This is a genomic window from Streptomyces sp. NPDC029152 (genome assembly GCF_055564355.1).
On the sequence record NZ_JBVHWR010000015.1, the window covers coordinates 1 to 57,671 of the forward strand.

General features: G+C 71.9%; 45 protein-coding genes (1 of these 45 running past the window's edge). 25 read left to right on the forward strand and 20 right to left on the reverse strand.

What is annotated here, in order from left to right:
• Together ACZ4V6_RS27395 and ACZ4V6_RS27400 are read right to left on the reverse strand one after the other, a co-directional pair.
• Positions 1-1,631: alpha-amylase family glycosyl hydrolase (locus ACZ4V6_RS27395; protein WP_467832489.1), on the reverse strand; the 1,631-nt coding region annotated here is incomplete at its 3' end.
• A 151-nt stretch (positions 1,632-1,782) separates the two neighbouring features.
• A complete protein-coding gene (locus ACZ4V6_RS27400) occupies positions 1,783-3,486 on the reverse strand; it encodes a carbohydrate-binding module family 20 domain-containing protein (RefSeq protein ID WP_467832492.1) in 1,704 nt (567 codons plus the stop codon).
• Positions 3,487-4,004: 518 nt separating this feature from the next.
• Here ACZ4V6_RS27400 and ACZ4V6_RS27405 point away from each other — a divergent pair.
• The gene (locus ACZ4V6_RS27405; RefSeq protein WP_467832495.1) at positions 4,005-5,042 is read left to right on the forward strand and encodes a LacI family DNA-binding transcriptional regulator; all 1,038 of its coding nucleotides are present in this window, start codon (positions 4,005-4,007) and stop codon (positions 5,040-5,042) included.
• Between the two features lie 77 nt (positions 5,043-5,119).
• On the opposite strand, the gene rfbB is transcribed toward ACZ4V6_RS27405, so the two are convergent.
• Complete coding sequence (rfbB, locus tag ACZ4V6_RS27410; RefSeq protein ID WP_467832497.1) at positions 5,120-6,097, reverse strand: dTDP-glucose 4,6-dehydratase; 978 nt, start codon at positions 6,095-6,097, stop codon at positions 5,120-5,122.
• Entirely contained in the window at positions 6,094-7,161 is a 1,068-nt protein-coding gene (locus ACZ4V6_RS27415) for a glucose-1-phosphate thymidylyltransferase (protein ID WP_467832500.1), read from the reverse strand. The genes rfbB and ACZ4V6_RS27415 overlap by 4 nt, the downstream gene beginning before the upstream one ends.
• Positions 7,162-7,420: 259 nt before the next feature.
• Here ACZ4V6_RS27415 and ACZ4V6_RS27420 point away from each other — a divergent pair, with 259 nt between their 5' ends.
• The 16 genes from ACZ4V6_RS27420 (at position 7,421) to ACZ4V6_RS27495 (ending at position 30,113) form a co-directional block, all read left to right on the forward strand.
• On the forward strand, positions 7,421-8,713 hold the full coding sequence (locus tag ACZ4V6_RS27420; RefSeq protein WP_467832504.1) for an aspartate aminotransferase family protein: 1,293 nt from the start codon (positions 7,421-7,423) through the stop codon (positions 8,711-8,713).
• Positions 8,710-9,756 (forward strand): ABC transporter ATP-binding protein, encoded by a 1,047-nt coding sequence (locus ACZ4V6_RS27425; RefSeq protein WP_467832507.1) that lies wholly within the window; start codon positions 8,710-8,712, stop codon positions 9,754-9,756. The genes ACZ4V6_RS27420 and ACZ4V6_RS27425 overlap by 4 nt, the downstream gene beginning before the upstream one ends.
• Positions 9,753-10,562 carry an ABC transporter permease gene (locus ACZ4V6_RS27430; RefSeq protein ID WP_467832511.1) on the forward strand — a complete coding sequence of 270 codons (810 nt, stop codon included), beginning with the start codon at positions 9,753-9,755 and terminating at the stop codon, positions 10,560-10,562. Before ACZ4V6_RS27425 ends, ACZ4V6_RS27430 begins: the two co-directional genes overlap by 4 nt.
• Entirely contained in the window at positions 10,559-11,359 is an 801-nt protein-coding gene (locus tag ACZ4V6_RS27435; RefSeq protein ID WP_467832515.1) for an ABC transporter permease, read from the forward strand. The genes ACZ4V6_RS27430 and ACZ4V6_RS27435 overlap by 4 nt, the downstream gene beginning before the upstream one ends.
• A gap of 7 nt (positions 11,360-11,366) precedes the next feature.
• Positions 11,367-12,836, forward strand: coding sequence for a phosphotransferase (locus tag ACZ4V6_RS27440; RefSeq protein ID WP_467832517.1), 1,470 nt, complete (start codon positions 11,367-11,369; stop codon positions 12,834-12,836).
• Positions 12,837-12,838: 2 nt separating this feature from the next.
• Positions 12,839-14,929, forward strand: coding sequence for a glycogen/starch synthase (locus tag ACZ4V6_RS27445; protein WP_467832519.1), 2,091 nt, complete (start codon positions 12,839-12,841; stop codon positions 14,927-14,929).
• Positions 14,922-16,055, forward strand: coding sequence for a sugar phosphate nucleotidyltransferase (locus ACZ4V6_RS27450; protein WP_467832521.1), 1,134 nt, complete (start codon positions 14,922-14,924; stop codon positions 16,053-16,055). Before ACZ4V6_RS27445 ends, ACZ4V6_RS27450 begins: the two co-directional genes overlap by 8 nt.
• A complete protein-coding gene (locus ACZ4V6_RS27455; protein ID WP_467832524.1) occupies positions 16,052-16,975 on the forward strand; it encodes a carbohydrate kinase family protein in 924 nt (307 codons plus the stop codon). Before ACZ4V6_RS27450 ends, ACZ4V6_RS27455 begins: the two co-directional genes overlap by 4 nt.
• A 13-nt stretch (positions 16,976-16,988) precedes the next feature.
• The gene (locus ACZ4V6_RS27460; protein WP_467832528.1) at positions 16,989-20,255 is read left to right on the forward strand and encodes an HAD-IIB family hydrolase; all 3,267 of its coding nucleotides are present in this window, start codon (positions 16,989-16,991) and stop codon (positions 20,253-20,255) included.
• Complete coding sequence (gene malQ / locus ACZ4V6_RS27465; RefSeq protein ID WP_467832530.1) at positions 20,252-22,345, forward strand: 4-alpha-glucanotransferase; 2,094 nt, start codon at positions 20,252-20,254, stop codon at positions 22,343-22,345. Before ACZ4V6_RS27460 ends, malQ begins: the two co-directional genes overlap by 4 nt.
• The gene (locus tag ACZ4V6_RS27470; RefSeq protein WP_467832533.1) at positions 22,326-23,492 is read left to right on the forward strand and encodes a sedoheptulose 7-phosphate cyclase; all 1,167 of its coding nucleotides are present in this window, start codon (positions 22,326-22,328) and stop codon (positions 23,490-23,492) included. The genes malQ and ACZ4V6_RS27470 overlap by 20 nt, the downstream gene beginning before the upstream one ends.
• On the forward strand, positions 23,489-23,863 hold the full coding sequence (locus ACZ4V6_RS27475) for a cupin domain-containing protein (RefSeq protein ID WP_467832536.1): 375 nt from the start codon (positions 23,489-23,491) through the stop codon (positions 23,861-23,863). Before ACZ4V6_RS27470 ends, ACZ4V6_RS27475 begins: the two co-directional genes overlap by 4 nt.
• Positions 23,844-24,932, forward strand: coding sequence for an ROK family protein (locus ACZ4V6_RS27480; RefSeq protein ID WP_467832539.1), 1,089 nt, complete (start codon positions 23,844-23,846; stop codon positions 24,930-24,932). The genes ACZ4V6_RS27475 and ACZ4V6_RS27480 overlap by 20 nt, the downstream gene beginning before the upstream one ends.
• The gene (locus ACZ4V6_RS27485) at positions 24,929-25,852 is read left to right on the forward strand and encodes an SDR family oxidoreductase (RefSeq protein WP_467832542.1); all 924 of its coding nucleotides are present in this window, start codon (positions 24,929-24,931) and stop codon (positions 25,850-25,852) included. The genes ACZ4V6_RS27480 and ACZ4V6_RS27485 overlap by 4 nt, the downstream gene beginning before the upstream one ends.
• A 223-nt stretch (positions 25,853-26,075) precedes the next feature.
• Positions 26,076-29,030, forward strand: coding sequence for a carbohydrate binding domain-containing protein (locus ACZ4V6_RS27490; protein WP_467832546.1), 2,955 nt, complete (start codon positions 26,076-26,078; stop codon positions 29,028-29,030).
• A gap of 555 nt (positions 29,031-29,585) precedes the next feature.
• Entirely contained in the window at positions 29,586-30,113 is a 528-nt protein-coding gene (locus ACZ4V6_RS27495) for a hypothetical protein (protein WP_467832548.1), read from the forward strand.
• A 45-nt stretch (positions 30,114-30,158) separates the two neighbouring features.
• Here ACZ4V6_RS27495 and ACZ4V6_RS27500 read toward each other — a convergent pair whose 3' ends face one another.
• Positions 30,159-30,350, reverse strand: coding sequence for a DUF397 domain-containing protein (locus tag ACZ4V6_RS27500; protein ID WP_467832550.1), 192 nt, complete (start codon positions 30,348-30,350; stop codon positions 30,159-30,161).
• Positions 30,347-31,234, reverse strand: a complete 888-nt coding sequence (locus tag ACZ4V6_RS27505; protein WP_467832552.1) for a helix-turn-helix domain-containing protein — start codon at positions 31,232-31,234, stop codon at positions 30,347-30,349. Before ACZ4V6_RS27505 ends, ACZ4V6_RS27500 begins: the two co-directional genes overlap by 4 nt.
• Before the next feature lie 321 nt (positions 31,235-31,555).
• On the opposite strand from ACZ4V6_RS27505, the gene ACZ4V6_RS27510 reads away from it, so the two are divergent.
• From ACZ4V6_RS27510 to ACZ4V6_RS27525, 4 genes are all read left to right on the forward strand, one after another.
• The gene (locus ACZ4V6_RS27510) at positions 31,556-31,780 is read left to right on the forward strand and encodes a DUF397 domain-containing protein (protein WP_109541727.1); all 225 of its coding nucleotides are present in this window, start codon (positions 31,556-31,558) and stop codon (positions 31,778-31,780) included.
• Between the two features lie 86 nt (positions 31,781-31,866).
• Complete coding sequence (locus ACZ4V6_RS27515) at positions 31,867-32,334, forward strand: hypothetical protein (protein WP_467832554.1); 468 nt, start codon at positions 31,867-31,869, stop codon at positions 32,332-32,334.
• Between the two features lie 101 nt (positions 32,335-32,435).
• Complete coding sequence (locus tag ACZ4V6_RS27520) at positions 32,436-32,912, forward strand: ATP-binding protein (RefSeq protein WP_467832556.1); 477 nt, start codon at positions 32,436-32,438, stop codon at positions 32,910-32,912.
• A 51-nt stretch (positions 32,913-32,963) separates the two neighbouring features.
• On the forward strand, positions 32,964-33,959 hold the full coding sequence (locus ACZ4V6_RS27525) for a hypothetical protein (RefSeq protein ID WP_467832557.1): 996 nt from the start codon (positions 32,964-32,966) through the stop codon (positions 33,957-33,959).
• 108 nt (positions 33,960-34,067) lie between these two features.
• On the opposite strand, the gene ACZ4V6_RS27530 is transcribed toward ACZ4V6_RS27525, so the two are convergent.
• Positions 34,068-35,390, reverse strand: coding sequence for a hypothetical protein (locus tag ACZ4V6_RS27530; RefSeq protein ID WP_467832559.1), 1,323 nt, complete (start codon positions 35,388-35,390; stop codon positions 34,068-34,070).
• 335 nt (positions 35,391-35,725) lie between these two features.
• Here ACZ4V6_RS27530 and ACZ4V6_RS27535 point away from each other — a divergent pair, with 335 nt between their 5' ends.
• Both ACZ4V6_RS27535 and ACZ4V6_RS27540 read left to right on the forward strand, forming a co-directional pair.
• Complete coding sequence (locus tag ACZ4V6_RS27535) at positions 35,726-36,013, forward strand: hypothetical protein (protein ID WP_467832847.1); 288 nt, start codon at positions 35,726-35,728, stop codon at positions 36,011-36,013.
• A complete protein-coding gene (locus ACZ4V6_RS27540) occupies positions 36,010-36,474 on the forward strand; it encodes a transposase family protein (protein WP_467832832.1) in 465 nt (154 codons plus the stop codon). The genes ACZ4V6_RS27535 and ACZ4V6_RS27540 overlap by 4 nt, the downstream gene beginning before the upstream one ends.
• Positions 36,475-36,521: 47 nt before the next feature.
• Here ACZ4V6_RS27540 and ACZ4V6_RS27545 read toward each other — a convergent pair whose 3' ends face one another.
• The 3 genes from ACZ4V6_RS27545 to ACZ4V6_RS27555 all read right to left on the reverse strand — a co-directional run bounded on the left by ACZ4V6_RS27545 (position 36,522) and on the right by ACZ4V6_RS27555 (position 40,758).
• A complete protein-coding gene (locus ACZ4V6_RS27545) occupies positions 36,522-36,890 on the reverse strand; it encodes a VOC family protein (protein ID WP_467832561.1) in 369 nt (122 codons plus the stop codon).
• A 177-nt stretch (positions 36,891-37,067) separates the two neighbouring features.
• Positions 37,068-38,723: an N-6 DNA methylase gene (locus ACZ4V6_RS27550; RefSeq protein WP_467832565.1), complete on the reverse strand. Its 1,656-nt coding sequence runs from the start codon at positions 38,721-38,723 to the stop codon at positions 37,068-37,070.
• 601 nt (positions 38,724-39,324) lie between these two features.
• Entirely contained in the window at positions 39,325-40,758 is a 1,434-nt protein-coding gene (locus ACZ4V6_RS27555; protein WP_467832567.1) for an endo-1,4-beta-xylanase, read from the reverse strand.
• Positions 40,759-41,490: 732 nt separating this feature from the next.
• Between ACZ4V6_RS27555 and ACZ4V6_RS27560 the strand changes: the two genes are divergently transcribed.
• The gene (locus ACZ4V6_RS27560) at positions 41,491-42,957 is read left to right on the forward strand and encodes a non-reducing end alpha-L-arabinofuranosidase family hydrolase (protein WP_467832569.1); all 1,467 of its coding nucleotides are present in this window, start codon (positions 41,491-41,493) and stop codon (positions 42,955-42,957) included.
• A gap of 188 nt (positions 42,958-43,145) precedes the next feature.
• On the opposite strand, the gene ACZ4V6_RS27565 is transcribed toward ACZ4V6_RS27560, so the two are convergent.
• The 10 genes from ACZ4V6_RS27565 to ACZ4V6_RS27610 all read right to left on the reverse strand — a co-directional run bounded on the left by ACZ4V6_RS27565 (position 43,146) and on the right by ACZ4V6_RS27610 (position 56,157).
• Positions 43,146-43,382: a DUF5302 domain-containing protein gene (locus tag ACZ4V6_RS27565; protein WP_467832571.1), complete on the reverse strand. Its 237-nt coding sequence runs from the start codon at positions 43,380-43,382 to the stop codon at positions 43,146-43,148.
• A gap of 143 nt (positions 43,383-43,525) precedes the next feature.
• A complete protein-coding gene (locus ACZ4V6_RS27570; RefSeq protein WP_467832574.1) occupies positions 43,526-44,935 on the reverse strand; it encodes a DEAD/DEAH box helicase in 1,410 nt (469 codons plus the stop codon).
• Between the two features lie 220 nt (positions 44,936-45,155).
• Positions 45,156-45,749 carry a protease inhibitor I42 family protein gene (locus ACZ4V6_RS27575; protein WP_467832576.1) on the reverse strand — a complete coding sequence of 198 codons (594 nt, stop codon included), beginning with the start codon at positions 45,747-45,749 and terminating at the stop codon, positions 45,156-45,158.
• A gap of 257 nt (positions 45,750-46,006) precedes the next feature.
• A complete protein-coding gene (locus ACZ4V6_RS27580; protein WP_467832580.1) occupies positions 46,007-47,065 on the reverse strand; it encodes a type III polyketide synthase in 1,059 nt (352 codons plus the stop codon).
• A gap of 502 nt (positions 47,066-47,567) precedes the next feature.
• A complete protein-coding gene (locus ACZ4V6_RS27585; protein WP_467832586.1) occupies positions 47,568-48,773 on the reverse strand; it encodes a cytochrome P450 in 1,206 nt (401 codons plus the stop codon).
• 305 nt (positions 48,774-49,078) lie between these two features.
• Positions 49,079-50,545: a Re/Si-specific NAD(P)(+) transhydrogenase subunit beta gene (pntB, locus tag ACZ4V6_RS27590; protein ID WP_467832590.1), complete on the reverse strand. Its 1,467-nt coding sequence runs from the start codon at positions 50,543-50,545 to the stop codon at positions 49,079-49,081.
• 6 nt (positions 50,546-50,551) lie between these two features.
• Positions 50,552-52,108 (reverse strand): Re/Si-specific NAD(P)(+) transhydrogenase subunit alpha, encoded by a 1,557-nt coding sequence (locus ACZ4V6_RS27595; RefSeq protein WP_467832593.1) that lies wholly within the window; start codon positions 52,106-52,108, stop codon positions 50,552-50,554.
• A gap of 795 nt (positions 52,109-52,903) precedes the next feature.
• Positions 52,904-53,773: a carbohydrate ABC transporter permease gene (locus ACZ4V6_RS27600; RefSeq protein WP_467832596.1), complete on the reverse strand. Its 870-nt coding sequence runs from the start codon at positions 53,771-53,773 to the stop codon at positions 52,904-52,906.
• Positions 53,770-54,741: a carbohydrate ABC transporter permease gene (locus ACZ4V6_RS27605; RefSeq protein WP_467832599.1), complete on the reverse strand. Its 972-nt coding sequence runs from the start codon at positions 54,739-54,741 to the stop codon at positions 53,770-53,772. Before ACZ4V6_RS27605 ends, ACZ4V6_RS27600 begins: the two co-directional genes overlap by 4 nt.
• Positions 54,742-54,834: 93 nt before the next feature.
• Complete coding sequence (locus ACZ4V6_RS27610) at positions 54,835-56,157, reverse strand: ABC transporter substrate-binding protein (protein ID WP_467832601.1); 1,323 nt, start codon at positions 56,155-56,157, stop codon at positions 54,835-54,837.
• 270 nt (positions 56,158-56,427) lie between these two features.
• Between ACZ4V6_RS27610 and ACZ4V6_RS27615 the strand changes: the two genes are divergently transcribed.
• Positions 56,428-57,671, forward strand: the 5' portion of a protein-coding gene (locus ACZ4V6_RS27615; RefSeq protein ID WP_467832603.1) for a glycoside hydrolase family 2 protein. Its footprint extends 1,183 nt past the window's final position; the window shows 1,244 of its 2,427 coding nt (coding positions 1-1,244); it begins with the start codon at positions 56,428-56,430; its stop codon lies off the right edge, out of view.

Below are 57,671 nucleotides of genomic sequence, written 5' to 3' on the forward strand. Positions count from 1 at the left end.
GTGCGCGAGAACGCGTACACACCCGGACCGTCGTCCGCGTACCGCTCCTCCTGCACACCGTCACGCAACGCCGGATGACGCCCCGTCAACTCCGACAGCCTCGCGATCGCCCGGTACAACGGATGCGCCGGGTCGTACGCGTCCAAGGCATGCGTACGCTCCGTGCCGATCTGGTCGTCGTCCAGGTACTCCGGAACCCTCGACGCGAACAACGTCTGCCGGGCGTACACATCGTCTGCCGATCCGGTGAAGCCCTGTTCGTCACCCGCGTAGATCACCGGATTGCCCCGCGACAGGAACATCAGCTCGTGCGCGAACCGGTCACGGCGCAGCAGCTCGGCATCGCCCGCGCCCGGGTTGTCCTGGCTGACGAAGCTCCCGATGCGCCCCATGTCGTGGCTGCCGAGGAAAGTCACCTCGCCGTAGGCGTCGGCCTTGTCCGTGGTGTAGCGGTGGTCCTGGGCCAGGACGTGCGTGAGGTCGCGCGTGGGACCGCCGCGCGACGCGTAGTTGCGGAGCGCGGCCTGCAGCGGGAAGTCGAGCGTGCCGTCGAGCCGGCCCTCGGTCAGGTAGGGCGCCATGACGACGGGGTCGGCGGAGAAGGCCTCCGCGAAGATGAAGAAGTCCCGCTTCCCCTGCCGGGCCGCGTAGGCGTCCAGCGCCGTGGCCCACTGGGTCCAGAAGGCCATGTCGACGTTCTTCGCCGTGTCGACGCGGAAGCCGTCGATGCCGAAGTCCCGCACCCACGTCTCGTAGATCCGCCGCATGCCCTCGACGACCTCGGGCCGTTCGGTCCACAGGTCGTCGTTGCCCTTGAAGTCGCCGTACAGGGCGCTCTCGCCGGCGAAGGTGGAGTCGCCCCGGTTGTGGTACATCGTGGGGTCGTTCAGCCACGCCGGCACCTTGGTGTCGTGCTCGCCGGGGCGGGGGCGCGGCGTGTACGGGAAGCCGTCCTCGTCGACCTCGCGCATACCGGCGCTGTCGTCGAAGGGGCGTCCCTCGGTGTCCAGATAGGGGAACGCGCCCTTGGAGCGGTATCCGTACGTCTTCTCCGCGTAGTCGACGGTGTCGGCGGTGTGGTTGGTGATGACGTCGAAGAAGACCTTCATGCCCTTGGCGTGGGCCTTGTCGACGAGTTCCGCCAGTTCGGCGTCGGTGCCGAAGTGCGGATCGACCCGGGTGAAGTCGGTGATGGAGTAGCCGTGGTAACTGGCCATCCGGGTGCCGCCCATGGTCTGCACGGGCCGGTTCTTGAAGACCGGGGTCATCCAGAGGGCGGTGGTGCCCAGGCCCTTGATGTAGTCGAGCTTCTTGATCAGGCCCCTCAGGTCACCCCCCTGGTAGAAATGCTTGTCGGTCGGGTCGTAGCCGGTCTGCGAGCGGCCGCCGGTCAGGCCGCCCCTGTCGTTGGAGGCTGTCCCGTTGGCGAAGCGGTCGGGCAGCACCAGGTAGAACTGCTCGCGCGACGGGGCGGGCCGCGCCGGTGTGCGGGCGAGCGCGTGATCGGACGGCGGCCGCGAGGTCGCGGCCTCCGCGGACGGTGTGGTGGACGGGAGGGCCGGCAGCACGGACAGGAACAGTGCGACGGCCGACAACCGGGCGGTTCTGCGCCGGGACGGTAAACCGGTCATGGGGCCTTTCTTCTCCTCACCGGTCGAACGGGACGGTCCGCCCGGCACGCGGCGGCGGGAGCCGCCGCGGACGAGGCGGGCCGCCCGGTGCGCCGTCGGGGGGGGCGAACCGGGCGGTCCTTCGGTCGGCGAGACGGAGCGTTTCCCTGGTTCAGCTGCGCCAGGTGTCGCTCAGCAGTGTCTTGCCGCTGGACGGGACGGTGGCGGTGCGGTTGGCGCCGCTCTCCCAGGTGACCTTGCCGGAGGCGTCCTTGCGGAGGTACTTGTACGCGAAGGAGGTGCCGGCCGGGAGGGCGACGTCCAGCTTCCACACGGGGTAGGCCGCCGGATCGAGCTTGAGCGCGGCGGCGGGGTTCCAGTTGCCGAGCGCGGCGTTGTCGCCGGTGACGTAGATGTTCTCGCCCCAGACGGTGGTGGCGTCGACGCTGAACGAGGCGCCGGCCTTGGCCTCGGGGTCCGGGTCCGGGCCGGGACCGGGGTCGCAGCTGGTCGCCCCCGTGTGCAGGGCGAGGGCCGTGTCGGCGCCGAGGGTCGCGGTGAACTGCCCGGAGCCGTTCACGGTGACGGCCTTGCCGCTCTGGACGTCGCAGTAGGTGCCGGAGGGCAGCGACGTCTGGAAGGTGCGGGTCAGCGGGCCGGACTCGTGGTTGATCGCGACGTAGGCCTTGCTGCCGCGGCCGAAGGCGATGGCGTTGTTGCCGTTGTCCCACCAGTTGGTCACCGCGGCGCTGCCCGCGGTGTTGCGGAACTTGACCATGCCGGCGATCTCGCGCCAGGCGTGCTGGCACTTCCATCCGTCGGTGTAGCAGGCTTTGACCTGACCGTTGTCGGGACCGCCCGCGTCGTTGCCGAACTCGTAGCCGGAGTGGACGTCCGGTGAGCCGTAGGGCCAGGCCAGCATGAAGACGTGGGCGAGGGTGTAGCGGGCTCCGTCCTTGTAGGTCAGCGTCGTGTTGTGGCGCTCCGTGTCGTGGTTGGTCACGAAGGTGGCGGCCTTGCCGCTGGGGACGTAGCCCCAGGCCTCCCCGAAGTTCTTCAGGTACGCCAGCTTCTCGCCGGTGAAGACGCGCTTCAGGTCCTTGGCGAAGGAGAACTCCTGGACGTCCCCGGTGCCGGTGTACTGGCCGGGCTGGACGGCCTCGCCGGGCGCCCCGATGGTCTCCTGCTTCCAGTAGACGCCCGGATCGCCGAGCCGGCCCTTGATGTCGGCGAGGTCGCCCGGCGGGATGTGCTTGGCCGCGTCGATGCGGAAGCCGTCCACGCCGAGGGACAGCAGGTCGTTCAGGTATCCGGCGATCGTCCTGCGGACGTGCTCCTCGCCGGTGTCCAGGTCGGGCAGGCCTGACAGTTCACAGTGGTGGACGTTCCAGCTGTCCCCGTAGTTGTCGATGTCCCTCGTGCAGTCGTCCATGTCGGACTTGGAGTACAGGCCGGGGTAGTCGTACTTGCTGTAGGAGGATCCCCCTGTCCCGGTGCCCGCACTGTTGGCCATGTGGTTGATCACCGTGTCCGCGACGACCTTGACCCCGGCGGCGTGGCACGTGTCGACCATGTTCTTGAAGGCGTCGCGGTCGCCCAGTTTCGTGGCGATCTTGTAGCTGACGGGCTGGTACGCGGTCCACCACTGCGGGCCCTGCACCCGCTCGTTCGGCGGCGACACCTGCACGTAGCCGTATCCGGCCGGCCCGAGGTCGTCGGTACAGGCCTTGGCGACGGAGGTGAAGTTCCACTCGAACATCACGGCGGTGACGTCCTTGTCGCCGGGCGGGTCCGCCTGCGCGGTTCCGGGTGCCGTGACGACCACGGCGGCTCCCGCCACGAGGGCGAGTGCAGTGGCCACGGTCTTGTTGGCCATAGTTCCTCCTGATCCACCTGATGCGGATGAGAGGCCTTCACGCAGCAACGCGCCTTGCCCGGCAGGCCTGCGGGGATCCTTGCTGAAACACTCAGCAAGTTGTTGCGATCGAGACCGTACGAGCCCCTTCGGCATCGGTCAACCCTTCATGACGGGGCTCTTGGTTCTCCCCCTGGAAACCTCAATGTCACTGGCACGGGAGCCGATTGATGCTCTGCAAAGTCTTTCGTAAGAATTTCAGAGGTGTTACGTTCAATCACCGTCCGGTCCGGCGGCCCGGAGGCCCCGACAGTCGTCCGGGTCCACGCGCCCGGGCCGCCGGACCGGGCTCCAGCCGGGGCTCCGCAGCCTTCGTGCCGCCCCGCAGCCCCGACCAGGGCCGGCTGCGGAGCCTCTCCCCGGCCCCGGTCGCCCGTCCGCCGCGCCGCGCCGTGGCCCGCGCACGACCGGTCACTGCCGCGGACCGGGTCCTCCCACGCGGTGGGCACGGTGGCGGCCGACGGGTAAAGTGCCCTGCCATGACCACGCGGCTCGCCGACATCGCAGCCCAGGCGGGCGTCAGCAAGGCCACGGTCAGCCGCGTGCTCAACGGCGCGCGCGGCGTGGCCACGGACACCCGCGACTCCGTGCTCGCCGCACTCGACACCCTGGGGTACGAGTACCCGTCGCGGCAGCGTCGTGCGGAGCTGGTCGGCCTGATCACCCCGGAGCTGGACAACCCCGTCTTCCCCGCGCTGGCCGAAGTGATGGGGCAGGCGCTCACGCGCCGGGGGTACACGCCCGTCCTGGCCACGCAGACGCCGGGGGGTTCGACCGAGGACGAACTCACCGAGATGCTCGTGAGCCGCGGGGTGGCCGGCATCGTCTTCGTCTCCGGGCTGCACGCCGACACCACCGCCGACACCGGGCGCTACGACCGGCTGCGTCGACAGCACGTGCCCTTCGTGCTGGTCAACGGGTTCTCCCCCCGGATCGAGGCGCCCTTCGTCTCCCCGGACGACCGGGCCGCCATGCGTCTGGCCGTGGCGCATCTGGCCGAGCTGGGGCACGAGCGCATCGGGCTCGCGCTCGGGCCGGAGCGCTTCGTGCCGGTGCAGCGCAAGATCGAGGGGTTCCGCACGGGCCTGCACGAGCATCTGGGGATGCCGGAGCAGGAGACCGGGGAGCTGATCCAGCACTCGCTGTTCTCCCTGGAGGGCGGTCAGGCCGCGGCGGGCGCGCTGATCGACAGGGGCTGCACGGCCGTCGTGTGCGCCAGCGACATGATGGCCCTCGGCGCCGTCCGGGCAGCGCGGCAGCGCGGGCTGGCGGTTCCCGGCGACCTCTCGGTGGTCGGCTTCGACGACTCGCCGCTCATCGCCTTCACCGACCCTCCGCTGACCACGATCAGACAGCCCGTCAGGGCGATGGGGCAGATCGCCGTGGACGCGCTGCTGGAGGAGATGTCCGGAACGCCGCCGCCGCGCACCGAGTTCGTCCTCATGCCGGAACTGGTGGTCCGGGGGTCCACCGCCGCCGGTCCGCGGGGCGGGCAGCGCTCGCCGGACCAGCGCTGACCCGCCGGCCGCCGCCCGTCCCCGGCGCGCCGCGGCGTGCCGGGGACGGGGTCCGGCGGTCCCGGTCCGGCCCGTCGTCATGCGGACGCGAGCAGCGGACGCCACCAGTCCGCGTGGCGCTCGTACCACTGGGCGGTCTTGACCAGGGCGGTCTCGAAGTCGGTGCGGGGCCGGTACCCCAGTTCCTCGGTGATCTTGCTGTGGTCGACCGCGTAGCGCCGGTCGTGCCCCTTGCGGTCCTCGACGTGCTCGATCCGCTCGGGGCCCGCTCCGCACAGGGCGAGCAGCCGGTGCGTGAGCTCCAGGTTGGACAGTGCGGTGCCGCCCCCGATGTTGTAGATCTCCCCCGGCCGGCCCGACAGCCGGACGAGTTCGACGGCCCGGACGTGGTCGTCGACGTGCAGCCAGTCACGTTCGTACCGTCCGTCGCCGTAGAGCGGGACGGAGCCCCCGGACAGGATGCGGGCCAGGAAGTGCGGGATGAGCTTCTCCGGATGCTGGTGGGGTCCGAAGTTGTTCGAGCAGCGGGTCACCCGGACGTCCAGCCCGTGCGTGCGGTGGTGGGCCAGGGCGATCAGGTCGGAGGCGGCCTTCGACGCCGCGTACGGCGAGGTGGGCCGCAGGGGGTCGTCCTCCTTGGCCGCTCCCCGCGGGAGGGAGCCGTACACCTCGTCGGTGGAGACGTGCACGAAGGTGCGCACGCCGTGGCGGAGCGCGGCGTCGAGCAGCACCTGGGTGCCCAGCACGTTGGTGCGGGCGAAGGCACCGCTGTCGGCGATGGAACGGTCGACGTGCGACTCGGCGGCGAAGTGCACGATCTGGTCGTGGCGTCCGGCCAGCGCGTCGACCAGGGACGCGTCGCACACGTCGCCCTGGACGAAGGTGAGGTCGGGGTGGTCGCGCACCGCGTGGAGGCGTGCGAGGCTGCCGGCGTAGGTGAGTTTGTCGAGGACGGTCACCGCCGTGCCTCCCGGCCCTCCGGGCGACAGGAGACGGCGGACGTAGGCGGAGCCGATGAAACCCGCCCCGCCGGTGACGAGGATCGCTGCGCTCATGGGGTGAGGTACACCTTGCTGTGGTCGCCGATCACCAGACGGTGGGCTTGCGGAAGACGGGGGGCCGGGCCCACGACGGCGCCGCGGCCGATGAGGGACGCCTCGATGCGGCAGGCCCCCTCCACCTGCGCGCCGCGCAGCAGGACGGAGTACTCGATGGCACTGTCCTCGACCCGGCACTCCTCACCGATGGAGGTGTACGGGCCGACGCTGGAGTTGCTGACGACGGCGCCCGCGCCGATGACCACCGGGCCGACGACGCGTGACCCGCGCACGACCGCGCCCTCGGCCACCCGGACCCGGCCGACCAGCGTGCTGTGCGCGTCGACCTTGCCCTCGATCCGGCCCTCCAGCCCGTCGAGGACGTGGCGGTTGACCTCCAGCATGTCCTCCGCGCTGCCGGTGTCGCGCCAGGGCCGGGTGGTGGTCTCGGCGCGCACGCGCAGCCCTTGGTCGACCATCCACTGCACGGCGTGGGTGATCTCCAGTTCGCCGCGGGCGGAGGGGGAGATGGCGCGTACCGCCTCGTGCACGGCCGGGCTGAAGGCGTACACGCCGATGAGGGCGAGCGCGCTGCGCGGGGTGCCGGGCTTCTCCTCCAGGCGCAGCACGTTCCCTTCGGTGTCGACCTCCGCGACTCCGAACGCGGAGGGGTCCGCGACGGGGGTCAGCAGCAGCCGGGCCGCCGCGGCGTCGGCGGCGGCGAGACGCACGAAGTCGGTGACGCCCTGCGGGAGGTAGTTGTCGCCCAGGTACAGCAGGAAGTCGTCGTCCCCGAGGAAGCCGCGGGCGATGCGCACCGCGTGCGCGAGGCCGAGCGGGCGGGGCTGGTGCAGGTAGGTGATGCGTAACCCGAACTCCGTTCCGTCTCCGGTCAGTTCGCGGATCTCGCGGCCGTGCGACCCCACGACGACGCCGACTTCCCCGATGCCCGCCGCGGCGAGGGAGTCCAGCGCGTAGAACAGCACGGGTCTGTTGGCGATGGGGAGCAGCTGCTTGGCGCCGGTGTGCGTGAAGGGCCTCAGTCTGCTGCCGGTTCCACCTGCCAGGACCAGGGCCTTCACCGCGGCCTCCGCGGAGGCGGGCTGGTCTGGGGGCGTTTTCTCACAGGTCTCTCCTCGCATGAGAGGCGTGGCGTCGCCGTGGGCACACCGACTCAAGCAGACTGCCGCGACCGTCCGCAACAAGTTTCTGAAACGATCCGCAAAGCCTTGCAGTCGTCTGTGTTCAAGTGTTTGACTCAAGCCGAACCGCCAACCGTGGTGCGTCACACCGCAGTTCGCCGGCGATCGCGTGCAGCCGGTCCGACGAGCAGGGACAGCGATGACAGGTTTACGGCAGACTCAGCACCTGGCACGGGAGGCCCGGCGTCTGGCGCCGGGCGCTTCCGAGGAAGCCGTCCACGGACGCCGGGTGTTCGCCGAGGGGCGCGGCCCCGTGCTGACCGATCTCGACGGCAACCAGTACCTCGACTTCGCCGCCGGCACCCTCACCCAGTCCCTGGGTCACGGGCACCCGGAGGTGGTCGAGGCGCTCACCGCCCAGGCCCACCGCTTGTGGAACGTCCACGACAGTGCCACACCGGACCGCGCCGACCTGCTGGACCTGCTCGCCAGGCTGCTGCCCGAGCGGCTCGACACCTACGCGTTCTTCTCCACCGGCGCGGAGGTGGTCGAGGCCGCCCTGCGGGTCGTCCAGGCGACCGCGCCGCCGGGACGCAACCGGATCGGCGCCCTGCGGCACGGCTTCCACGGCAAGACCATGGGCGCCCGGATGCTCGTGCACTGGGACATCGGCCACCAGGCGTTCAGCGGCAACAGCGTGCTGGGCTACAGCCCTTACTGCTACCGCTGTCCCCTGGGGCTGGAGTACCCGTCGTGCGACGTGCGCTGCGCGACGCTGGTGCGCCGGCACATCGCCGAGAAGCCCAACGTCTCCGCGCTGGTCTTCGAGCCCGTCCTCGGCGCGGCGGGGGTCATCGTGCCGCCGCCGGGCTACTGGGAACGCATCGCGGACGCCTGCCGGGACGGCGGCGTCCTGCTCGTCGCGGACGAGGTGCTCACCGGCGGCGGACGCACGGGGGCCTTCCTCGCCAGTGACCTCTTCGGCATCGAACCGGACCTGGCGATGCTGTCCAAGGGCACCGCGAGCGGGTTCCCGTTCGCCGTCCTCGCCGGCCGTGCGGAGCTGCTGCGCAGGCCGGAAGCGGCCACCCCGGGGGCGTACGCCTCGACGTACGCGAGCAACCCGCTGGGCATCGCCGCCGCCCGCGCCACGCTCGAGGTCGTCGAGCGCGACCGGCTGATCGACCGCGTACGCGTCCTCGGCGAGATCATGGAGGACCGTCTGCGGGTCCTGGAGTCCCGCTTCGACCGGCTGGGCCAGGTACGCGGCCTCGGACTGCTGTGGGGCCTGGAGTTCGTCACCGGTCCCGCCGCCCGCACACCCGCGCCGGAGACGGCCCAGGCCGTCTACACCACGGCCCTCGACCTGGGACTGCGCACCTCCCTCGGAGGTCACGTCCTGCGTCTGGCCCCGCCGTTCACCCTCGACGAAGCCCTGCTCGAGGAAGGCCTGCGGCTGCTGGAGAAGGCCGTCGAGCGGGTGATCGCGTGATCGTGGCGGAACACCTCGTCAAGGAGTTCCGGCTGGCCGAACGCAGACCCGGCCTGCTCGGCAGCCTCTCCACCCTCCTCACCCGCCGCCACCGCGTGGTGCGCGCGGTCGACGACGTCTCCTTCGAGATACCGGCCGGTACCAGGACGGCCTACATCGGCGCCAACGGGGCCGGCAAGTCGACCACGATCAAGATGCTGACCGGCATCATGACCCCCACCTCCGGCCGCTGCACGGTCGCCGGCCTGGAGCCGTACCGGCACCGGCAGCGCAACGCCCGCACCATCGGCGTCGTCTTCGGCCAGCGCAGCCAGCTGTGGTGGGACCTGTCGGTGCCGGACTCCTTCCGCATCCTGCGCCGCATCTACGACATCCCCGCACCGGTCTACCGGCGCAACCTGGACCTGTTCCGGGAGCTCCTCGACATCGACGCGCTGGGTTCGACCCCCGTACGGCAGCTGAGCCTCGGCCAGCGCATGCGTGCCGAGATCGCGGCGAGTCTGCTGCACGACCCCGCCGTCCTGTTCTGGGACGAGCCCACCATCGGCCTCGACATGGTGCTCAAGGACGCGGTGCGCCACCTGGTCAACCGCGCCCACCGGGAGCTGGGCACCACCGTGGTGCTCACCAGCCACGACATCGCCGACATCGCCGCGATCTGCGACAGCGCCCTGGTCGTCGACCACGGCCGGGTCGTGCACCAGGGGACCCTGAAGGACCTGCTGCGCACCGCCGACCACCGCTCGGTCGTCTTCGACCACCGGGACGGCACCGCGGCCGGTACCGTCCGCGCCCGCATCGAGGCCGGCCTGCCGGGCGTGCGCGCGACACCGGACGACGGCGGCCGCATCCGCGTCGACTACCCGACCGGCCGCTACACCTCCCGGCAGGTCCTCACCTTCCTCCTGGACCGTTTCGACCTCGCGGACTGGTACGCCCCCGAACCCGGCCTGGAGGACGTGCTCCGCAGGATCTACGGCCGCGCACGCGTTCCCGGTGACACACCCGACGGGAGCGGCCGCACGGCCGGCGGTGCCGCATGACCGCCCGCCTGCGCCGCTACGCGCCGTTCGCCACCAGCGGCCTGCAGTCCCTGCTGCAGTACCGCTCGATGTTCGCGATGACCGCGGTGACCGCGGCCGCCGGCGCGGCGGTGACCGTCTTCCTGTGGCGTGCCGTGTACGCGGGCACCCCCGGCCGCGGGCCCGGCGGGTTCACCGCGGAGGACATCACCACCTACCTGCTGGTGGCCCAGATCCTGCAGGTGCTGCACACCAACCGGGTGGACGACGAGGTCGCCGCCGAGGTGTACCGGGGTGACGTCGCGGTCATGCTGGTGCGTCCCGTCAGCTACCCGGTGATGCGGTTCTTCGCCTGCCTGCCCGTGGTGGGGGCCAACGCCGTCCTGGTCGGCCTGCCGGTCCTCGGCCTGTTCGCGCTGCTCGTCCCGCTCACCGCGCCCCGGCCGGCGGACCTGCTGCTGTTCGCCGTCTCCACCGCCCTGTCGGTGCTGCTGGCGTTCTGCGTGAACCTGCTGACCGGCATGACCGGTTTCCTCACCACCAACACCTGGGGCGTGCGGATGGTCAAGCAGAGCGTCGTCGCCTTCTTCGCCGGACAGCTCGTGCCCCTCGCGCTGATGCCGGAGCCGCTGGCCGCGCTCGCGAAGGCCCTGCCCTTCCGCGGCATGGTCGACGGTCCGCTGACCCTGTTGCTCGGCCGCTACGACGGCTGGACGGACGCCGCCGGGCTGCTCGCCCAGCAGGCGGCCTGGACGGCCGGGCTGTCGCTGCTGTGCGCCGCGCTGTGGCGCACCGCCCTCGGCCGGCTGGAGGTGCTCGGCGGATGACGCGCACCACGGCGCGGTACCTGCGGCTGGCCTGGTTCCTGGGCGGGGTCGGTCTGCACCGGCTGGCGGCCTACCGCACGGACTTCGTGCTCGGCGCGGGCGCCTTCCTGGTACGGGTCGGCATCCAGACGGCGGTCGTCGGCCTCGTCTTCCGGCAGGTCCCCGTCGTGGGCGGCTGGTCGTACCACGAGGTGCTGTTCCTGCTGGGGTTCTCCCTGCTGCCGCGCGGGCTCGACCACCTCTTCACCGACCAGTTGTGGGAACTGGGCCGCAAACTGGTCCAGCGCGGGGAGTTCTACCGCTACCTCGTCCGGCCGGTCGACCCGCTGTTCTCCCTGCTGTCGGAGCGCTTCTTCCACCCCGACGGGCTCGGCGAACTCGTCGTCGGCGCCGTCCTGGTGGGATACGCGGGAAGCGAGCTCGGCCTGTCGCTCAGCCCCGCGCAGTGGGTGCTGGCGCCCGTGCTGGTGCTGTGCGGGGCGCTGCTGCACACCTCGGTGAAGCTGCTCTTCGCCTCCCTGTCCTTCTGGACGGTGACGAGCATGCCCGCGATGTACGCGGCCGGCCAGGTGTCGGAGTTCTCCGCCTACCCCCTGGACGTCTACCACCCCTCGCTGAAGGCCCTGCTCACCTGGGTCCTGCCCTTCGCCTTCACCGCCTACGTGCCCTGCGTCTACCTGCTGACCGGCCGCACCGGTCTGCTCGGCTGGCTGCCCGTGGTGACCGCCGGCGCCCTGGCCCTCGCGCTGACCGTCTGGCGCCGCGGCGTCAACCGCTACGAGATGACCGGAAGTTGAGTCTGGCATGTTGAGAAACGACGATCTGGGCCCCTTACTGCGCACCGCCCCGTGGATGCCCGAGGGCGGCCGGCGGGCCGAGCGCTTCGAGTGCGTCGACCACGCGGACCTCGGCGCCACCGCCCGCCTGCTGGTCGTGGCCGCCGTCGGCGGACCGGCGTCGGGACGGCGTTACTTCGTGCCGGTGCGGCCCGCGCCCGCGGGGGACGGCGCCGAAGAGGCGCACGGCGGCGTCGAGTTCGACTCCGCCGTGCTGGACGCGGTCTGCGCCGGACGCCGGCTGCCCACCGCCCGGGGCGGCCGGGTGCTCTTCCGCGGCGCGGGACTCACCGCGCGCTCGGTGCGCCGGCTGCCGTTCGAGCGGGGCTGGTCCTCCAACGTGCTGTCCTTGGTGGAGAACGACGGGACGGCCTACGTCCACAAGACCTACCGGCGGCTGGACGAGACCGTCCGGGAGCCGGAACTCCTGCGGCTGATGAACCGGACCGGCCGCACCCCCGACTGGGCGGGCGACTACACCTACGTCGACCCCGCGGACGGCACCCACCGCCCGTTGGGCGTGTTCTACCGGTACGCCCCCGGAGACGGGATCGACCTGCCGCTGAGGCACAGCCTGCGGTCCCTGTGGCCGAAGGTGACCGGCGGACGGACCCCCGGCTCCCTCGACGACGTCGTGCGGGCGCACCTGCGCCCGCTCGCGGACAACCTGCGCGACGCCGGGCGCTTCCTGGCCGGCTTCCACCGCGACCTGGCCGGCCGGCTCGGCCGGGGTCCCGTGCCTCCGTACCCGGTACGGGAGATGCTGGCCCGGGCCACCGCCCGCACGGCCGCGCTGGCCCCGGCGGGCATCGACCTGCCCGAGGCTCCGCGCACCGCCGCCTTCGCGGCCCTGCGGCAGGAGGCCGCCGCGCTGCGGAGCGCCTTCGACGCCGCTGCGGCGGGGTTCCCCTCGGGGCCGTGCCACGGCGACCTGCACCTGTCCCACCTGCTGTGCCGGCCGCGCGACGACGGAGGCTGGTCGATGAACGTCATCGACATGTCCACCCCCGCCCTCGGCCCCGGCGAGGCGGGCTGGGCCGCACAGTCGCCGGTCCAGGACCTGGTCGCCGTCCAGCGCGCCCTGGAGTACTTCACCGCCGACGAGGCGGCCTTCGAGAGCGCGCGGCGCCTCGGCGTCGACTCCATGGAGACGATGCGGGGCGCGCTGGACGGCGCCGGCGACCGGCCGCCCGGGTCGAGCGCCGTGCTGCGCCCGGTCTTCCACGCCGCCGACGTCTGGCGGGCGCACGTGCTGCGGCTGCTCCTCGGACGCACGGCGGACGACCCCCTGCGCCGGCTGCTGTACCTGGGCCGGCTGCTGCACGAACTCGCCTACAACATCGACCACGCCCGTCCCTACCACGCCGCGATCGACCTGCGCCACGCCCTCGCGCTCGGCGCCCGCACCCCGGCCCCGACCCTTCCAGCAAGGACGTGAACGTGACCGAGCCCCCGATGCACATCATCGAGACCTACTTCGAATGCTGCGGCTTCGACCACACCTTCCTGCAGGGCGGCACCTCGGTGTACCTGTGGAACCTCTCCCGGGAGTTCGCCGCCCGCGGGCACCGGGTCTCCCTCGTCACCCCCGCGCACGGCAGACTCGACGACCTGCGCGGCAGGTACGAGGTGGAGGACCTCGGCTACTCGGACGAGTACGTGCTGCCGCTGGTCCTCGACCCGGAGGTGTGGCACGGCTTCCCCGCCGAGACCGGACTGCCCGTGCGCACCACCGCGCACCGCATCCGCCTCGACGGCGTGGACCTGTACTTCCTGTCCAACGAGCACCTCGACCGGCTCCCGGACGTCTTCTACCCGCCGTACTCCGCCAAGGGCCGGGACCTGGTCTTCTTCAAGCCGCTGGTGTTCCAGGTGGACAGTGTGCGCTTCCTGCGCCACTGGTTCGGCGAGGAGCGGGCGATCGTCCACGCCCACGAGCCCTTCTACCACTACCTGGTACCGGCCGCGCTGCGCGACGACCCGACGAAGCACGTCGTCAGCACGGTGCAGAGCAACATGCCGATCACCAAGAAGGTGTACGCGCCCGAGGTCCGCCGCCTCCTGGAGCTCCTGGGCACCCCGGTCGGCCTGCCGCGGGAACACCCGCGGACCGGACCGGACCTCGAAGCGGTGCGCCAGTACCAGCAGCTGACCCATCTGCACTACGAGTACCCGCCGGACCACGTGGCCGTCTACCGACTGGTCCTGGAGAACGCCGATCTGATCGACTTCCTCTCGCCCGGCCAGCTCGACTTCTACACCTCCTTCCGGGACACGCCCTTCGAGGCGCTCTTCGCGCACCTGCCCCTGGCGCAGGCCGTGAAGGAGAACGCGCACAAGATGTTCGTCGGGGGCTGCGCCATATCCGACCAGTGGCTCGCCCGGGACCCGGGCGAGGTGGACCGGGCGGCGGTGCTCGGCGGGCTGGGGCTGGATCCCGCGCTGCCGACGTTCTTCCACAACGCGCGCTACGCCCTGCACCACAAGGGCCAGCTGGAGCTGATGCGCGCCGTCGACCGGGTGCTGGGCGACGGTCTGGCCGCGAACTTCGTCGTGCGCTGCATCTCCGGCGCCCCGCTCGACGACCCCTGCTTCCGCGAGATCGCCGAGCGGCACCGGGGCCGGCTGCACCTGGAGTGGGAACGGGTGGACGAGCGGCGGGTGTTCGAATACGCGTCGGCCGCCGACTTCTGCCTGTTCCCCTCCAAGTTCGAGATGGACACCTTCCTCATCGCCCAGGGCGAGGCCATGGTGTGCGGGGCGGTGCCCATCGCGACCGCGCAGGAGGGGACGGCGCACTTCCGGCACGCCCGGCCCGAACCGGAGACCACCGGCCTCGCAGTCAACCGCTCCTTCGCCGAGGACGACCCCCTGCTCACCGCCGCGCTCGTCGCGCGCATCCGGGAGGCGGTGGCGCTGTGGTCCGACGACCCGGCCCGCTACCGCGAGCTGTCCCGGCGCGCGGCGGCGGTCGCCCGGCAGTTCACCTGGGAGCACTGCGCGGACCTGCACCTCGCCGCGTTCCGCCGTCTGTGGCGGGGCGAACCGGCCGAGCTGTCCGCCGAACGCGCCCTGCGGCACGGCTGGTTCGACCTGCTGAAGGACGAGGAGATCACCGAGGAGGCGGCCCTCGCCCACGGCGACCTGGCGGCGTACGCGCGCCGCGCGCCCCTCGACGCCCCGGCCGCCCGGCGGTTCTTCCAGGCGGCCTGGGAGCGGGCCGACTTCGGCACGTGCGAACGGATCGTGGACCGCTGCCCCACCGCGGTGACCGCCGGGGAGGTGCGCGGCCTGCGTGAGCGGTGCTCGGTCACCGGCGGCGGGCTGGTGTACCGGCTGCCGCACGCCGAGCGGGTGGAGCTGGTGACCCCGGCCCGGCGCGGCACCGCGGTCCGGGCGCTGCCCGAGGTGCGGGAGCTGCGCCGTACCGCGCCCGGCGTGTTCGAGGGGCCCCCGCTGGCGCCGGGGGCCCGGCTGCTGCTGACGCTGTCCTCCGGCCGGGTCACCTGGGACGAGGCCCGTCATGGCTGAGCGGGGAGGGGTGCGCGCGGTGCTGCTGGCGGGCGGCGAGGGGCGGCGCATGGGGCCGCTGGGCGAGGGGCGCCTGAAGCCGCTCGTCCCGTACGGAGGTGCCTGCCGCCTGATCGACTTCAGCCTCGCCAACGCGCGTGACTCGGGGCTGGGGGAAGTACTGCTGCTGTCCCAGTACGAGGAACGCCGGCTGATGGACGACCTGCACCGGGTGTGGAACCGCGACCCGGGCTTCCGGGTGCACTTCGGGCCGTACGACGACGCCTACCGGGCCGCGGGCGCCGGACTCCCCCGCGAGCTGCCCGAACGCACCTGGCCGGCCGAGCGCGGTACCGCGGACGCCCTGATCCGCAAGGCCGGGCACGTCTTCGGCGGTGACCGCGAGCAGGTCCTGGTGCTGCACGCGGACCACGTCTACCGCTTCGACTACCGGCCGCTGATCGCGGAGCACCGGGCCTCCGGCGCCGCCCTGACCGTCGCCTACCAGCGGATCGAGCGGCGCTGGGTCCACCTGTTCGGGATGGTCCGCTTCGACCGGGCGGGCCGGCTCACCGAGTTCGTGGAGAAGCCCGCCGAACCGACCAGCGACCTGGTGTTCGCCGCTTTCTGCGTCTTCGACGCCACGATGCTGCACCGCTACCTGGAGAAGCTGGACGGCACCGACTGGCAGCACGACATCAGCCGGGACGTCATCCCCGCGATGCTCGCGGGCGGTGAGGACATCCGCGGTCACGAGGTCGCCGGCCACTGGGAGGACATCGGCACCGTCGAGCGCTACCACCGGGCGCACCTGATGCTCGCGTCCGGCGGGCCGCGGGCCGGACTCCCGGTCGAACGGATGCCCAGGACCGTCCGGCCCGGGGTGGACCGCGGCTGGGTGGCCGACTCCCCGGGCGTGGTCGCGTCGTTGGTCCCGGCGGACCTCGTCAACGACGGCCTGGTGGAGCACAGCGTGCTCTTCCCCGGTGTCAGCGTCGGGGCGGGCGCCCGGGTGCGGCGCAGCGTGCTGCTGCCCGGCGCCGCGGTCCGCCCGGGTCAGGACATCGACTCGGCGGTGGTCATGGAGAACGGACAGGTGCAGCGGGTCGAGGACACCGCGGCCGGCACGGAAGGAACCCGAACATGAACCCCTCCCCCTACGACGTCCTGGTGGTCGGCGGAGCCGGCGTGGACACCGTCGTCCGCGTCGAGAAGCTGGAGGTCCCCCCGGGCGACTCGCTGCACGTGCCGCCGGTGTACGACTACGTGGCGCACACCGGCAACGGCGTGGCGCTGGGCTGGCACGCCCTCGGCCTCGCCACCAAGTTCGTCGACTTCCTCGGTGACGATCCCCAGGGTCACGCGGTGCTCGCCGCGTACGCCGAACGCGGTCTCGACTTCAGCCACGTGGTGTCCCCGCACGGCACTCCGCGCGGCGTCAACCTGGTCGACGCCCAGGGCCGCCGCTTCTCCTTCTACGACTCCCGGCACCCCGCGGACCTCCGGCTGCCCCGTTCCTTCTACCTGCCCCACCTGGAGCGGGCGCGCCACGTCCACCTCTCCATCGTGGGACACAACCGCGACCTGTACGAGGACGTCCACCGGCTCGGGGTGACCAGCTCCACCGACCTGCACGACTGGGACGGGGTCAACCCCCACCACCGCACCTACGCCCTGGCCTCCGACTACGTCTTCATGAGCGCCGCGGCCGTCCACGACCGGCTCCAGGAGGTCCTGCACGGCATCGTCGACGAGGGCCGGGCCCGCCTCGTCGTGGCCACCGACGGAGCGGACGGCTGCCACGTGCTCGTGCGGGGCGAGGCGGAGGCGCGCCACTTCCCGGCCGTGCGGCCGGAGCGGCCGGTCGTCGACTCGAACGGCGCCGGCGACGCCTTCGTCACCGCGTTCCTCCACGCGCGCTTCGAGGGGCGGCCGGTGGAGGAGTGCGTCCTGGCCGGATCGGTGTCCGGGGCCTTCGCCTGCGGCGCCGCCGGCACCCACACCGAGTTCATCGACCTGCCCGGCCTGCGCGCGGCCTGTGCCCGTGCGCGGGCCGCGGCGAAGTGAAGGGGCCCTGCGCGTGCACATCGTCACCTTCTCCTTCGAGTGCGGCGGCTTCGACAACCGGCTGATGCGCGGCGGGCTGTCCCCGCTCGTGTGGAACCTGTCCCGCGAGTACGCCGCACGCGGCCACCGCGTCTCGCTGGTCACCCCCGCGCACGGTCACCTCCGGGCCCTGCGGGAGCGGTTCGACGTACGGGAACTCGACTACCGCGACGAGCACGCGGTGCCGCTGGTGCTCGACCCCAAGGTGTGGCCCGGCCGGCCCGCCGAGACCGGACTCGCCCTCGACACCCGCGCCCACCTGTTACGCCTGGACGGCGTGGACGTCTACCTGCTGTCCGACGCCTTCCTGGACCTGCTGCCGGACCGGCTCTACCCGCCCCCGGCCTTCGAGGGCCGGGACCTGGCGTACGTCAAGCCGCTGGTCTTCCAGGTCGGCGGGCTGCGCTTCGTCCAGCGCCGCCTGGCGGACGGCCCGGCGATCGTGCACGGCTTCGAGCCCTCCTACCACTACCTGCTGCCCGCGGTCCTCGCCGACGACGACCGGTTCCGGACGGTGAGCACGGTCGCCGCGAACGCCCCCGTCACGCAGAAGGTGTACCGGCCGCAGGTGGAACGGCTGCTGGAGCTCTTCGGGGTCCGCGGGCCGGACCTCGACGCCCTGGACGGGCCACCGCCCGCCGAGGACTCCCCCACGGCCACCGTGGCCCGGGCGCTGGCCGGCACCCGCATGCACGTCGAGTACGGGCCGGACCACGTGGGCGTGTTCCCGCTGATCGCCGACCGCGCGGATCTGATCGACTTCGTGTCCCCCGGTCAGCGCGACCACTACGTCACCTGGCAGGACACGCCGTTCGAAGCCCTGTTCCAGTCGCTGCCCGTGGCCCGGCGGCTGCGGGAACGACCGGACCGGCTGCTGGCCGGCGGCTGCGGCATCGCGGACAGCTGGCTGGCGCGCGATCCGGAGGCCGTGGACCGGGCCGCGGTGCGCCGGTCGCTCGGCCTGACGGGCGCCGGCCCGGTCTTCTACCACGCCGCCCGCTACGCGGTGCACCACAAGGGCCAGCTGGAGCTGATGCGGGCCGTGGAGGAGGTGCTGGCCGAAGATCCGGAGGTGGGTTTCGTGATCCGCTGCTCGACCGGGGGCGGCGGCGACGCGCCGGCGGCGGTCGCGAACGCCGCGTTCCAGCGGCTCACCGACCGCTTTCCGGGACAACTCCACCTGGAATGGCGGCTCGCCGACGAGGACACGTTGTTCGAGCAGGCGGCGAGCGCCGACTTCTGCGTGTATCCGTCCAAGTTCGAACTGGACGGCTTCCTCATCGCCCAGGCCGAGGCGATGGCCTGCGGGGCGGTGCCGATCGCCACCGCCCAGCGGGTGACCTCCCACTTCGGGCACGGGCGGCCCCTCGACGACCCGGACGCGACGGGGTTCTCGGTGCCCGGTTCCTTCCGCGACGACGACCCGGGGCTGGCCCGGGCCCTCGCCGAGCGAATACGCGAGGCCGTGACGGTCTTCCGCACGGCACCCGACACCCACGCCCGGCTCTCGGGCAACGCCCGGCGCCTGGGCCGCTCGTTCACCTGGGCCCGCAGCGCGGACCTGCGCCTGGCCGCCTACGAGCGTCTGCTGCGCGGCGAGCGCGCACAGCCGCCGGCCGGTGAACTGGTCGAGCGGGGCTGGCTGGAGGCGCTGTCGCCCGCCGCGCACGCCGAGCATCGCGAGCTGATCGCGCGGGCGGCGACGGAACGCGGTGACGCCACCGCCCTCGCCCGCGCCCTCGGGTGCGGCCTCGACGGCCTCGGAGCGGACGACTGGGAGCGGTTGTTCACCTCGGCCCACCGCCGGGGGGACTTCGCCCGCTGTGCCGAACTGGCCCGGCGGTCGGGCCGGCCGGACCTGTGGGCGCGGCAGGCCGACCGCTTCCGGCTCACCGCCGCTTCGGACGGCACGTGGCGGGTGCGGTACGCGCACGCCGAGGCGGAACGGGTCGAGCTGGTGGCCGAGGCGTCCGCGACGACGGGTACGGCCCCCGGCCGGGCCCCGGCGGCCTCCGCCCCCACCGCATTCGCCGCCCCGCCCCCGGTCACGGCCACCGCGTCCACGGCATCCGCGGTCAGGGCGCCCGCGGTCACGGCCGCTGCCGGCACGGCCCGTTCGGGCGTGACCGCCGTGGACACGGGCTCCGCGGGCCTCGCCCCCGTGGACACGGGCTCCGCGGACACGGCGGTCGCGGGACGTCCGGGGTCCGGTTCCACGGCCCCGCGCCCCCCGCTGGAGTCGGTCACCGAGGTCCTCGCCTCCGACGAGCCGGCTCCCGCCTCCGGTGGTGCCGTGCTGCGGCCGCTCGCCGCCGACGGCGACGGCGTGTTCACGGGGACCCTGGACGGACCGCCCGTCGGAGGTCACGCCGTCGCCATGGTGACCCTGCGCTCCGGCCGGGTGGTCTGGGACACCGTGCCGGCCCGCGCACCCGCGTTCCGCCTGGTGGCGACCGATCTCGACGGCACGCTGCTGCGCAGCGACCTGACCGTGTCGGCGCGCACCCGCCGGGCGCTGGAACGGGTCGCCGCGTCCGGCGCCCACCACCTGGTGGTCACCGGACGCCCCGCGGTGGCCTGCAGGCAGCTCCTGGACGCCCTCGGCTACCGAGGGCTGGCCGTCTGCGGTCAGGGCGCGCAGTTGTACGACGCCGGTGCGGACCGTCTGCTGTCCTCGGTGTCCCTGGACCGTGATCTCGCCCGCGGCGTCGTCGAGAAGGTCGAGGCCGAACTGGGCCGGGTCGAGCTCGGCGTCGTCACCTCGCCGCCGGAGAGCCGGTTCAAGGTGACCCCCGGATTCGGGGAACGGGTCCGTCACGGCTGGGACGTGACCACCGACCCCGGCCGGCTGTGGACAGCGCCCATCGACAAGCTGATCCTGCACCACCCGCACGTCGACGAGGACCGGCTGGCCGCCGTCGCGCAACGGCTGACGGGCGGTGAGGTGACCGTCGTGCACTCGGTCAGGGGCATGGTGGAGGTCCTGCCCGCGGGCACCGACAAGGGCGCCGGTGCGGCCCGGGCCGCCGAACTGCTGGGCTTCACCGGCGCCGACACCGTCGCCTTCGGCGACATGCCCAACGACATCCCGCTGCTGGCCTGGGCCGCCCACGGCGTGGCGGTCGCCAATGCCCACCACGACCTGCGGGCCATGGCCGACGAGGTCGCCCCGGGCAACGACGAGGACGGGGTCGCCGCCGTCCTCGAACGCCTCTTCGCGCCGGAAGGGGGCCGTCCGTGATCCGCCCCGCCACGCCCGACGCGTCCCTGCGGGACCTGGCCCGTGCGCACGGCGTGGGCACCGAGTACGTCACCGACCGCGGTGACCGCGTCACCGTCGCCGCGGACACCCTGGTCGCGGTCCTGGCCGCGTGCGGCGTGGACGCGAGCACCCCGGACGCCGCCCGGCGGGCCCTGGCCGCCCGGCGCGCGGCGGACGCGGACAGGCTGCTTCCGCCCTGCGTGGTCGTCCGTTCCGGATCGGCCGCACGGCTGCGGCTGCCGCCCGGCGCCGAGGCCCGCGTCGCCCTGGAGGGCGGTGGTGAGAGCGGCCTCGAGGCCCCGCTGCCGCCGGGCGCGCACGTCCTGCGTGCCGTCGCGGGCCGGCGGCGGGCGTCCGCTCCGCTGCTGTCGGTGCCCGAGCGCATCCCCGTGCCCGAGCGGCGCGGCTGGGGCTTCCTGGTCCAGCTGTACTCGGTGCTCTCCCGCAGGTCCTGGGGCATGGGCGACCTGGCCGACCTCGCGGAGCTGGCCTCCTGGTCCGGTCGCGCGCTGGGCGCCGGCTTCGTCCAGCTGGGGCCGCTGCACGCGGTGGAGCCGGGTCCGCTGCCCGATCCGTCGCCGTACCGGCCGAGTTCGCGGCGGTTCGCGGACCCGATGCACGTCCGGGTGGAGGAGGTGCCGGAGTACCGGTACCTGGACCGGGAGGCCCGCCGCGCGGTGGACTCCTGCGCCGCCCGGGCACGGGCCCTCAACGATCGCGTGCTGGGCGGCGGGACGCTGATCGACCGGGAGGCGGTGCGCGCCCTCAAGTACGAGGCGCTGCGCCACCTCCACCGGGTGCCGGCCCCGCCCGGCCGCCGTGCGGCCCTGGAGGCGTTCACCGCCCGCGAGGGCGGGGACCTGACGGACTTCGCCACCTGGTGCGCGCTGGCCGAGGTGTACGGCGGCGCCTGGCGGTCCTGGCCCGAAGGGCTGCGCGACCCGCGGTCGCCGCGGGTGGCCGAGGCGCGCGGGGAACTGGCGGAGGCCGTGGCGTTCCACCGCTGGCTGGCGTGGATCACCGACGAGCAGCTCGCCGCCGCGCAGCGCGCGGCGAAGGACGCGGGCATGGACATCGGCCTGGTGCACGACCTGGCGGTGGGCGTCGCCCCCGAGGGGGCCGACGCCTGGACGCTGCAGCACTGCCTGGCCGGCGGGATGAGCGTCGGGGCGCCACCGGACGACTTCAACCCGCTCGGTCAGGACTGGGGCCAGCCGCCCTGGCGGCCGGACGCGCTGGCCGCCGAGGGGTACCGGCCGCTCGCCGGGCTGCTGCGCGCCGGTATGCGGCACGCGGGGGCCCTGCGGGTCGATCACGTCATGGGGTTGTTCCGGTTGTGGTGGGTGCCCGAGGGCCGCCCCCCGTCCGAGGGGACCTACGTCCGCTACGACGCCGAGGCCATGCTCGGCGTGCTGCTCCTGGAAGCCCACCGGGCCGGGGTGGCGGTGATCGGCGAGGACCTCGGCACGGTGGAGCGCGGTGTCCGCGGGGAACTGGCCGCGCGCGGCGTGCTCGGCACGTCGGTGCAGCGCTTCGAGTACCTGGGCGGTTCCGAGGGACGGCACGGTCCGCTGCCGCCGCGGCAGTGGCGCAGGAACTGCCTGGCCACGCTGACCACCCACGACCTGCCGACGACCACCGCGTGGCTGAGCGGCGAACACGTCGGCCTGCGGGCCCGGCTGGGACTGCTGACCCGCCCGGAAGCGGAGGAGGAGGCGCAGGCGGCGGCCGAACGGGACGGCTGGCTGGCGGAGCTGCGCCGGCAGGGCCTGCTGCCCGACACCGACGGCGAACTGGTCGCCCTGCACCGTTTCCTGACCCGTACCCCGTCCACCCTGCTCGGGGTCTGGCTGCCGGACGCCACCGGCGACCGCAGGCCCCAGAACCTGCCCGGTACCGCTGACGTGCACCCCAACTGGAGGCTGCCGGTGGCGGACGGGCGTGGCCGGCCGGTGCCCTTGGAGGACCTGCCCGGCCATCCCCACGTACAGGCCGTCGCCCGCGTGTTCGCCGACGGTGGACCGCACGGAACGAAGACCGAGGAGAGAGATGTCAGGCCAGGCCCTTGATCGGCTCGAGGGAGTCCGCGAGGACCCCGGAGGCTTCGACCTGCTGGCGCCGGACGGCACGCGCTACCGCGTGGACGTCACCGACGGAGTGTTCGACCCCCGCAACCCGCTCCTCGCCGGTTATGTGGCGGGACGGCGCGTGGTGGCCTTCGTCGGCCCCACGGTGGACCGTCTCCACGGCGACCGGCTGCGCGCCTACCTCGGCGCCCGGCTGGAGCCGGGCAGCTGGAGCGTCCACACCGTCGACGGCGGTGAACGGAACAAGTCCCTCGCCTCGGTGGAGCGGGTGTGCGCCCTCGCCAAGGCGTCCGGCCTGGACCGGCACGGGGTGATGCTCGCCGTGGGCGGCGGGATCGTCGCGGACGTCGTGGGCTTCGCGGCCTCGATGTACGCCCGCGGCATCCGCTACATCAAGGTCAACACCACCCTCGTGGGACAGGCGGACGTGGGCGTCGGGGTGAAGACCGGCGTCAACGCCCTGGACGTCAAGAACATGTTCGGCGCCTACCACCCCGCGCACGCCTCGCTCAACGACCCCGCCCTGCTGGCCACGCTGCCGGCCCGGGAGATCCGCTGCGGCCTCGCGGAGATCGTGAAGATGGCCGTGATCCTCGACTCCGACCTCTTCCGGGTGCTGGAGGAGCACCCGGACGCCTTCCTGCGTTCCTCCGACGGCGCGTTGGAGACGTACGTGCTGCGCACCTCCATGCGGCTGATGATGGAGGAGCTCTGCCCCAACCTGCGTGAGCACGACCTCGCCCGGCTCGTCGACTTCGGGCACACCTTCAGCCCGGTGATCGAGACGGCCGGCGGCCACCGCCTGGAACACGGCGAGGCGGTCGCCGTCGACATGGCCCTGTCGGCGCACCTGGCCCGGCTGCTGGGGCTCCTCGACGCGGAGAGCTGCGCGCGCGTGGTGACACTGCTGCGCCGCATCGGCCTCCCCGTGTTCGACCCGGCCACCTGCACGCCGGAGCTGATGACGCAGGCCCTGCACGCCTCCTGGCAGCGGCGGGGACGCGCACTGCACCTCGTCGTGCCGACCGGCATCGGCAAGGCGGACTTCGTGGAGCGGCTGGAGGACGTGCCCGCCGGCGTGCTGCGGGCCGCCCTGGACGCGCTGGCGCGCGACGGGGGCACGCGGTGACCGCCCGCGACGTGGTGAACCTCGACGCGCTCCTGCGCGGCAAGGAGCACGACCACGGCGGGCGGGGCACGATCCTCGCGCACCGCCTGTTCGCCCGCGCCGAGGGGAGTGCGGGAGCGGAGTTCGTCGACATCGCCGTGCTGCCGCCCGGCACGTCCATAGGGCGCCACCGGCACGCCCGGGACCGTGAGACGTACGTCGTGCTCAGCGGCAGCGGCCTGATGTACCGGGACGGGGCCGAGTTCCGCGTCGGCGTCGGGGACGTCGTCGTCAACCGTCCGTACGGCGAGCACGGCCTCGTCAACGACTCGGCCGCCGATCTGTGGCTTCTGGTCTTCGAGGAGGAGCTCCGTGACCGTCCCGTGGTCTGACCGTCTCGCCGCCGGTCCGGCGCACCGCGCGGATCCCTGGCGGTCCCACGACGTCTTCACCGTGCTCGACGTGGGAGGCACGACGCTGCGGACCGGGAGCTACGACCCGGTGACGGCGGCCGTCTCCCGCGTGCGCCGGGTGCCGGTCGAGGGCATGACCCGTCATCCGGGGGTCCCGGTGGCCGGCCTGCAGCGCCGCGTCGTGGACCAGATCGTCCACGAGGTCGGCCGGCACACCGCGGGGACGGCGCCGCGCGCCGTCGGCGTGGCCTTCGCCGGACCGATCTCCGCCGGCGGCCTGGTGCTGGCCGCTCCCACGGTGTGGGGGCGGCGCGGTGACCCGCTGCCGCTGGGGCAGCTCCTGACGGAGCGGACCGGCGTGCCGGTCGTGGTGGTCAACGACCTGACCGCCGCCGCCTGGCGCTACGCGGCGACCGAGACCGAGCCGTTCTGTCTGATCACCGTCAGTTCCGGCATCGGCAACAAGGTCTTCCGGGGCGGGGAGGTGCTGCTGGACGCGGACGGGCACGGGGGCGAGCTCGGGCACTGGGTGTGCGATCCGTCCCCGGGGGCGCCGCTGTGCGACTGCGGTGCGCGCGGCCATCTCGGCGCCGTCGCCTCCGGGCGGGGGGTGCTCGCCGCGGTCCGCCGTGCGGCGGACGCCGACCCGGCCGGTTTCGCCCGGTCCCGGCTGGCCGCGCGCTGCGGCGGCCGCGCGCCCGGCATCGACAACCCGGCCGTCGCGGCGGCGGTGCGGGAGGGCGACGCGTTCACCACGCGGGTGCTGCGCGGCACCCTCACGCATCTCGCGCAGGCGATCGGGGCCGTCTTCACCTCCGTCGGGGTGTGCCGGTACATCGTGATGGGCGGCTTCGCCCTGGCGGTCGGCGAACGCTACCGGGAGCTGCTGGTGGGCGAGTTGGCGAGACTGGGGTGCTTCGGTCTGGACGCGGACGCGGTCGACGCCATGGTGTCGCTCGGCGAACCGGACGACGACCACGGCCTGATCGGTGTCGGCAGGCTGCTGGCCGACCGGATGTCCCGGCCCTCCCCGGCGGGTGCCCGATGAGCGCCGGGGGCACCCTCGTCGTCGGCAGCGGTTTCGTGGGCAGGGGCATCGCGCGGCGGCTGGCGGCGGCCGGTGAGCCGGTCACCGTCACCTCGCGCCATCGCCCGGAGCGCCTCCCGGACGTCCCGGGGATCCGGTGGCACGCCCTGGACGCCACCGATCCCGCGGCGTGCGGCCGGCTCGTGGCCCGGCTGGGCCCGCGGCGCATCGTCCTCGTGCACGGCCCGTCCGACGTCACGTGGTGCGAGGAGCACCCGGACCTGGCGGCCTCGGCGCACACCGCCGCGGCCGCCCGCTTCGCCGCGCTGGCCGGGGACGCGAGGCTGCTGTTGATCTCCACCGACAACGTCTTCGACGGGTCCCGGCCCGACAATCCCGAGGACGCCCCGGTCTCCCCGGCCAACGCCTACGGCCGCGCGAAGCTGCGGGCGGAACGGGCCGTGCTCGACGCGGCGGCGGACGCGGTGGTGCTGCGGGTCAGCCTGGTCTACGGGCACGAGCCCGCGGACGCCGGCAAGTGGCTCAACTTCTTCGCCGCGTGCGCGCACCGGCTGCGGCGCGGCGAGCAGGTCAGGGTGCCGCGGGACCAGTGGACGACCCCGGTGCTGGTCGACGACGTCGCGGAGGTGACGGCGGCCCTGCTGGGTGCCGACGCGCCCCTCCCGCCGCTCCTCCATCTGGGCGGGCCGGACCGCGTGAGCCGCGCCGCCTGGGCCTCGGTCGTCGCCGAGACGCTGGGGGCGCCCGCGCACCTGGTCGTGCCGGTGCCGCGGGCGGCCACGCGGTACGCCTCCCGGCCGGAGAACGCGTGCCTGACCGGTTCCCTGCTCGCCCGGCTGCCGGCCACCGGGGCGATCACCGTCCGGGGCGTGCGGGAGGGCGCCCGGTACCTGGCCCCGGCGTTCGCGGCGGCACGCTGAGATCCGACGGCCCTCCCCGCCCGGGGCCGGGGCGGGGCGGTGCGTGCACCCTTTACGGGCCTGTCATGTACGAGTAACCTCCGGATGGCTGCAAGGTGTTGCTGCAAGTTTCCGGTATGCGGCGCATCACGGGCGCGGGTGCGGGGGACCTCGAGGCGCGTCAAGGTCTCCGCCGGCGTCCGCACGGCAGCCGGCCCTCCCCCACCGCATTCTGGAGACGCGCATGAGACGCCGCCGCTCCCTCGCCCGCCCCTGGGCGGCCGGAGCTCTCGCCGCAGGCACCCTCGTCCTGCCCCTGACCACTCCCACCGCACCCGAGGCCGCCGCCGCGCCCGCCACCTCGGCCACCGTCTTCTACTACACGAAGACCAAGAACTGGACGGACCACTACCTGCACTACGCCCCCGACGGCGGAAGCTGGACGACCGCCCCCGGCACCCGCATGGAGGCCGCCTGCACGGACTGGGTGAAGCTCACCGTCGACCTGGGATCCGCCGCCGGGCTGAAGGCCGCCTTCAACGACGGCAAGGGCGTCTGGGACAACAACGGCGGGCGGGACTACGCCCTGGGCACCGGGGACATCACGGTCAAGGACGGCGTCGTGGCGCACAGCGACCCGTGCGCCGCCTCCCCGGCGCCCGGCACCGAGGCGACCGTCTACTACTCCACACAGACGCTCGGCTGGACCACCGCCAACCTGCACTACCAGCCCGCCGGCGGCTCCTGGACCACCGCGCCCGGCGTGGGCATGGAGGCCGCTTGCGCCGGCTGGTGGAAGCGGACGGTCGGCCTGGGCTCCGCGACCTCGCTGAAGGCGGCCTTCAACAACGGCAACGGGGTCTGGGACAACAACAACGGCTCGGACTACGCCCTGAAGGCCGGGACGAGCACGGTGAGGAACAACACCGTCACCGCGGACGCGAAGGACCCGTGCGCCGCCGAGGAACCCGACACCGAGGCGCCCACCGCCCCGGCCGGCGTCCGGGCGAGCGCAACCGGCACCTCCGTGGTCCTGTCCTGGAACGCCGCCACCGACGACACCGGCGTGACCACGTACCAGATCACCCGGACCGGCGGCACCAGGGGCACCACGGTCACCGACGTGACCTCCACCGTGCTCTCCGACGCCGGCCTGGAGGAGAACACCGCCTACACCTACACGGTCAGGGCCCTGGACGCGGCCGGCAACGCCTCCGCCGCCTCCGCCCCGGTCTCGACGACCACCGGGAAGAAGCCGTCCACACCCCCCACGGGCGCCCCGCTGGGCACGGACCCGCGCAAGGACCCGATCTACTTCGTCATGACCGCCCGCTTCAACGACGGCGACAGCTCCAACAACCGCGGCGGCAACCAGCACACCAGGTCCGGCAACGCGGCGAACGACGACCCCATGTTCCGCGGCGACTTCAAGGGCCTGGTCGAGCGGCTCGACTACATCAAGGCCCTCGGCTTCTCCGCCGTGTGGATCACCCCGGTCGTCCTCAACCGCTCGGACTACGACTACCACGGCTACCACGGCTACGACTTCTACAAGGTCGACGCCCGCCTGGAGTCGGCCGGCGCGACCTACCAGGACCTGATCGACGCGGCCCACGCCAAGGGCATGAAGATCTACCAGGACGTCGTCTACAACCACAGCTCCCGCTGGGGCGCCAAGGGACTGTTCACGCCGACCGTGTACGGCGTGCGGGACGACCAGTGGAGCTGGCTCTACGACGAGAAGAACGCGGGCTTCGAGTACGACGGCCTCACCATCGAGACCAAGTCCGGCAAGTCGTACTACAACGGCGACCTCTGGTCCACCGCCGAGCCGGCCGGCAACACCTGCCTGAACTGGGGCAGGCCCACCGGGGCCAAGAGCCCCGAGGGCTACACGATCTACAACTGCCAGTGGCCGAACCCCACGTCGGGCATGTTCCCCAAGACGTACTACCACAACTGCTGGATCGGCAACTGGGAGGGCGAGGACTCCCGTTCCTGCTGGCTGCACGACGACCTCGCCGACTTCGACACCGAGTCGGCGCCCGTGCAGAACTACCTCATCGGCGCCTACGACAAGTACATCGACATGGGCGTCGACGGCTTCCGCGTCGACACGGCCGTCCACATCCCCCGCGTCACCTGGAACCGCCGCTTCCTGCCCGCGATCCAGGAGCGCGTCACCCAGAAGTTCGGAGCCGGGGCCGCGAAGAACTTCTTCGTCTTCGCCGAGGTCGCCGCCTTCGTCAACGACAAGTGGAACCGGGGCTCGGTCAACCACTCCGCGCAGTTCTACACGTGGAAGGAACGCAAGGAGTACAGCGCCGACGACGAGAAGGCGGCCCTCGAGCAGTACGACTACGAGAACGGCCAGGGCACGGGCAACCAGCCGACCTCGAACAACGCCTTCCTGAACGGCAACAGCTACCACGCGCCCGACCACAGCAGGTTCTCCGGCATGAACATCATCGACATGCGCATGCACATGAACTTCGGTGACGCGTACAACGCCTTCGGCAACGGCAAGGACTCCGACGACAGCGTCAACGACGCCACCTACAACGTCGTCTACGTCGACAGCCACGACTACGGCCCCAACAAGAGCAGCGAACGCTACGCCGGCGGCACCGACGCCTGGGCCGAGAACATGTCCCTGATGTGGACCTTCCGCGGCATCCCCACGCTCTACTACGGCTCGGAGATCGAGTTCCAGAAGGGCAAGAAGACCGACTGCGGCCCCACCTGCCCCCTCGCCACGACCGGACGCGCCTATTACGGCGACCACCTGGCCGGCTCCGTCACGGCCTCCGGTTTCGGCACGGTGGCGTCCGCGAGCGGCGAGGTCGCCACCACCCTGGACCAGCCGCTGGTGAAGCACCTGCAGCGGCTGAACCAGATCCGCCGGGCCGTCCCGGCCCTCCAGGCGGGCCAGTACTCCACGGAGGGCATCTCGGGCGGCATGGCCTTCAAGCGCCGGTACACCGACGGCGGCACCGACAGCTTCGCGCTCGTCACCGTGTCCGGCTCCGCCACGTACACGGGCATCCCGAACGGCACCTACCGGGACGCGGTCACCGGCGACGCCCGCACCGTCTCCGACGGCAGGCTCACCGTCGGGGCACCCGGAAAGGGCAATCTCCGCGTCTACGTCCTCAACGGCCCCGGGAAGATCGGAAAGGACGGCCCCTACCTGAAGTAGGCGCGTCCCGTCCGCGCCGGCGGAGCGCCACCTCGGCGGACCGCAAGCCGTACCACCGACGAGACGCGCCGCCCGACGCCCCGCGGGCAGCCGCCGGCCCGGTCGCACCGGATCAACCCGATGCCACGTTGACAACGTCAACGCAGGTGCACGATCCTCTTCAACCGGGACGGTGTACGCTCCCTTGCGGGACGCACCCACCGCGCACGCAAGGGGGTGAAACGGGGAGGGGCAGTGGACCTGGAGACGGTCGGCGGACGGTCCCGGATCACACGGGCCGTGGGGCGCGGGAACACGGACGAGGTACACCGGGCCGAAGAAGGCGCACGGCGGGTACCGCACCAAGAACCTGATCCTCGCCGAGTACGACCGCATGACCGCCGCCGGCCTGACCCTGGAGAACCCCCTCACCGAGGGCGAGTCCGGTACTTACCGCTCCCCCCTCACCCCGCCCCCCGGTCAGGGCCCCCGCCACGACCGACCTGCCCCTGGGGCGGCCCCACCCGGTGGCCGCCCCAGGGGCACGCCCCACCGCTCGACCAAGGAACAACGCACGTGGTACGTCGAAGCCAGAGCAGCAATCCTCGTTCGGTCGTCGTCCTGACCTCGGGTACGGACTGGGGCACCCGTGCCGCCGGGCAGAAGCGGAGCAGCGGGGCCGAGACCCCGATACCCCAACGGCAGCCCGCGAAGATCAGGGCCTTGCAGCAAGCCGTCAGGCTGGCCAATCTGGCCATCGACAAGAAGAACTGGACCGCAGCGCGCTACGCGCTCAGCCGGGCCCGCGCCCTGACCAACGCCCTCCCCGCCAACGTGGCCGTTCGAGAACGCGAGAAACTCTCAGCGGCACGCAAGAGGTACGCGGCGCGCAACACGCCGGCCGCGAAGAACGCCAGGCAGGCGAAGGCGGCACCGGCCAAGCGTGCGGGCGGCAAGAAGCCCGCCCCGAAGAAGTCCACGGCGAAGAGCACCGCCCAGCAGCCGAAGCCCGCGCCCGTGCGCGACCTCGGCGACCGCTTCATCAACCGCGCGGCCCTCGGCTACGACCCTACGAACGAGACCAAGGGCTCCCGAACGCGGTGAGGGCGTGCCGTCCGCCGCTCCAGCAGACGCACGCCCCCAAGTCGCTCAGCGCTCCGACGCGAACCGTACGAACCGCCCCCAGCCTTCGCGGCCGACGGCGAAGGACGGGCGGGTCACGTCCTTGGAGTCCCGTACGTGGACGGCCTGTTCGGCGATCGCGATCTCCACACAGTCGTCTCCCTGGGTACCGCTGTAGCTGGACTTGAACCAGGCGAGTTCCGACGTACCGCTGCTCATAGCTCTCCTCGCAGTCGCTCCAGCAGGGCCCGGGATTCCTTGGGGTTGAGGGCCTGCGAGCGCAGTGTGTCATAGCGTCGACAGAGCAGACTCATCTCTTTCGCGTCGGAGATCAGCCGTCCGTTCTGCTGCCCTTCGGAGTACCCGAGGCGCCGCCCCTCCGGGGTTTCCAAAATCCGCATAGGCCCGTCCAGGCACCCGTGGAACTCCAACTCCACCGGCACCACTTGAAGCGTCACGTTGCGCGGCGCGGTCAGCTCAAGCACATGGTCCAGCATGTTCGCCTGGACCTGCGACCCACCCAGCCCGCGCCGGAAGACCGACTCCTCCACGATGAAGCCGAACGGCACGGTCGGCCGCTCCCGCATCATCGCCTGCCGTTCCATTCGAGCCGTGACCTGTGCCTCCGTCTGTTCGTCGGTCAGCAGCGGGATGCTGTTGTCGAACACCGCCCGCGCGTACGCCTCCGACTGCAACAACCCCGGCACCAACCGGCACTCGTACGTGCACAGGCTCACCGCCTCCCGCTCCAGCCGCGCCCACCGCCGGAACCACGCCGCCAGCCCCGCCTCCCCCCGCGTCAGATGCCGCGCGGCCTTCCGCAGCGCACCCGTGTTGCCGAGGGCCTCCTCCGCCCGCTCCACGAACGCCTCGTCCGGCATCCTGCGCCCCAACTCCACCGACTCGACCGTGTGTTTCGAGTACCGGACCTGGGCGCCGAGGTCGGCCCGGCTGAGTCCCGCGTGCTCGCGCAACGCCTGGACGACGGCGCCGAACGTCCGCAGGCTGTCCGACGGATGCGGTTCCCGCTCCCACTCCCCCGCCGGAACCGCCCGTGCGCCGGCGCTCCCGGCCGCCTCCCCCTCGACCCCGACCACGTCCATCCGCCGCCCCTTTCCTCTCCTGCGTGCCGCGCACCACGACGGCTCCTCACGCCGCCCGCGCCCACCTCCAGGCTGGCGGATCATCAGACGTACCGTCCACTCTTCGTGTCCGTACGCTGACTCAGCGTACGAGGTGCCACACTCGTCTCCGCTCCCGTCCGACCGCCACCCTGAGGTCACGGAGAGCCAGGAGAAACCGTCCGCGTACGCCGCTCACCTGCGGAAACACCCGGACGGCCGTCTCCCCTCCCGTGCACTCCCGCCCACCACGGGCGGCAGCGGCCGGACCCGGCCGCGTCGGACGAGCTGGAAGGTGCAGTCATGCGGAACGGAACCAACCTCTACGCGCTCGACATCAGCGGGGCCTCGTTCACGAAGGCGTGCGGCGGCCCCTGCACCGAGGGGTGCGTGACCCTGGCCCGGATCGGCGAGGACGCCTGGGCGCTGGGCGACAGCAAGCGGCCGGACGCGCAGCCGCTGCGGTTCACCACCGAGGAACTGGACGCGGCCGGCATCGACCCGGCGCGCTTCGGCCTCGGCGCCTGACCCTCCCCCCTCCCCTCCCCGCCGCCGGCCGGACCGGGTCCCTCCCCGCGTCCGGCCGCCGGCGCTCCTCGAAACGGGAGCAGCACGTGCACCACCACGCCTACCTCTGGACCGGCCCGAAGGCGCGCTTCGACGACGAGGCCCTGCGGCGGCCCCCGCACCCCGAGCCGCCGCCGGCCGGGAGCAGGCCGGAACTGATCGAGCGCTACCGCCAGGTGGCCGCGGAGTTCGCCACGTCGGACCTCCCGCCCCTGGAGACGGCGTACTGGCTCGTCAAGCCCCGCTCACTGGTGCGGGGCACCTGGGACGAGGCGAAGGAGGCGGCGGCCTGGCTCGGTGAGCGACTGGCGGAGTACGCGCCCCGGTTCGCGTCGGAGGCCGACCGGGACACCGCGCGCCTGGCCCGCCTGGTGGACGCCGCCGCCGAACGCCTGCGCTCGGGCGCCGACGCGTCGTACGGCCACTACCTCGAACGCCCCTCGTACCTCTCCCTGGCGGTGGTCACGTGCTCCCCGAACCGCGCGGCCCCCGAACTGCCGTGCCCCTGCGCGTAGAGCACCCGGCGCGCACCGACTCCTGCCCGTCTCCGTACGCTCACTCCGCGTACGGGGCGCGGCACTCGCCTCCGCCCGCTCCCGGCCGCCACTCTGGCGTCATGAACCACGCGACACCCCAAGTCGGCGCCCCTGTCAGCACCTTCACGCAACTGCTGTCCTCCACCCGGCGCGGCGCCCGGCTCGCCCGGCTGCTGGCCGTGACCGAACTGCGGTCATGGGACGTCCCGCAGGACCTGACGGAGCGCGCCGAACTCGTCGTCGCGGAGCTGGCCGCCAACGCCGTCCTCCACGGCCGCGTGCCCGGCCGCTGCTTCCGGCTGACGCTCGTCCTCGACCCGGCCACCGGCCGCCTCCGCATCGAGGTCAGCGACGCCCGCGGAGACCTCCCCCCGCTCCCCCTCCTCACGGACACCGCACCCGACCCCCTCCTCACCGGCGGCCGCGGCCTGACCCTCGTCACCGCCCTCGCCGACCGCTGGGACACGGTCCCCTACCCGCCCGGCGGCAAGACCGTCCGGGCGGTGCTGTCCGCACCACCACGGTGCCAGGTCCAGGCGGTTCAACCCAACGGGTGATCACAGCCCAAAGGCAAAAGAACGTTCCCGATCCACGCATAGGTTCCGATCATGCCCAACGTAAGTCACGACACCCTGCACGGCTTTCTGCCGGGACGTCCGAAAGCGCTGAACCGTGCGCTGGACCTCCTGGGACTCGACATCCCGCCCGATGTCACCACCGAACCCCTCCCGACGGACGCCTCCGGCGCCCCGAAGATGTTCACCCGGCACATGGACACCGTGCTGCGGGTGATCCGTCCCGACGGGGGTGATCCGTTCATCCTGCTGCTCGAGGCACAGAACGGCGTCGAGCCGAAGAAGGAGACCTCATGGCCGTACTACGTCGCCTACCTGCGTGACCGGTACAAGCTGGAGGTCGTCCTGCTGGTCCTGTGCGTGGACACGGCGACGGAGGCATGGGCGGCCAGACCGCTGAGCACCGGCGTCGGGCGCCCCACCCAGATGACGGTTCCCCATGTGCTGGGACCGGGCAGCGTCCCGCGTGTGAGTGGGGTTCAGGAGGCCGCTGGAGACCTCGACTTCGCCGCGTTCTCCCTGTGGATCCACAGCAAGGACCCGGACATCGAGGGCATACTGACAGCGGTGGGCGAGGCACTGGCCCAGGACACGGACCGCGAGGCGCGGGACGACCTGGCGGGACTGATCGAGGACGGCCTGGGCAGCGAACACGCCCGGAAGATCTGGAGGAACCTGATGAAGACCCTCTTCACCCCGAGGCAGGGCACCATCGTGGGCGACGCCCGTCTCGCAGGACAGGAAGAAGGACGCGAGGAAGGACGTGCGGCCGGTAAGGCCGAGCAACTGCTGCGCCTGCTGGAGCGCCGCGGCCTCCCGCTGACGGAAGAGACCCGGCAGCGCGTCACCACCTGCACGGACATGCCGGTCCTGGATCTCTGGTTCGACCGCGCCATCGACGCGACCACCCTCGACGAGGTCTTCGCCGCTCCCTCCACCGCGGACCGGGTCCCCACACCCGCCCAGAGCCCGGAGCGGACCGGAACCCTGGACCAGGCTCCGCAGCTCTCCAAATCCTCGGCCGACTGACGAAGGCGCACACACGGAGGGACTTGGTGGTGCGGCACCCGTCAGCGGGCCGCACCACGACGTCCGTCACCTGCGCGACGGCAAGGAACCGCCGCCCCTTCCGCGCGCCTACGCCTCCGCGGGCAGCGCGGGGAACACGACCACCGAACCGTCCCGGTCGCGGGCGATCTCGATGGCCACGTCCGTCGGGCGGCCGTTGACCGCGACGCCGTCGCCCAGGCGGCGGAGCTGGTACGCCGCGCGCAGGAGCCGGTCGACCTCACCCGTGGTGAGAACGGGGCGCTTACTGTTCGGGCGCGCCAGCTCCAGCGCCGACAGACGCACCAGCACACCGGCGATGCCCGACTCCAGCTCGTCGAGACGCCGCTCGTCGTCCTTGAGGGCACGGGCGAAGTTCTCGAACAGGTTGTCGGGCTCGCTCTGGGCCCGCTCGACCGCCTGGAGGACGTTGACGCGCCGCTTCAACGCGATCGCCAGCGACGCCAGTTCGAGGTGGGTGCGGAACGTGCCGCCCTGTTCCTCCACGCCGGGGAACGCCTCGGTCAGCGTGCCGATCTCGACGGGCTCGCCGGCGGGCAGCTTGTCGAGCGCGCTCCGCCAACGGGCCAGCCGGATGTCGGCCTTGCTCAGTGCCGTGTCGATGGCGTGCACCGCCGAGTCGAGTCCCAGCGAGACACCGAGCTTGCCCTGGTCGAGCAGGACGGCCGTGGCCTTGTCGATGGCGGGACGGCAGCCGTTGAGTGCGCTGTGCTCGTCGTCGAGCTTGTCGGCCTGGAGCTGCTCCAGCAGGTCCGTGATGTGCTCGATGGCCTGCTGCCGCTTGCGGTCGGCGTGCGCGCTGACCCCGACGGCCACCGCCATGAGCACGAGCGGAGCGGCCACGGTGAGCACCGTGCCACCCGCGGCCGCGGCTCCGGCGGTCGCGCCGGCACCGCCGACCGTGCCCGCCGCCGCCGCTCCCGTGACCGGCACGAGCTTCGGATTGGCGACGATCTGGCCCGTCGTCGTTCGCACGAAGGTGCCGTAGATCTCGCCGGTCGATCCCTTCGGCACCATCGGGCGCACGAGGCCCTGCCCCCACTCGGCGGCGACCTTCGCCGGGATCACCATGCGATACAGGGTCTCGCCGGAGGCCGTCGCCTTGGCGGCCGTGGCGGAAGTCTTCGCCGACTCGGTGATGAGCTGCGACAGGTGCTGCGCCAGGGGGCTGGCGGCATCGAGCGGGATGCCCCGGCCGCGGTCGAGCTTGTCGGGCAGCGGGTGCGCCTCAAGTGTGGCGATCGGCTGGTCGGCCAACGCGGCCAGTACTCCCCGGAGTTCATCCAGCCGCTCCGCCGTCATCGGCCCGTCCTCGAACACCGCCGGCACCTGGACATCACGTGTCGCCAGCGTCCAGACCGGAACATTCGTCGCCTTGCGGTAGTCGATCATCGTCCCCCCAACTCATCCCCACGTCAGCCCGCGGTTGACGTCCCAGGAGAACGGTATAGCCGAATCACGGCGCCATGTGTCACTCGCTCCGCATCGACCGCCTCCCGACGCAGCGGATCGGTGCGGGTCGGCACGAGGACGACGGCCGGAGCCCGCGTAGTGGCCGGAAACCGTGAAGGTCGAACTACTGCCAGCATAACTCTGTTGACAGTGCCAACGCACCCTTCTACGGTTCCAGCGTTGCTTGACCATGCGGGGGCCGGTCACGGGGAACGGTCCTCTCGTCCGGACCGCGGACGAGCCGCACAGCGTGTCACTGGTTGGGGGATGGTTCGATGCGGAACCGGGTACGTCTCAGCGGCGGCTCGAGCCGGCAGACGGACTTCCGCCGCAGGACCACGGGCCGCCCCGTGCGCACCGCCATGGACGTCGCCCGCCTCCACCGGAACCTCAACCACATCCTCTTGGACCTTCAGCGGGCCGTGGAGAGATACGCGGTGGCCGAGGCGACCGGCCTGTACTCGCCGGCCTGGTCCCAGGTGGCCGAGGCGCCGCCCAGCGAGACCAGGAATCAGCGGGAAGAACTTCCGGTGTTCAAGAAGGTGCTCAACTCCGCGTCCTGACTGGAGGAGGGGCGTCTACGTGCGGCGACGGCCGATGTCCGGCAGGAGTCCCCGACCCGGCAGCGCTCCACGGTGCGTCCGGGTGCCCGCCCGGTCGAGCGGCCGCCCGGCCCGGCCGCACCCACGACATCACCGCCGCCCGCCACGACCGCATCCTGGCCCACCTGCGTGCTGCCGGCCTCGGCGCCCTGGCCGACCTGGGCTTTGTCGGCCTGGACGACGACGGGGACGATCCCGTGGTCGTCACCGGTTTCAAGGCCACCCGCGCCCGCAAGCTCACACCCGCAGAGAAGGGGGCCAACCGAGTGTTCGCCGCCGGACGCGCCCCCGTCGAACGCGGCTTTGCCCACCTGCAGAACTGGCGGATCCTCACCAAACTCCGCACCGGCCCCGCCCGCGCCACCCACCTGCTTCGCGCGCTGCTCGTCCTGGCGAACGTCGAGGCCACTACTGGCAAATGATCTCCACCGCAGGCAGCCCGCGACCAGCACAAGCACCTGGAACAGCGTCACTGAGCCGGGATCGGCTGGGTGAGATTCACAGGGTTGCCGTCCGGGTCCTGGATGTGGACGACGCGCTGTCCCCACGGCATGTCGTTGGGGCCGCCGCGGACCGAGCCGCCCAGCGCCTCCACCCGACCGAGCGTCTCCTCGACGTCGTCGACACCGATGCCGAGCAGGATCCGCGACGCCTCCCGGTCCCCCGGGTTCGCCTTGGCCACCAGCCCGAGGTCGGTGTCGCCGATGCGCAAGCCGAGGTAGAACACCGGGCCTTCCTCCGGTACCCGGAAGATCTCCTCGGCGCCGAACAACTTCGTGTAGAAGCCGAGCAGGACGTCGTGGTCGGCAGTCAAGATCACTGGCTGGACGGTGGACATGGCACTCCTGTCGAGAACGGTCGTGTCGCTGGGTGGACCGTTCGAGGACGGTGAACTCATCGGCAAGACCGCCCTGCCAGACGATCCACACCACAGACTGCCGCCCGCGACCAGCACGAGCACCCCGAAACGGGGGCACACCACCCCGCTGACCAGCCACTTCAAGAGGGCGGAGCTTCATTCCTCCGGAGACAGGGCACCCGTGGCGAGGCCGTCGCGGGCGACTTCGGCAAGCTGCCGGCTCAACTCGTCGACCTTGCGCATTCCCTCCTCGAACGCGGACAGGGCCCGGAAAGCAGAGCCGTACCGACGCTGATCGTCGATGCCCATGCTGGGGACGCGTGCACCCCTGCCGTCGAGACGGTAGGTCCCACTGGTGCTGGTGGACCGGCGGGCGTTGACGGAGCTGCGCAGGAACCCCCGCAGGTAGTCCGTGTCGAGCTGCTCGCTGGCCGAGACCGGTTCCGAGCCCTCGTACGTGACCAGTCCGGCGCGGGCGAGATCCGCGACGCTGGTGGCGGCGCCGTCCAGGGAACCCGGCCCGCCGCCCGGCACGAGCTCAGGCAGGAGCACGGCGAGCTGACGGACCTTCTCTTCCAGCTCCTCGCGCAGGGCGGCGTATTCACCGGGATAGTCCCTGTGCCGTGCCCGTAGGTGACTGCCAGGAGTCAGGTCGACGGTGTCGTCGAGGAGCTCGATCAGCGGCACGTCGGTGACCTGGTCGGGGCGCGGTTCCAGGCTCCCGTCGGGGCTGTTGTCGGTCAGGTCGACCAGGCGCACGGTGTGGTGCGTGTCTGCGGCTCCCGCGCCCTCGGGGCGTCGCAGACACCACAGATGGACGGGTAGGGCATGAGAGGTCGCCGTCCCCGGCGGCAGGGCGACCACCTGGCGCACGATGCCTCGGCGTACGAGTTCCGCCCGGATGCGGCGGCCGGCTTTCCGGTAGGCGACCGAGGCCGGCATGACCATGATGACCTGGCCGCCGGGCCCGGTATGCGCGTAGGCGTGCTGGAGCCACGCGAGCTCCCCTTCGGCCTTGGAGGGGGTGCCGAGTTCCCAGCGCGAGTCGAGCAGCAGTTCCTCCCGCCCCCACTCGGTCACGCCGGCCGGCGGGTCGCAGACGACCAGGTCCGCCTTGAGGTCCGGCCATTCGTCCGCACGCAGGGAATCACCTGCCACGATGCGCACACCCGAGCGCCCCAGGAGGCCGGCGCGGAGTTGCGCGAAACGAGCACTGTCAGCATCCGCCTCCTGACCGCGGCAACGCGTTCCCTCTTGGGCCGCAACGGACAGGAGGAGCACCCCGATCCCGCATGCGGGATCGAAAACCGTGGCATTGGCCGGTAGTTCAGGAGCGAAGTGACGCACTGCACGCACCACGCGTTCGGAGGTCACCTGGTCCGATCCCGCACGCCGGGCGGAATCCGTGAAACGTTCCGTCAGCCCGTTCAGGAGGTCGACGGACCCTTCGCTCCGGGCGAGCCTCCGCACACGGGTGGCGATGTCGTCCGGCAGCACCAGCTCATGCTCTCCGGCCAGCATTCCGGCCACTCCGGCAAGTCCCGTGACCATCTGCTCCCCGTACGCGGCCCGCATGGCCTGCCACAGTTCGACCTCGGGTGACACCTCTTGGCCTTTGCGCTGCTCGTCCAGCCAGGCCTGGACCTCGGCGAGCGCGTAGAGCGGACTGTTCGCGGCACCTCCCGCCGGCGCCGGGAAGTCGTCGTAGCGCCGACGCCAGTTGGAGACAGCGGCCCGGGTGACCCCCGCCAACCGAGCGATCTCGGAACCGGTGACAAGAGGGCCGACCGATGAAGCGGCATTGTCCGTCATATCCCCAGCGTACACGGGCCGCAATCCGCAACCCAGAAGGGAGCGCATTGACGTTGTACACGGACTTACAGAAGCCTCTTGTGTGTACTCGGCTCTTCGGAGCCCAGTGCGATGCTCCTGCCCCCGCCCTGCGGCCCTCGACCACCTCCCTTCCGAGAGGAAGCCGGGACAACCGATCCCCTCACCTTCGTCCAGCACGTGGCCGGCGGCTCTCTCGCACTGAGCGGATGAACGGCACCGCCTCCCTGACACCGTCGCACTCCCTGGTCGAGCGCGCAGCAGCCGTGCTCCTGCTCGCCGTCGGCGGCACGGTATACGCCGTCGACGGCGGCCAGGGATGCCGGCTGGCCCTCCCGGGACTCCTGGAAGACGGCTCTCTGCCCGTTTCGTACAGGTCGAGGGCGGTCTTCACCGCACATCGCGGCGCGCGTCGGACCAGAGGACCGCGAGGAACATCGTTCGTTCCGAGGAGGAGGACGTCTGCCCGCGCCCCCGCGGGGCCGGGCCGGCGTGACGCCTCCACCGGGCCGTGTCGATCGTGTGGGCCGCCGTCACGGCGGCGGCCCACACGATCGTCAGCGATGCCTTCGCGCAGCCCTGGTCAGACGCGGGTCCAGCGTTGGTTGGTGCCGTTCGAGCAGGAGTAGAGCTGGATCGGGGTGCCGTTGGCGGTGCCGCCCCCGACGGCGTCGAGGCAGAGGCCGGACTGGACGCCGACGACGGATCCGTCGGAGTTGAGGCGCCACTTCTGGTTGTCGCCGCCCCAGCAGCTGTAGATCTGCACCTTGGCGCCGTTGCCGGTGCCGGCGGCGTCCAGGCACTTGTTGCCGTAGACCCTGAGCTCACCGGCGTCGGTGTACGTCCACTGCTGGTTGGTGCCGTTGTGGCAGTCCCACAGCTGGAGCTGGGTGCCGTCGGTGGTGCTGCTGCTCGGCACGTCCAGGCAGCGGCCCGAACCGACGCCCTTGAGCGTGGTGCCGTCCGCGGGCGGCGGTGTGGTGGAGCCGCCGTTGAGCGCGTTGAGGACCGCGGTGTAGGCGGGCTTCTTGCTGCCGTCGTTGTTGAACAGCAGCGGCGTGTCCCCCGACCGCCAGGAGTCGCTGTCGCGCACGCCCCAGACGGTGATGCCGAGGCAGCGCGAGACGGCCAGGCAGTCGTTGACCACGTTGGCGTAGGTCGAGGCCGGGGCGCCCTGGATGTCGAGTTCGGTGATGGCCACGTCGACGCCGAGGGCGGCGAAGTTCTGCAGCGTAGTGCGGAAGTTGCTGTTGTAGGGGCTGCCGCTGTTGAAGTGCGACTGGAAGCCGACGCAGTCGATCGGCACGCCGCGCTGCTTGAAGTCCCGCACCATGGCGTACATGGCCTGGGTCTTGGCCCAGGTCCAGTTCTCGACGTTGTAGTCGTTGTAGCAGAGCTTGGCGGACGGATCGGCGGCGCGCGCGGTGCGGAAGGCGACCTCGATCCAGTCGTTGCCGGTGCGCTGCAGGTTGGAGTCGCGCCGGGCACCCGAACTGCCGTCGGCGAAGGCCTCGTTCACGACGTCCCACTGCGCGATCTTGCCCTTGTAGTGGCCCATCACGCCGTTGATGTGGTCGATCATCGCCTGGCGCAGCGCGCCGCCGCTGAGGCTCTGCATCCAGCTGGGCTGCTGGGAGTGCCAGGCCAGGGTGTGGCCGCGCACCTGCTTGCCGTTCTGCGCCGCCCAGTTGTAAACGCGGTCGGCGGCGGTGAAGTTGAACTGGCCCCGCTGCGGTTCGGTGGCGTCGATCTTCATCTCGTTCTCGGCCGTCACCGAGCTGAACTCACGGGCCGCGATCGTCGCGTACGTCGAGTCGCTCAGCCTGTTCGCGGCGATGGCGGTGCCGAAGTAGCGGCCGCTCTGCGCCGCCGCGGCGCCCAGCGTGCTCTCGGCGGCCTGCGCGGGCGGCGGCGCGGCCAGTGCGGCGGCCACGCCGAGGGCTCCGGCGACCAGCGTCGGCAGCAGAACGCGGATCTTCCGTCGGACATCGGGTCTGGGAAGGGCGTGAGGGCCCATGGCTGTGCCTCCAAGGTAGGGATGACGGGATCACCGGACACCGCGGTCATGAGTCCCGGGAGGTTCTCGACCGGCACGGACGGGCCCGGTCGGCCGCCGAGTGGCGTACGCCGGGCGGCAGCGGTCTTCCGACACAGGCACGGGGTGCTCCATCGCGGCTCAGCCGGGAGGCCGTCACGCGGCGCCGCGCGCCTCTCCTGCCTCAGGGAGGGGCGGGACGCGCCGGTGCAGGCCTCACCGGAACGGAAAACGGGGTGGCGCAGGTGCTTCGGTGTGCGGATCCGTCGTACGGCTGTGCGCGGCTCTGCGGGTGCGGCACAATCCGCCCGGGACCAGTGTGGTTCGAAATCTCGTCCTACGGTCGGGTTACCAGACAGAATGGTCGAGGGGTTGACGGTGACTCGTCAACCCTCGTGACAGCAGAAGTTTCCGACTCTGGTTCGAAAGTTTCGATACCGCGTCGAGGCGGGCGGATCCCCGGACCGGCGAGCCGTACCGCACACCACCTGCGGGTACGCGGCCGGCACAAGGGATCGCCGCGCCCGGAGGGAGGGACTGTTTGCGGACAGATCAGCGACAGGCCTTGACCGGAGGGCCCCGCCTTCCTAGCTTGTGGCGTCACAGAACCGGGATCACGTCGAAACTTTCGAATCCGTCCCCGCCCTTCCGGCGCGGCTGCCGCCCCGCGGTTCGTCGGCGGCGCCCCACCCCCGCCCCCAAGGAGGCCCTCCGATGTGGTTCCACCACCCGTCCCCGGTCCGGCCAAGACGCTTACTCGGCGTCCTCGCTCCCCTGCTGCTGGTGGCCGCCTTCCTCGGCGCCCAGCCCGCCGAGGCCGCGACCGTGGACCCCGACGCCTCGTACGTGCTGGTCAACCGCAACAGCGGCAAAGCCCTCGACGTCTACAACATGGCGACCGGCGACGGCGCCCGCATCACCCAGTGGACCAGGAACGACCAGACTCAGCAGCAGTGGCAGTTCGTCGATTCCGGGGACGGCTACTACCGCATCAAGTCCCGTCACTCGGGCAAGGTGCTGGACGTCTACAACTGGTCCAGCGCGAACGGCGGCTCGATCGTCCAGTGGTCCGACCTGAACGCCACCAACCAGCAGTGGCGGCTGGCCGACAGCTCGGACGGCTACGTGAGGCTCATCTCGCGCCACAGCAACAAGGCCCTCGAAGTGCAGGGCGCCTCCACCGCCGACAACGCGAACATCGTCCAGTACGACGACTGGGGCGGCACCAACCAGCAGTGGCGGCTCGTCAAGGTCGGCGCCGACACCCCCGGCTCGTGCGCTCTTCCGTCGAGCTACCGCTGGACATCGACGGGCGCGCTGGCGCAGCCCAAGCAGGGGTGGGTCTCGCTCAAGGACTTCACCGTCGCCCCCTACAACGGCAGACAGCTCGTCTACGCGACCACACACGACACGGGGACGAGGTGGGGTTCGATGAACTTCGGCCCGTTCACCGACTGGTCGCAGATGGCCTCGGCCAGTCAGAACACGATGTCCAACTCGGCCGTCGCGCCCACGCTCTTCTACTTCGCGCCGAAGAACATCTGGGTGCTCGCCTACCAGTGGGGCGGGACCGCCTTCTCCTACCGGACGTCGAGCGACCCCACCAACCCGAACGGCTGGTCGTCCGAGCAGGTCCTCTTCTCCGGAAGCATCTCCGGCTCCGGAACGGGACCCATCGACCAGACGCTCATCGGTGACGGCACGAACATGTACCTGTTCTTCGCCGGCGACAACGGCAAGATCTACCGGGCCAGCATGCCGATCGGGAACTTCCCGGGCAGCTTCGGCTCCACCTCGACAGTGATCATGAGCGATACGACGAACAACCTGTTCGAAGCTCCGCAGGTCTACAAGCTGCAGGGCCAGAACCGCTACCTCATGATCGTCGAGGCGATCGGCTCGCAGGGCCGGTACTTCCGCTCGTTCACGGCCACCAGTCTGAACGGCTCGTGGACGCCCCAGGCCGCGACCGAGAGCAACCCCTTCGCCGGCAAGGCCAACAGCGGCGCCACCTGGACCAACGACATCAGCCACGGCGAGCTGATCCGCACCAGCCCCGACCAGACCATGACCGTCGATCCCTGCAATCTGCAGTTGCTCTACCAGGGACGCAGCCCCGCCTCCGGCGGCGACTACGGTCTGCTGCCCTACCGTCCGGGTCTGCTGACGCTGCAGCGCTGACGGCATGCCACGGTTCCGGTTCCGACAGGAGCCGGAACCCTGGCGGGCCGCCGGCCGCCTCCTGGCCGCTCGTACGATGCCGACGGCCGGGCGTCCTGGCCGGGACGCGCCTCGCCCGCGACGCACACGGAAGTACGCGCGTCGCGGGCCACCGCACGGAGCGGGCGGGTGGGATGCGGGCCCCCGGCTCAGCCGCCGCTCTTGCGCCTGAACGACCTGCGGCCCGCGGCCGGGCCGTGCGCCGCGCGCACCTTCGACGCGCCGGGGCCGGCGGCACCGTCGGCGGCGTCCGCCTGCGCACCGCGCTTGCGGGCCAGCGCTTCGCGGAACTTGCGCTTGAGGTCGCCGTCGCCGTCCGGCGCCGGCGGGGACGTCTCGGGGTCGGCCGGCTCCGAACCTTCCGTCGATACGGGTTCTGCGGTCATGGTGACCTCCTGGGTCCGGGGGGGGTGGGCAGGGACAGCTTGTCATGCCGGGCACCGGCGGGGAGGTGAACAGGACGGTTCCGGGCCCGGGCCGGGGGCCGTCGATCCCGTGGTCGGGGTGCTCACCGCGGGGGCGGCCCCTCTCAGCCGTTGCGGCGCACGAGGGCGGCCCTGCGGGCCTCGGCGAGCTTGCGGGCCTCGCCGGCCTTCCGGGACTTGCCGCCGGCGCCGCGGGAGGGGTCCTTGCTGGTGCCGAGGCCGCGGAAGGGCGCGTTGCCGTTCTTGGGACGGGGGACGGCGGGCCCGCCGTCGAGCGGGACGCCGGAGGGAGCCTTGGCGCCGGTGATCCGGCTCAGCTCCGCCTCGCCCGAGCGCACCTTGGTGACGGTCGGCTCGATGCCGGCCGCGGCCAGCATCTGGCTCGTCTCGCGGCGCCGGCCCGACAGCACGAGCGTGACCACGCTGCCGGACCCGCCGGCGCGGGCGGTGCGGCCGGCCCGGTGCACGTAGTCCTTGGGGTCGGTGGGCGGGTCGACGTTGACCACGAGGTCGAGGTCGTCGACGTGCAGGCCGCGCGCCGCGACGTCGGTCGCCACCAGGGCGGTGATCCCGCCGTTCTTGAACTGCGCCAGGGTCCGCGTGCGCTGCGGCTGGGACTTGCCGCCGTGCAGGGCCCCGGCGTGGACCCCGCTGGCCCGCAGGTGCCGGGTGAGCTGGTCGACGGCGTGCTTGGTGTCGAGGAACAGCAGGACGCGGCCGTCGCGGGCGGCGATCTCCGTGGTGACGGCATAGCGGTCGGGGCCGTGGACGACCAGGACGTGGTGCTCCATCGTCGCGACCGTGCCCGCGGACGGGTCGACCGAGTGGGCGACGGGGTCGTGGAGGTAGCGGCTGACCAGCTGATCGACGTCGCGGTCCAGGGTGGCCGAGAACAGCATCCGCTGTCCGTCGGGGCGCACCTGGTCGAGCGCGTCGACGACCTGCGGCAGGAATCCCAGGTCGCACATCTGGTCGGCCTCGTCCAGCACGGTGATCCTCACCCGTCCCAGGCGGCAGGCGTTGCGCTCGATCAGGTCGTGCAGGCGACCGGGGGTGGCGACGACCACCTCGGCCCCCTCGCGCAGCGCGGCCACCTGCCGGCCGATCGGCATGCCGCCGACGACCGTGGCCATCCGCAGCCGCAGCGCCTCGGCGTACGGCGCCAGCGCCTGGGCGACCTGCTGGGCCAGCTCCCGGGTGGGTACGAGGACCAGGGCGAGGGGCTGTCTCGATTCGGCGCGCCGCCCTGCCGTACGGGTCAGCAGCGGCAGGCCGAAGGCGAGCGTCTTGCCCGATCCGGTGCGACCGCGTCCCAGGACGTCGCGGCCCCGAAGGGCGTCGGGCAGTGTGGCGGCCTGGATCGGGAAGGGTTCGCGCACCCCCAGCCCGCTCAGTGTCCGCAGCACCTCCGCCGGCAGTCCGAGACCGGCGAAGGAGACGGCCCGGGCCGGGGCCGCGGCACCGGGCCGGGCGGGGTCGCCGTGAGCGATGTCGGGGTCATCGGGATGCTTCATGAACAGCCTTCCGCAGGGGGGAACGTACCGAGGAAGGCCCGGCAGGACGGAACAGCCCGCGCACGAGCGGAACCGAACGTGCAAAAGCGCCCACCGCGACGACCACGCAAACGCATGACACTACCACGGGACGTGGCAACGCGCCGTGGGACCGGTCACCCCTCCGTTCGGCGGGGAAGGCGGCCGGGCCCGGCTCGGCTCCGGGGCGGTCCGCCGCGGCTCAGCCGACGGTGACGGTGTAGGTGATGCGCTCGGGGGCCTGGGAGGGGGTGGCGGAGGGGCCGGTCGTCTCGGGGGGCCGGGTGGAGGCGTTGCCCCGGCAGGTGGTGAAGGTGCAGTGCAGCAGGGTGAACCGGGTGGTCCCCTTGCCCTTGGTCTCGAAGGTGAAGGTGAGCCGGCCGCCGGCGCCGGGTTCCGGGTCGTCACCGGAGTTCGACGCGTACTCCTGGCCGCGGCTGACCAGCACCGCGCTGTCGGGCTCGGGGCCGACCAGGTACCAGTACTCGCGGGTGGAGGCGTTCCGGTCGACGGTGAGCGCGAAGCGCTCGCCCGGCTCGGCACTGATGCTGGTGTCCCTCACCGGGTGGCTCGTGGGGCCGCCGGCCGCTTCGCCGGTGCTCGATCCACAGCCCGCGGCGAGAGCGAGGAGCGCGGCCACCGCGATCGCGGCACCGCCTCCACGGAAGGCGGACGCCGTGCGCGTCGGGAGACCACCGGTGGACGCCCTGTCCGCACTGCCGTCGGCGAGGTCGTCCTCGCCGGTGCCGTCCATGTCCGTGCCGGCGTCGTCGGGTTGCCGGACCTGCCCGGTCATGGCTGTCCCGGCCTGGTGCCCGTTCCCGCCCAACGTGCCTTCCCCGTAAGCGTTCGATCACGACCGCGGGCAGACCAGCACCCACCGTGCCGCCGATCCGCCGGGCGGCGCCCGGCGGCGCCCGGGGTGCCTGCCCGCCGAAGCCGCCGGCCCGCCCTCGGCGGCCCCCTGGGGACGGCCGCCGAGGGCGTCGTCCGGGCCGGGTCCCCGCCGATGCCGCGCCGTGGTGACGAGGCGCGTCCCCCGGCCGGCGGGCGTCAGGATTCGGACTCCGAGGTCCAGGTGCCCAGCGCGATCTCGGCGGTGATGCCGGGCCCGAAGCCGGCCATGAGGCCGCGGTGGCCCTCGAGGGCCGATCCCTCGTCGAACATGCGGGCCAGGGCGTCGAGTACCACCGCGCTGGCTATGTTGCCGTACTCGGTGAGGGTGGCGCGGCTGAAGCGGAACGCTTCGGACGGCACGTCGAGGAAGAGGCTCAGGTCGTCCAGGATGCGCGGACCGCCCGCGTGGATGATGTAGAAGTCCATCTTGCCGGCGTTCCACTGGTGCTGTTCCGCGACGGCCTGCAGGGCCGGGGCGAGTGGCTCCATGGTCCCGGGCACGCGCTTGTCGAGCTGGAAGTGGAAGCCTGTGGAGCGGACCGCGTAGGAGATCCACTCCTCGGTGCCCGGGATGACGTACGAGCCGTTGCGTTCCAGGCGGACTCCCGTGCCGCCGTCGCCCCGGACCACGGCCGCGGCGATCCCGTCGCCGAACAGGCCGTTGGACAGCAGGGACCCCACGCCGAGGTCGGTGGGCTGGTAGCACAGCGAGCAGAACTCGCAGGCGACGACGAGCGCGTTGGCGTCGGGGTACGCCGTGCAGAAGTCGTGCGCCCGGTTGATGGCCGCGCCACCCGCCGCACAGCCGAGTTGGGCGATGGGCAGCTGCCGGGTCTCCGGCCGGAAGCCCATCGTGTCGATGAGCCATGCGGTCGGCGGAGGCATCATGAAGCCGGTGCAGGACACGTAGATGATCATGTCGATCTGCTGCGGTTCCAGTTCCGCCTGGGCGAGGGCCCGGCGCACCACGGCCGGCACGCGGGCCTTGGTGTGCTCCTCGTAGGTGGCGCTGCGGGCGTCCACGCCCGGGTGCTGCAGCACCTTCTCTATGGGCTGGATCAGGTGCCGCTTCTGCACGCCCGTGTGTTCGATGAGCTTGAGGGCCAGTTCGAGCTGCGGATGGTCGCCGTGCAGCCGTTGCGCCAGTTCGAGTGTTTCCTCGTTGGTGATGACGTACTCGGGCACTTCGATCGCCGGCTTGCAGAGAACCGCCATGGAATGCCTCCCAGTGGACGTGGTCCACACGGCCGGGCCGTGACCGGACGGGGGCAGGTCGTCTTCCGGTGGTAGCCGCAGGGATCCGTCCACACGGAAACGGTGCGAAACGAACCGCAGGCGGGCTCCGTTGCCGGATTCGATGTCCCTGGCGCGGGCGCGGCCGGGATGGACCGTCGAAGACTGAGTTCTCACCGTTCGGACGGAGGGTGATCCGCCACGGCCTGGTCAGCCGTCTGATCCACGTTACGACGGGAGGGTGAGGGCCGCATGTCAGCGGAGCGTCCGGCGGGAGGGCCCGGTGCACAGCGGGCCGTGGCCCTCCTGCCGGCACACCGCCGATGACGTTCCTGTTCCCGGCCGGTCGAGTCGACGGTTCGCTCCCCAAAGCCTCCCGCGCCCCGCCGGACGCGTGTTCAGCGGCGGGGCGCAGCTAGGGGGCCGAGGCCCCGGGGAAGTGCCTAGGCGCACGGAACGCGTGCGCGACCGGAGGGAGCCGCGGTCACCAGGTGACGGGCAGCGCGAGCGGATAGCGCCAGATGGACGTCCTGTTCCAGCGCACCTCCTCGGCCGGCTTCGCCAGTTCCAGGCCGGGGAAGCGCTCCAGGAGGGTTCCCATCGCGACCTGGAGTTCGGTGGTGGCGAGCGGGGCACCCAGACAGTGGTGCCCGCCCCAGCCGAAGGTCATGTGAGACGGACCGGAGCGTTCGAGGTCCAGCTCGTCGGGCCGGTCGAACTTCCGTCCGTCACGGTTGGCCGTCAGATAGGAGACGTGCACGATGTCCCCCGCCTTGATCTTCACCCCGCTCAACGTCACGTCCTCCATGGCGACGCGGGGGATACCGACGCCTTTGCGGAAGGGGATGAAGCGCAGCAGTTCCTCGATGGCCTGCGGGAGCATCCCCGGGTCGGCGCGCAGCATGGCGAGCTCTTCGGGGCGGGTGAGCAGGGTGTAGGCGATGTTCCCGATCTGGTAGGTGGTGGTGTCCTGCCCGGTGATGAGGAGGACCATGGCCATGACGGCCAGCTCCTGGTCGTCGAGGAGTTCGTCCCCGTCGCGGGCCGTGGCCAGCGCGCTGATCAGGTCGTCACCGGGGTTCTCGCGCCGGTGCCGGGTCAACGTGTGGAAGTAGGCGCGGAGATCGGCCTTGGCCCGTACGGCGTCGTCCCGGTTGTCGACGCCGGTGTCCATCATGGTCCGGGCGTGGGAGCGCAGTCGGGCCCGGTCGGCCTCGGGGATGTCGAGGACCTCGCAGATGGTGGCCAGGGGCAGGGGGTCGGCCAGGTGCTCGACGAGGTCCGCGGGGGAACCGCGCTCCGCCATCCGGTCGAGCAGTTCGTTCACGACGTGCTGGGTGCGGACCCGCATGCGTTCCATGTGACGCGGCGCGAAACCCTTGGAGATCAGGCTGCGCAGGCGGCTGCTGGCCGGCGGGTCCATCACGTTGATCGCCTCGTCCTGAACGATGGGTTCAGGAGTCATGCGCGGAAAGTTCCGGCCGACGACGGCGCGACGGCTGAAACGCCGGTCCGTGGTCACCGTGCGCACGTCGTCGTAGCCGGTGACGAGCCATGCGTCGCCCTCGCCGTGGGGCAGCCGGATGCGGGAGACGGGCGCCTCCGTCATCAGGCGTCGGAGCATGGGGTCGAACTCAAGGGCTTCGGCATAGTCGAACGGGCAGTTTCGCGCGGTGGCGCCTGGTTCCATGCGTGGCTCCTGAGGGGAATCCGGTGGCGGGCCGGTGTGTCCGGGACGGGACATGGATGCCCGATCACCGGCGAGGGCACGCACCGTTCCGGCCGTTCGGCGTAACGCTCCGGCAGTGGTTCGTCCCCCGGGCCGGTGCCCGCCGCCGCCCCGGTGCGGAAGGGGCGGCCGAGGCCACCGGCCCTCTTCGGCGTCGTCCCCCCGGGGTGGGGGCCGCGCCGGTTCGGGGGGCGTGTCCCGGCGCCGGGCGGCGCGGCGCGGGCGGCCGCCGGCCGGACCGGTGGCCGCCCGTCTTCGCGGCCGTGTCACCGGCGGGCCGGCGCGGCCCGTCGCGTGCCCCCGGCCGGTCCGCGGCCGTCGTGCGTGCCGAGCGCGCGCAGGATCTCCTCGACGCTCTGCTTGGCGTCGCCGAAGAGCATGCCGCTGTTCTCGCGGAAGAAGAGCGGGTTCTGCACGCCCGCGTAGCCGGAGGCCATGGAGCGCTTGAAGACGATGACCTGTTCCGCCTCCCAGACCCGCAGCACCGGCATGCCGGCGATCGGACCGGTCGGGTCCTCGACCGCGGCCGGGTTGACGGTGTCGTTGGCGCCGATGACCAGCACGACCGAGGTGGCCGCGAAGTCGTCGTTGATCTCGTCCAGTTCCAGGACGATGTCGTAGGGCACCTTGGCCTCGGCCAGCAGGACGTTCATGTGCCCCGGCAGGCGTCCCGCGACGGGGTGGACGCCGAAGCGGACCTCGATGCCCCGCTCGCGCAGCCGCCGCGTCAGTTCCGCGACGGGGTGCTGGGCCTGGGCGACGGCCATGCCGTACCCGGGGGTGATGATCACCGAGCGGGCCCGGGCGAGCAGTTCGGCCGCCTCCGCGGCCCGCACCTCGCGGTACTCGCCCTGCTCCCCCTCGCGCCCGGACGGCGCCTCGATGCCGAAGCCGCCCGCGATGACGGAGAGGAAGGACCGGTTCATCGCCTTGCACATGATGTAGGACAGGTAGGCACCGGAGGAGCCGACCAGCGCGCCCGTGACGATGAGCAGGTCGTTGTCGAGCAGGAAGCCCGCCGCGGCCGCCGCCCAGCCCGAGTAGCTGTTCAGCATGGAGACGACGACGGGCATGTCGCCGCCGCCGATCGAGGCGACCAGGTGCCAGCCGAGGGCCAGCGCCAGCACGGTGACCGCGATCATCAGGGGGAGGTTCGGGCTGATCGTGAACCAGACGGTCAGCGCGACGAAGGCGCCGAGGGCGCCGACGTTCAGCGCGTTCTTGCCCGGCAGCATCAGCGGGCGGGACGCGATGCGCGCCGAGAGCTTCAGGAAGGCGACGACCGATCCGGTGAAGGTGACGGCGCCGATGAAGACGCCGATGAACACCTCGGCGTGGTGGATGCCCAGCAGGCCGGCGCCGATCCGGGTCTGCGCCGCGCCGTGCGCCTCCACCTCCAGGTAGCTGTTCCAGCCCACCAGCACCGCGGCGAGGCCGACGAAGCTGTGCAGCACCGCGATGAGTTCGGGCATCTGCGTCATCTCGACGCGGCGGGCCCGCCACAGGCCGACGGCAGCGCCGAGCGCCGTCGCCAGCACGATCAGGGCCACCGCCCCGGCGGTGATGCTCTGCGCCGCCACCACGACCGTGGCGACCAGGGCGAGGGCCATGCCGGCGATGCCGTGGACGACGCCGGCGCGGGAGGTGCGGTGCTGGGACAGGCCGGCCAGGCTGAGGATGAACAGCAGGGCGGCGACCAGGTCGGCCGCGTGAGAGGCCGTCAGGGAGGTCATCCGGGCTCAGCCTTTCGAGAACATGGACAGCATGCGGCGGGTGACGGCGAAACCTCCGAAGATGTTGATGCTCGCCAGCAGGATCGCCGCGAAGGACAGCGCGGTGACGATCCTGCTCTCGTGCCCGATCTGCAGCAGGGCGCCGATCACGACGATTCCGGAGATCGCGTTGGTCACCGACATCAGCGGTGTGTGCAGCGCGTGGTGCACCTTGCCGATGACGTAGTAGCCGATCACCACCGCCAGGGCGAACACGGTCAGGTTCTCGGCGAGTTGGGCCGGGGCGAAGGCCACGAGCAGGAACAGCGCGAGCATGCCGAGCCCGAGCACGCCGAGGCGCCCCGCGGGCGACGGCCTCGGCCGTCGGGGCTCGGGCGGGGCGGGCTCGGCGGCGGGCCGCGCGGCCGGCGCGGCCGAGACCGCCACGGGCGGCGGCGGCCACGTGACCTCCCCGTCCCGCACCACGGTCACGGCCCGTTGCACGACGTCGTCGAAGTCGATCACCGGCTGCCCGTCCCTGCCGGGCGTGAGCAGTCTCAGCAGGTTCAGCAGGTTGGTGCCGAACAGCTGCGAGGCCTGGGCCGGCAGCCGGGAGGCGAGGTCGGTGTAGCCGATGAGGGTGACGCCGTTGTCGGTGACCACCGCGCGCCCCGGCACGGTGCCCTCGACGTTCCCGCCCTGTGCCGCGGCCATGTCGACGATGACGCTGCCCGGCTTCATGACGGCCACGTCCCCGGCCGTCAGCAGGCGCGGTGCCGGCCGGCCCGGGATCAGCGCGGTGGTGATCACGACGTCCACGTCCCGGGCCTGCTCGTGGTAGAGCTCTGCGGCGGCGCGGTCGTAGTCGGCGGAGGTCGCCTTGGCGTACCCGTCGGCGCTCGTCTCCTGGGCGACGTCCACCGGGAGGTACTCACCGCCGAGCGACGCGACCTGGTCCGCGACCTCGGGCCGCGGGTCGGTGGCCCGGACGATCGCGCCGAGGCTGGAGGCGGCGCCGATCGCCGCCAGACCGGCCACGCCCACGCCGGCCACGAGCACCTTCGCCGGCGGCACCTTGCCCGCCGCGGTGACCTGGCCGGTGAAGAACCGGCCGAAGACGTGCGCGGCCTCGATGACCGCCCGGTACCCGGCGATGTTCGCCATCGACGACAGCACGTCCATCGACTGCGCCCGCGAGATGCGCGGCACCGCGTCCAGCGCCAGCGCGGTGACCCCGGCACCGGCCAGCGCCCGCAGCAGTTCGGGGTGCTGTGCCGGGGCCAGCAGGGCGACCAGGACGGCGCCCCGCCGCAGCCGGGCGACCTCCTCTCCGGAGGGGGAGGCGACCTTCAGGACGACGTCCGCGCTCCAGGCCTCGCCGATCTCGGCGCCGGCGTCGAGGTAGGACCGGTCGCCGAAGCCGGAGGCCGCGCCGGCCCCCGCCTCCACCACGACCTCGTAATCGAGGCCGAGCAGTTGACGGACCGTCGCGGGAGTCGCCGCGACACGCGTCTCCCCGGCGGCGGACTCGGCCACCACGCCGATGCGCCGTGGTGGGTGGTGCGCGGATTCACGTGAAGCCATGTCTCGTGTTCTCCCCTCGGAGGGAAATGTGACGGCATGTCCGCGGTCACTGGCTGCCCGTCGGCCCCTTCCCTGGGGGCGCGGGCCGTAGGAACCTACCCGCCGGAGCCGCCCGCGCAGACGCGCAGGGCCGTGGCACGTCTCATTCGGCGGCCGCCGTGCCGCCGTCCTGTGGCCCTGGCCGGCCGCGGGACGGGGCGCCGAGGGGCACGGACCCGCCCTCGACCTGTGTGTTCCCTCCCCCTGGCCATCCTCGCCGCCATGCTCCGGGGCGCGTGCCCGGGGAGCCCCGGGGCCGTGCGCCGGCCGTGTCGGCCCCGGGACGCCGGGGACGTGAGGAAACCGGCGAGGAAGCCGCCGGCCCCGGCGCGCGCAGCCGGACGGGCAGGACCGCGGGGGCGTCCGGCGCGGTGCCGGCCGGGACGGCGGGGACGGCGGGGACGGACTGCCCGGCGGCGAGCGGGAGCCCCGTCCCGCCGGACACCACGGCCCGGCCCACGGCACCGGCTGCGGGGACGGCCGGGCGGGTGCCGGACCCGGCGTGGCCGTCCCCGCGCTCGTCCAGCCGGTGGACGGCCACGGCCGCTCCGGCGGTGACGCGTACGGCGCGGGGGGAGCGACCGCCGGGAAGCGGGGTGCGGGAGCGACGCCGAGCACGGCGGGGCACGGCACCGCGGGGTCGCGGACCCCCACGCGCGCGCCGGGCGGTGACGCGGTCGCCACTGTGCGGCCGGCCCGCCGGGGACCCCTCCGCGGTACCGGCGGTCCACCGCGTGGACGGCGCCTCCGGGAGCCCTACTTGGTGGCTCCCTGCGCGAACCCGTTGTAGATGTAGCGCTGCAGGAACAGGAAGACCACCAGGGTCGGCACGATCACGAGGACGGCTCCCGCGGAGATGTTCTCCCAGTGCGCTCCGAACGGCCCCTTGAACCGGAACAGGGCGGTCGACATGGTCCCGAGCTCCTCGGAGGGCATGTAGAGGAACGGGACGTAGAAGTCGTTGTACGTGGTGATGCCCTTGATGATGACGACGGTCGCGATCGCCGGCTTCAGCAACGGAAAGATGATCTTCCGGTAGATGGTGAACGCGTTGGCGCCGTCGAGCCGCGCGGCCTCGTCGAGGGACGGGGGGATGCCCCGGATGAACTGCAGGAAGATGTAGACGGACACGATGTCGGTGCCCATGTAGAGCAGGATCGGGGCCCAGCGGGTGTCGAACAGGCCGAAGCTGTTGACCACTTGGAAGGTGGCGACCTGTGTGGTCACGCCCGGTACCAGGGTGGCGATCAGGAACAGGGCCATGATCAGCTTCTTGAGCCGGAAGTCGAAGCGGTCGATGGCGTACGCCGTCATCGAGCCGATGACCACGGTGCCCGTGATGGAGAACAGCAGGATGAAGGCCGTGTTGCCGAAGGCCGTGAGCATGTGGCCGTCGTGGAAGGCCGTGGCGTAGTTGGAGAAGTTGAGCCAGTCGTCCGGCAGGGTCAGGGCGCCCTGGCCGTCGGCGATCTCGTCGTAGGACTTGAGCGAGGTCAGGAACACCACGACGAGCGGCAGCAGCACCACGAGCGAGGCGACGACGAGCGACAGGTACGTCAGTGTGGTGCCGAGGCGCGGGCGCCGGCGCGTCCGCGCCTGTGCGGGGGCGGGGGCGGTGACGGTCATACGAGGTCCACCTTCTCGTCGGGCACGAGCCGGCGCTGGATCCAGGTGATCAGCAGGATGATCACCAGCAGCACCACGGCACAGGCCGAGGCCAGGCCGGTCTTGTTGAACTGGAAGGCGAACTTGACCGTCTGGATGACGAAGGTCGAGGTGCCGGTCGCGCCGCCGGTCATGATGTACGGGATCTCGAAGACCGAGAGGGAACCCGAGATCGCCAGGATGACGCTGAGGCTCAGCACCGGCCGGATGCCCGGCGCGATGATGTGCCGGAACTGCTGCCACCGGCTCGCGCCGTCCAACTGGGCGGCCTCGTAGAGCTCCCCGGGGATCGACTGGATCGCGCCGAGGAACAGGACGAAGTTCAGGCCGGTGAAGCGCCAGACGGACACGCCGGCCAGTGAGGTGTTGGCCGACTCCGGACTGCCCAGCCAGGCGTGGTCGGAACCCGCTCCGAACCAGGACAGGACCGAGTCGAGGGTGCCGCCGTCCTGGAAGAAGTACAGGAAGACGAAGCCGATGGCGACGCCGTTGATCAGGTAGGGGAAGAACAGGATGCCTTTGAAGAGGTTCCTGAAGCGCAGGTCGAAGCTGAGGACGGTGGCGAAGTACAGGGCGATCACGATCTGCACGACGGACGCCGCGAGGTAGTAGAGGCTCACCGCGAACACCCGGAACAGTTCGGGACGGGTGAACAGTTCGGTGTAGTTCTCCGTGCCGACGAACTCGCGGTCGGGGCTGACCCCGTCCCAGTCGGTGAAGCTGTAGAAGAGCATGTTGCCCACCGGCACGTACGTGAACGTGATCAGCAGGACGAGGGGGGCGGCCAGGAACAGCCACGGGGTCACCCGGCGCATCGGCCGGTGGTGCCAGGAGCCGCCGCCGGACGCGCGGTGGGGGCGTCGTTCGCCGGTCCGGCCCGGCTCGGTGGCCGGGGCGGGCGGTGATGCGGTGGAAACGGTTCGGGTCATTGCGGAGCCGGGCCTTTCGTCGTCCGCTGGGCACTGGTGCGCCGGGTTCCGGCCGGAGCGGGAGGCCAGGAGGCCGGAACCCGGTGCGCGGGGTCAGGAGCCGACGGTCCGCCGGGCCTCGGACCAGCGCTTGTTCAGATCGTCGAAGTAGTCGTCGAGGGAGCCGTCCACCGCGCCGCGGGCGATGTCGATGAGCTTCTGGCGGTAGTCCGGCTTGGCCAGACCGATCTCGGAGGCGTTGTCGACGGCGTTGACCTCGGCGGTCTTGGCCTCGGAGCGCTCCACCATCTTGACATCGTTGTCAACATAGCCTTCGAGGGTGTCGGGCATCGGCTCGGACCTCAGCGCGGAGACCGCGCCCTCCTTCGCCGCGTAGCCGGACTTCGCGGTGAACCAGTCGATCCAGGCCCGGGCGGCACTCTTGTTGTCGGAGTGGATGTTGACGGCCTGCTGGTAGTCGGAGACCAGGGTGGCGCAGAACGTGCCGCCCCGCTGCGCGGGAACGGGCATGAAGCCGATGTCGTCGGGGTTCGCGCCGGCCTTCTCGGCCGCGTCCCGCATCTGGTTGACGGCCCAGGAGCCGAGCATCATGCTGCCGATCTCGCCCTTGGCCAGGAGGGTCTTGGAGCTCTCCCAGTTGGTGGTGGCCGGGTCCTTCTCCGACAGCTTCCCGTGCACGATGTCGTACAGCAGGGTGTCGAGCGCGTTCAGGTCCGTGCCCTCGCCCCAGGGCTCGTCCATGGCGGCCAGCTTGTCGGAGGCCTGCGTGTCGCAGCTGACGGAGCCGATGCTGTTGGTCCAGGGGCTGCTGAGCGGCCAGCCGTCCTTGAAGTTGGTGTAGTAGGGCGTGGCACCCGTCCTGTCCTTGACGGCCTTCAGGTCGTCGAGGAACTGCCGGGCGGTCGTCGGCCAGTCGGTGATGCCGGCCTTCTTCCACACCGCCTTGTTGTAGACGAAGCCGTTGGCGGTGCCGAAGGAGGCGATGCCGTACGTCCTGCCCCCGACATCGGTCTTGTCGGTGAAGCGGTAGGTGTCCTTCATCGACGACGTGTCGCCGAGCGGCGCGAAGAACTTCGGGTAGTCCCCCTTGGCGATCACCGCGGGGATCAGCAGGACGTCACCGTACTCGTCGGTGTTCATGCGGATCTTGACCTCGCCCTCGTAGTCGGTGAGGGCCTCGAACCTGACCTTCACCTCGGGATAGGTCTTGTTGAACTCCGCGGCGTACTTCTTCATCGTCCCGTCCTGCACGAGGTCGGTGCGGTTGGTCAGGACGGTGATGTCGCCCGAGACCCCGTCCGGGCTCACCGGCGCGGCGGCGGTCTCGTCGGCGTTCGGGCTTCCCCCTCCGCTGCACCCCGCGACGGTCAGCATCGCGGTGGTGAGCAGAGCGACGCTCAGCGTCTTCTTCCCCATGCGCCCAGCTCCTTCCATGGACTACGGCTCGGGCTGCGGTGACTGACGGCGACTATGTCAGTCACTAGTGAACCGGTAAAGCTCTCACCTTCCTCGCGATACCCAATCGTTACGTGCGGGAAAGAGAATGACCAGTCATCTGTAGTAGGAGCTGCGGTTTCGCAGGGACCAGCCACCGGCAAGAGGGAACTAGACCGGTTAACACATGGGACGTTAGGTTGTGGGCGTCATCCATGAAACCGGGACCCGTCCTGCCTTAAGGAGCCGCACATGAAGGAAGTCGTCCCGCTCACCGAGGGCTGGAGCCTGCGCCACGACGACGCCCTCCTGCCCGCCCAGGTCCCCGGCTGTGTCCACACCGATCTGCTCGCGGCCGGCCTGATCCCCGACCCCTTCCTCGGCACCAACGAACCCGAGGTGGCCTGGGTCGGCCGCCGCGCCTGGAGCTACGTCCGGGACCTCGACGCCCCCGCCACCGGCGAGGAGGAGCACGAGCGGACCGATCTGGTCTTCGACGGCCTGGACACGGCCGCGGTGGTCACCCTGGGCGGGCGGGAGGTGGGCCGCACCCGGAACATGCACCGGCGCCACCGCTTCGACGTCACGGGCCTGAGCGGTCCGCTGCGGGTGGACTTCGCCTCCGCCTACGACGAGGCCGAGGCGGTGCGCGCGCTGACGGGAGAGCGCCCGAACGTCTACCCCGAGCCGTTCCAGTACATCCGCAAGATGGCGTGCAGCTTCGGCTGGGACTGGGGCCCGACGCTGGTGACCGCCGGCATCTGGCGCCCGGTCCGGCTGGAACACTGGTCGACGGCCCGGCTGGCCGACGTGCGCCCCCTGGTCACGGTCGTCGACGGCACCGGACGGGTCGAGGTGCACGTCGAGGTCGAGCGCACCGGGCAGGGCGCGGACCGCCCGCTCGCCGTGCACGCCGACCTCGGCGACGACGTCCGGGCGCGGGCCACGGTGGACGGCAGGCGGGCCGTACTGACCCTGGACGTGCCCGACGTCTCCCTGTGGTGGCCGCGGGGCTACGGCGAACAGCCGCTGTACGACCTGCGGTTGCTGCTCGTCGAGGACGGGCCCGGGGAGCGGCGGCTGGACTCCTGGCGGCGGCGCATCGGTTTCCGGAGCGTGGAACTGGACCGCTCCGAGGACGAGCACGGCACCGGTTTCACCCTCGTCGTCAACGGCGTACGGGTCTTCGCCCGCGGGGTGAACTGGATCCCGGACGACGTCTTCCCCTCCCGGATCACCCCCGACCGCTACCGCACCCGGCTGCGGCAGGCGGCCGAGGCCGGCGTGGACCTGGTGCGGATCTGGGGCGGCGGGATCTACGAGGACGACGCCTTCTACGACGTCTGCGACGAACTGGGGCTGATGGTCTGGCAGGACTTCCTCTTCGCCTGCGCCGCCTACCCCGAGGAACAGCCGCTGCGGGGCGAGATCGAGGCCGAGGCGCGCGACAACGTTGTCCGCCTGATGCCGCACCCGAGCCTCGTGCTGTGGAACGG

What these genes read in the sequence shown, in the direction of transcription:
- ACZ4V6_RS27400 (WP_467832492.1), bottom strand. Translation starts at nt 3,486, where the DNA reads ATGGCCAACAAGACCGTGGCCACTGCACTCGCCCTCGTGGCGGGAGCC.
- ACZ4V6_RS27405 (WP_467832495.1), top strand. Translation starts at nt 4,005, where the DNA reads ATGACCACGCGGCTCGCCGACATCGCAGCCCAGGCGGGCGTCAGCAAG.
- rfbB (WP_467832497.1), bottom strand. Translation starts at nt 6,097, where the DNA reads ATGAGCGCAGCGATCCTCGTCACCGGCGGGGCGGGTTTCATCGGCTCC.
- ACZ4V6_RS27420 (WP_467832504.1), top strand. Translation starts at nt 7,421, where the DNA reads ATGACAGGTTTACGGCAGACTCAGCACCTGGCACGGGAGGCCCGGCGT.
- ACZ4V6_RS27430 (WP_467832511.1), top strand. Translation starts at nt 9,753, where the DNA reads ATGACCGCCCGCCTGCGCCGCTACGCGCCGTTCGCCACCAGCGGCCTG.
- ACZ4V6_RS27435 (WP_467832515.1), top strand. Translation starts at nt 10,559, where the DNA reads ATGACGCGCACCACGGCGCGGTACCTGCGGCTGGCCTGGTTCCTGGGC.
- ACZ4V6_RS27440 (WP_467832517.1), top strand. Translation starts at nt 11,367, where the DNA reads ATGTTGAGAAACGACGATCTGGGCCCCTTACTGCGCACCGCCCCGTGG.
- ACZ4V6_RS27450 (WP_467832521.1), top strand. Translation starts at nt 14,922, where the DNA reads ATGGCTGAGCGGGGAGGGGTGCGCGCGGTGCTGCTGGCGGGCGGCGAG.
- ACZ4V6_RS27455 (WP_467832524.1), top strand. Translation starts at nt 16,052, where the DNA reads ATGAACCCCTCCCCCTACGACGTCCTGGTGGTCGGCGGAGCCGGCGTG.
- ACZ4V6_RS27470 (WP_467832533.1), top strand. Translation starts at nt 22,326, where the DNA reads ATGTCAGGCCAGGCCCTTGATCGGCTCGAGGGAGTCCGCGAGGACCCC.
- ACZ4V6_RS27485 (WP_467832542.1), top strand. Translation starts at nt 24,929, where the DNA reads ATGAGCGCCGGGGGCACCCTCGTCGTCGGCAGCGGTTTCGTGGGCAGG.
- ACZ4V6_RS27490 (WP_467832546.1), top strand. Translation starts at nt 26,076, where the DNA reads ATGAGACGCCGCCGCTCCCTCGCCCGCCCCTGGGCGGCCGGAGCTCTC.
- ACZ4V6_RS27500 (WP_467832550.1), bottom strand. Translation starts at nt 30,350, where the DNA reads ATGAGCAGCGGTACGTCGGAACTCGCCTGGTTCAAGTCCAGCTACAGC.
- ACZ4V6_RS27505 (WP_467832552.1), bottom strand. Translation starts at nt 31,234, where the DNA reads ATGGACGTGGTCGGGGTCGAGGGGGAGGCGGCCGGGAGCGCCGGCGCA.
- ACZ4V6_RS27510 (WP_109541727.1), top strand. Translation starts at nt 31,556, where the DNA reads ATGCGGAACGGAACCAACCTCTACGCGCTCGACATCAGCGGGGCCTCG.
- ACZ4V6_RS27520 (WP_467832556.1), top strand. Translation starts at nt 32,436, where the DNA reads ATGAACCACGCGACACCCCAAGTCGGCGCCCCTGTCAGCACCTTCACG.
- ACZ4V6_RS27525 (WP_467832557.1), top strand. Translation starts at nt 32,964, where the DNA reads ATGCCCAACGTAAGTCACGACACCCTGCACGGCTTTCTGCCGGGACGT.
- ACZ4V6_RS27530 (WP_467832559.1), bottom strand. Translation starts at nt 35,390, where the DNA reads ATGATCGACTACCGCAAGGCGACGAATGTTCCGGTCTGGACGCTGGCG.
- ACZ4V6_RS27535 (WP_467832847.1), top strand. Translation starts at nt 35,726, where the DNA reads ATGCGGAACCGGGTACGTCTCAGCGGCGGCTCGAGCCGGCAGACGGAC.
- ACZ4V6_RS27545 (WP_467832561.1), bottom strand. Translation starts at nt 36,890, where the DNA reads ATGTCCACCGTCCAGCCAGTGATCTTGACTGCCGACCACGACGTCCTG.
- ACZ4V6_RS27550 (WP_467832565.1), bottom strand. Translation starts at nt 38,723, where the DNA reads ATGACGGACAATGCCGCTTCATCGGTCGGCCCTCTTGTCACCGGTTCC.
- ACZ4V6_RS27555 (WP_467832567.1), bottom strand. Translation starts at nt 40,758, where the DNA reads ATGGGCCCTCACGCCCTTCCCAGACCCGATGTCCGACGGAAGATCCGC.
- ACZ4V6_RS27560 (WP_467832569.1), top strand. Translation starts at nt 41,491, where the DNA reads ATGTGGTTCCACCACCCGTCCCCGGTCCGGCCAAGACGCTTACTCGGC.
- ACZ4V6_RS27565 (WP_467832571.1), bottom strand. Translation starts at nt 43,382, where the DNA reads ATGACCGCAGAACCCGTATCGACGGAAGGTTCGGAGCCGGCCGACCCC.
- ACZ4V6_RS27570 (WP_467832574.1), bottom strand. Translation starts at nt 44,935, where the DNA reads ATGAAGCATCCCGATGACCCCGACATCGCTCACGGCGACCCCGCCCGG.
- ACZ4V6_RS27575 (WP_467832576.1), bottom strand. Translation starts at nt 45,749, where the DNA reads ATGACCGGGCAGGTCCGGCAACCCGACGACGCCGGCACGGACATGGAC.
- ACZ4V6_RS27580 (WP_467832580.1), bottom strand. Translation starts at nt 47,065, where the DNA reads ATGGCGGTTCTCTGCAAGCCGGCGATCGAAGTGCCCGAGTACGTCATC.
- ACZ4V6_RS27585 (WP_467832586.1), bottom strand. Translation starts at nt 48,773, where the DNA reads ATGGAACCAGGCGCCACCGCGCGAAACTGCCCGTTCGACTATGCCGAA.
- pntB (WP_467832590.1), bottom strand. Translation starts at nt 50,545, where the DNA reads ATGACCTCCCTGACGGCCTCTCACGCGGCCGACCTGGTCGCCGCCCTG.
- ACZ4V6_RS27595 (WP_467832593.1), bottom strand. Translation starts at nt 52,108, where the DNA reads ATGGCTTCACGTGAATCCGCGCACCACCCACCACGGCGCATCGGCGTG.
- ACZ4V6_RS27600 (WP_467832596.1), bottom strand. Translation starts at nt 53,773, where the DNA reads ATGACCGTCACCGCCCCCGCCCCCGCACAGGCGCGGACGCGCCGGCGC.
- ACZ4V6_RS27605 (WP_467832599.1), bottom strand. Translation starts at nt 54,741, where the DNA reads ATGACCCGAACCGTTTCCACCGCATCACCGCCCGCCCCGGCCACCGAG.
- ACZ4V6_RS27610 (WP_467832601.1), bottom strand. Translation starts at nt 56,157, where the DNA reads ATGGGGAAGAAGACGCTGAGCGTCGCTCTGCTCACCACCGCGATGCTG.